The sequence below is a fragment of the Paenibacillus sp. FSL R7-0210 genome, from assembly GCF_038009085.1.
Lineage (GTDB): Bacteria > Bacillota > Bacilli > Paenibacillales > Paenibacillaceae > Paenibacillus_AQ > Paenibacillus_AQ silagei.
On record NZ_JBBPAR010000001.1, the window covers coordinates 2,998,060 to 3,055,730 of the forward strand.

At 53.2% G+C, this 57,671-nt stretch carries 56 protein-coding genes (2 of these 56 only partly in view); 16 read left to right on the plus strand and 40 right to left on the minus strand.

The features are described from left to right. The 4 genes from MKY64_RS13045 to MKY64_RS13060 form a co-directional block, all read right to left on the minus strand. Window positions 1-894, minus strand: the 5' portion of a protein-coding gene (locus tag MKY64_RS13045; RefSeq protein ID WP_036729213.1) for a cache domain-containing sensor histidine kinase. 834 nt of this gene lie to the left of the window's left edge; only the first 894 of its 1,728 coding nucleotides appear in the window; the start codon lies at window positions 892-894; its stop codon lies off the left edge, out of view. Window positions 895-1,080: 186 nt separating this feature from the next. After that, complete coding sequence (locus tag MKY64_RS13050; RefSeq protein WP_036729216.1) at window positions 1,081-1,944, minus strand: carbohydrate ABC transporter permease; 864 nt, start codon at window positions 1,942-1,944, stop codon at window positions 1,081-1,083. Next, a complete protein-coding gene (locus MKY64_RS13055; protein ID WP_036729218.1) occupies window positions 1,941-2,894 on the minus strand; it encodes a carbohydrate ABC transporter permease in 954 nt (317 codons plus the stop codon). Before MKY64_RS13055 ends, MKY64_RS13050 begins: the two co-directional genes overlap by 4 nt. Window positions 2,895-2,993: 99 nt before the next feature. Continuing rightward, window positions 2,994-4,355 carry an ABC transporter substrate-binding protein gene (locus MKY64_RS13060; protein ID WP_339256159.1) on the minus strand — a complete coding sequence of 454 codons (1,362 nt, stop codon included), beginning with the start codon at window positions 4,353-4,355 and terminating at the stop codon, window positions 2,994-2,996. 219 nt (window positions 4,356-4,574) lie between these two features. Between MKY64_RS13060 and MKY64_RS13065 the strand changes: the two genes are divergently transcribed. From MKY64_RS13065 to MKY64_RS13075, 3 genes are all read left to right on the plus strand, one after another. Beyond that, window positions 4,575-5,657, plus strand: coding sequence for a thermonuclease family protein (locus tag MKY64_RS13065; protein ID WP_340953399.1), 1,083 nt, complete (start codon window positions 4,575-4,577; stop codon window positions 5,655-5,657). Between the two features lie 183 nt (window positions 5,658-5,840). Further along, window positions 5,841-6,053 (plus strand): hypothetical protein, encoded by a 213-nt coding sequence (locus MKY64_RS13070; RefSeq protein ID WP_209873220.1) that lies wholly within the window; start codon window positions 5,841-5,843, stop codon window positions 6,051-6,053. Window positions 6,054-6,056: 3 nt separating this feature from the next. Beyond that, on the plus strand, window positions 6,057-6,362 hold the full coding sequence (locus tag MKY64_RS13075) for an HNH endonuclease (RefSeq protein WP_340958076.1): 306 nt from the start codon (window positions 6,057-6,059) through the stop codon (window positions 6,360-6,362). Between the two features lie 527 nt (window positions 6,363-6,889). Here MKY64_RS13075 and MKY64_RS13080 read toward each other — a convergent pair. The 3 genes from MKY64_RS13080 to MKY64_RS13090 form a co-directional block, all read right to left on the minus strand. After that, window positions 6,890-7,048, minus strand: coding sequence for a hypothetical protein (locus MKY64_RS13080; RefSeq protein ID WP_209873214.1), 159 nt, complete (start codon window positions 7,046-7,048; stop codon window positions 6,890-6,892). Window positions 7,049-7,247: 199 nt separating this feature from the next. Continuing rightward, complete coding sequence (locus MKY64_RS13085; protein WP_340953401.1) at window positions 7,248-7,610, minus strand: hypothetical protein; 363 nt, start codon at window positions 7,608-7,610, stop codon at window positions 7,248-7,250. 49 nt (window positions 7,611-7,659) lie between these two features. Next, the gene (locus tag MKY64_RS13090; protein WP_036729236.1) at window positions 7,660-8,661 is read right to left on the minus strand and encodes an aldo/keto reductase; all 1,002 of its coding nucleotides are present in this window, start codon (window positions 8,659-8,661) and stop codon (window positions 7,660-7,662) included. A 293-nt stretch (window positions 8,662-8,954) separates the two neighbouring features. Here MKY64_RS13090 and MKY64_RS13095 point away from each other — a divergent pair, with 293 nt between their 5' ends. After that, a complete protein-coding gene (locus MKY64_RS13095; protein WP_209873199.1) occupies window positions 8,955-9,626 on the plus strand; it encodes a tetratricopeptide repeat protein in 672 nt (223 codons plus the stop codon). Window positions 9,627-10,032: 406 nt separating this feature from the next. On the opposite strand, the gene MKY64_RS13100 is transcribed toward MKY64_RS13095, so the two are convergent. Further along, window positions 10,033-11,343, minus strand: a complete 1,311-nt coding sequence (locus MKY64_RS13100) for an ABC transporter substrate-binding protein (protein WP_340958077.1) — start codon at window positions 11,341-11,343, stop codon at window positions 10,033-10,035. Here MKY64_RS13100 and MKY64_RS13105 point away from each other — a divergent pair. Then, window positions 11,327-11,524: a hypothetical protein gene (locus tag MKY64_RS13105; RefSeq protein ID WP_339256147.1), complete on the plus strand. Its 198-nt coding sequence runs from the start codon at window positions 11,327-11,329 to the stop codon at window positions 11,522-11,524. The genes MKY64_RS13100 and MKY64_RS13105 overlap by 17 nt on opposite strands. Here the strand turns inward: MKY64_RS13105 and MKY64_RS13110 are convergent. The 4 genes from MKY64_RS13110 to MKY64_RS13125 are packed head-to-tail and all read right to left on the minus strand — an operon-like array spanning window position 11,517 to window position 15,697. Continuing rightward, window positions 11,517-12,626: a glycoside hydrolase family 172 protein gene (locus MKY64_RS13110; protein ID WP_340953405.1), complete on the minus strand. Its 1,110-nt coding sequence runs from the start codon at window positions 12,624-12,626 to the stop codon at window positions 11,517-11,519. The genes MKY64_RS13105 and MKY64_RS13110 overlap by 8 nt on opposite strands. A gap of 43 nt (window positions 12,627-12,669) precedes the next feature. Beyond that, window positions 12,670-13,518, minus strand: coding sequence for a carbohydrate ABC transporter permease (locus MKY64_RS13115; protein ID WP_340953406.1), 849 nt, complete (start codon window positions 13,516-13,518; stop codon window positions 12,670-12,672). A 10-nt stretch (window positions 13,519-13,528) separates the two neighbouring features. Further along, window positions 13,529-14,404, minus strand: coding sequence for a carbohydrate ABC transporter permease (locus MKY64_RS13120; protein ID WP_036729248.1), 876 nt, complete (start codon window positions 14,402-14,404; stop codon window positions 13,529-13,531). 24 nt (window positions 14,405-14,428) lie between these two features. Further along, window positions 14,429-15,697: an ABC transporter substrate-binding protein gene (locus MKY64_RS13125; protein WP_339256141.1), complete on the minus strand. Its 1,269-nt coding sequence runs from the start codon at window positions 15,695-15,697 to the stop codon at window positions 14,429-14,431. Window positions 15,698-15,874: 177 nt separating this feature from the next. On the opposite strand from MKY64_RS13125, the gene MKY64_RS13130 reads away from it, so the two are divergent. After that, complete coding sequence (locus MKY64_RS13130; protein WP_340953409.1) at window positions 15,875-17,686, plus strand: cache domain-containing sensor histidine kinase; 1,812 nt, start codon at window positions 15,875-15,877, stop codon at window positions 17,684-17,686. Between the two features lie 4 nt (window positions 17,687-17,690). Then, the gene (locus tag MKY64_RS13135) at window positions 17,691-19,298 is read left to right on the plus strand and encodes a response regulator transcription factor (RefSeq protein WP_340953411.1); all 1,608 of its coding nucleotides are present in this window, start codon (window positions 17,691-17,693) and stop codon (window positions 19,296-19,298) included. Window positions 19,299-19,350: 52 nt separating this feature from the next. On the opposite strand, the gene MKY64_RS13140 is transcribed toward MKY64_RS13135, so the two are convergent. The 7 genes from MKY64_RS13140 to rpiA form a co-directional block, all read right to left on the minus strand. Continuing rightward, on the minus strand, window positions 19,351-20,496 hold the full coding sequence (locus tag MKY64_RS13140) for a DUF4179 domain-containing protein (RefSeq protein WP_340953413.1): 1,146 nt from the start codon (window positions 20,494-20,496) through the stop codon (window positions 19,351-19,353). After that, window positions 20,493-21,026 carry a sigma-70 family RNA polymerase sigma factor gene (locus MKY64_RS13145; protein WP_340953414.1) on the minus strand — a complete coding sequence of 178 codons (534 nt, stop codon included), beginning with the start codon at window positions 21,024-21,026 and terminating at the stop codon, window positions 20,493-20,495. The genes MKY64_RS13140 and MKY64_RS13145 overlap by 4 nt, the downstream gene beginning before the upstream one ends. A gap of 201 nt (window positions 21,027-21,227) precedes the next feature. Beyond that, window positions 21,228-24,386, minus strand: a complete 3,159-nt coding sequence (locus tag MKY64_RS13150) for an MMPL family transporter (RefSeq protein WP_340953416.1) — start codon at window positions 24,384-24,386, stop codon at window positions 21,228-21,230. Next, window positions 24,383-24,835 carry a MarR family winged helix-turn-helix transcriptional regulator gene (locus tag MKY64_RS13155; protein ID WP_036729268.1) on the minus strand — a complete coding sequence of 151 codons (453 nt, stop codon included), beginning with the start codon at window positions 24,833-24,835 and terminating at the stop codon, window positions 24,383-24,385. Before MKY64_RS13155 ends, MKY64_RS13150 begins: the two co-directional genes overlap by 4 nt. A gap of 227 nt (window positions 24,836-25,062) precedes the next feature. Then, on the minus strand, window positions 25,063-25,503 hold the full coding sequence (locus tag MKY64_RS13160; RefSeq protein WP_339313952.1) for a GNAT family N-acetyltransferase: 441 nt from the start codon (window positions 25,501-25,503) through the stop codon (window positions 25,063-25,065). A 60-nt stretch (window positions 25,504-25,563) separates the two neighbouring features. Next, window positions 25,564-26,070 (minus strand): VanZ family protein, encoded by a 507-nt coding sequence (locus tag MKY64_RS13165; RefSeq protein ID WP_340953418.1) that lies wholly within the window; start codon window positions 26,068-26,070, stop codon window positions 25,564-25,566. Next, window positions 26,039-26,719 (minus strand): ribose-5-phosphate isomerase RpiA, encoded by a 681-nt coding sequence (rpiA, locus tag MKY64_RS13170; protein ID WP_340958078.1) that lies wholly within the window; start codon window positions 26,717-26,719, stop codon window positions 26,039-26,041. Before rpiA ends, MKY64_RS13165 begins: the two co-directional genes overlap by 32 nt. A 125-nt stretch (window positions 26,720-26,844) precedes the next feature. Between rpiA and MKY64_RS13175 the strand changes: the two genes are divergently transcribed. Continuing rightward, window positions 26,845-27,042: a hypothetical protein gene (locus tag MKY64_RS13175; RefSeq protein WP_036729275.1), complete on the plus strand. Its 198-nt coding sequence runs from the start codon at window positions 26,845-26,847 to the stop codon at window positions 27,040-27,042. 58 nt (window positions 27,043-27,100) lie between these two features. Here MKY64_RS13175 and MKY64_RS13180 read toward each other — a convergent pair whose 3' ends face one another. Together MKY64_RS13180 and MKY64_RS13185 are read right to left on the minus strand one after the other, a co-directional pair. Then, window positions 27,101-27,655: a macro domain-containing protein gene (locus MKY64_RS13180; protein WP_340953419.1), complete on the minus strand. Its 555-nt coding sequence runs from the start codon at window positions 27,653-27,655 to the stop codon at window positions 27,101-27,103. Beyond that, window positions 27,639-28,106 (minus strand): hypothetical protein, encoded by a 468-nt coding sequence (locus tag MKY64_RS13185; protein ID WP_155991622.1) that lies wholly within the window; start codon window positions 28,104-28,106, stop codon window positions 27,639-27,641. Before MKY64_RS13185 ends, MKY64_RS13180 begins: the two co-directional genes overlap by 17 nt. A 230-nt stretch (window positions 28,107-28,336) precedes the next feature. On the opposite strand from MKY64_RS13185, the gene fsa reads away from it, so the two are divergent. From fsa to MKY64_RS13200, 3 genes are all read left to right on the plus strand, one after another. Beyond that, window positions 28,337-28,984, plus strand: coding sequence for a fructose-6-phosphate aldolase (fsa, locus tag MKY64_RS13190; protein WP_036694437.1), 648 nt, complete (start codon window positions 28,337-28,339; stop codon window positions 28,982-28,984). A gap of 152 nt (window positions 28,985-29,136) precedes the next feature. Beyond that, window positions 29,137-29,580, plus strand: coding sequence for a MarR family winged helix-turn-helix transcriptional regulator (locus tag MKY64_RS13195; protein WP_340953421.1), 444 nt, complete (start codon window positions 29,137-29,139; stop codon window positions 29,578-29,580). A gap of 12 nt (window positions 29,581-29,592) precedes the next feature. Next, window positions 29,593-30,789, plus strand: a complete 1,197-nt coding sequence (locus tag MKY64_RS13200; RefSeq protein WP_340953422.1) for an MFS transporter — start codon at window positions 29,593-29,595, stop codon at window positions 30,787-30,789. Between the two features lie 83 nt (window positions 30,790-30,872). Here the strand turns inward: MKY64_RS13200 and helD are convergent, their stop codons facing one another. After that, window positions 30,873-33,230: an RNA polymerase recycling motor HelD gene (gene helD / locus MKY64_RS13205; RefSeq protein WP_340953423.1), complete on the minus strand. Its 2,358-nt coding sequence runs from the start codon at window positions 33,228-33,230 to the stop codon at window positions 30,873-30,875. Window positions 33,231-33,323: 93 nt separating this feature from the next. Then, window positions 33,324-34,379 carry an FUSC family protein gene (locus tag MKY64_RS13210; RefSeq protein WP_340953424.1) on the minus strand — a complete coding sequence of 352 codons (1,056 nt, stop codon included), beginning with the start codon at window positions 34,377-34,379 and terminating at the stop codon, window positions 33,324-33,326. 193 nt (window positions 34,380-34,572) lie between these two features. On the opposite strand from MKY64_RS13210, the gene MKY64_RS13215 reads away from it, so the two are divergent. Then, complete coding sequence (locus tag MKY64_RS13215) at window positions 34,573-35,073, plus strand: hypothetical protein (RefSeq protein ID WP_340953426.1); 501 nt, start codon at window positions 34,573-34,575, stop codon at window positions 35,071-35,073. Window positions 35,074-35,168: 95 nt separating this feature from the next. On the opposite strand, the gene MKY64_RS13220 is transcribed toward MKY64_RS13215, so the two are convergent. Then, the gene (locus tag MKY64_RS13220; RefSeq protein WP_340953428.1) at window positions 35,169-35,837 is read right to left on the minus strand and encodes a phosphatase PAP2 family protein; all 669 of its coding nucleotides are present in this window, start codon (window positions 35,835-35,837) and stop codon (window positions 35,169-35,171) included. 112 nt (window positions 35,838-35,949) lie between these two features. Here MKY64_RS13220 and hfq point away from each other — a divergent pair, with 112 nt between their 5' ends. Continuing rightward, complete coding sequence (hfq, locus tag MKY64_RS13225) at window positions 35,950-36,171, plus strand: RNA chaperone Hfq (protein ID WP_173126423.1); 222 nt, start codon at window positions 35,950-35,952, stop codon at window positions 36,169-36,171. A gap of 128 nt (window positions 36,172-36,299) precedes the next feature. Here hfq and MKY64_RS13230 read toward each other — a convergent pair whose 3' ends face one another. Then, entirely contained in the window at window positions 36,300-37,406 is a 1,107-nt protein-coding gene (locus tag MKY64_RS13230) for a lactonase family protein (RefSeq protein ID WP_340953430.1), read from the minus strand. Between the two features lie 184 nt (window positions 37,407-37,590). On the opposite strand from MKY64_RS13230, the gene MKY64_RS13235 reads away from it, so the two are divergent. Together MKY64_RS13235 and MKY64_RS13240 are read left to right on the plus strand one after the other, a co-directional pair. Continuing rightward, window positions 37,591-37,926, plus strand: a complete 336-nt coding sequence (locus tag MKY64_RS13235) for a LytTR family transcriptional regulator DNA-binding domain-containing protein (RefSeq protein WP_173126417.1) — start codon at window positions 37,591-37,593, stop codon at window positions 37,924-37,926. A gap of 254 nt (window positions 37,927-38,180) precedes the next feature. Beyond that, window positions 38,181-39,359 (plus strand): peptidylprolyl isomerase, encoded by a 1,179-nt coding sequence (locus MKY64_RS13240; RefSeq protein ID WP_340953431.1) that lies wholly within the window; start codon window positions 38,181-38,183, stop codon window positions 39,357-39,359. A 114-nt stretch (window positions 39,360-39,473) separates the two neighbouring features. On the opposite strand, the gene MKY64_RS13245 is transcribed toward MKY64_RS13240, so the two are convergent. Further along, on the minus strand, window positions 39,474-39,668 hold the full coding sequence (locus tag MKY64_RS13245) for a hypothetical protein (RefSeq protein WP_036729313.1): 195 nt from the start codon (window positions 39,666-39,668) through the stop codon (window positions 39,474-39,476). Window positions 39,669-39,747: 79 nt separating this feature from the next. Further along, the gene (locus MKY64_RS13250; RefSeq protein WP_036729316.1) at window positions 39,748-40,347 is read right to left on the minus strand and encodes a nitroreductase family protein; all 600 of its coding nucleotides are present in this window, start codon (window positions 40,345-40,347) and stop codon (window positions 39,748-39,750) included. A gap of 279 nt (window positions 40,348-40,626) precedes the next feature. Here MKY64_RS13250 and MKY64_RS13255 point away from each other — a divergent pair, with 279 nt between their 5' ends. Continuing rightward, window positions 40,627-42,042: a metallophosphoesterase gene (locus MKY64_RS13255; protein WP_340953432.1), complete on the plus strand. Its 1,416-nt coding sequence runs from the start codon at window positions 40,627-40,629 to the stop codon at window positions 42,040-42,042. Window positions 42,043-42,301: 259 nt separating this feature from the next. On the opposite strand, the gene dnaN is transcribed toward MKY64_RS13255, so the two are convergent. From dnaN to MKY64_RS13320, 13 genes are all read right to left on the minus strand, one after another. Further along, window positions 42,302-43,429 (minus strand): DNA polymerase III subunit beta, encoded by a 1,128-nt coding sequence (dnaN, locus tag MKY64_RS13260; protein ID WP_340953433.1) that lies wholly within the window; start codon window positions 43,427-43,429, stop codon window positions 42,302-42,304. A 27-nt stretch (window positions 43,430-43,456) separates the two neighbouring features. After that, window positions 43,457-43,708 (minus strand): ribbon-helix-helix domain-containing protein, encoded by a 252-nt coding sequence (locus MKY64_RS13265; protein WP_327196484.1) that lies wholly within the window; start codon window positions 43,706-43,708, stop codon window positions 43,457-43,459. A 172-nt stretch (window positions 43,709-43,880) separates the two neighbouring features. Further along, entirely contained in the window at window positions 43,881-45,092 is a 1,212-nt protein-coding gene (locus MKY64_RS13270; RefSeq protein WP_340953436.1) for a chromate transporter, read from the minus strand. 114 nt (window positions 45,093-45,206) lie between these two features. Beyond that, window positions 45,207-46,634, minus strand: coding sequence for a M56 family metallopeptidase (locus tag MKY64_RS13275; protein ID WP_340953437.1), 1,428 nt, complete (start codon window positions 46,632-46,634; stop codon window positions 45,207-45,209). Beyond that, a complete protein-coding gene (locus MKY64_RS13280; RefSeq protein ID WP_036729328.1) occupies window positions 46,631-46,990 on the minus strand; it encodes a BlaI/MecI/CopY family transcriptional regulator in 360 nt (119 codons plus the stop codon). Before MKY64_RS13280 ends, MKY64_RS13275 begins: the two co-directional genes overlap by 4 nt. 159 nt (window positions 46,991-47,149) lie before the next feature. Next, on the minus strand, window positions 47,150-48,658 hold the full coding sequence (locus tag MKY64_RS13285; protein ID WP_340953439.1) for a copper amine oxidase N-terminal domain-containing protein: 1,509 nt from the start codon (window positions 48,656-48,658) through the stop codon (window positions 47,150-47,152). A gap of 92 nt (window positions 48,659-48,750) precedes the next feature. Continuing rightward, entirely contained in the window at window positions 48,751-49,419 is a 669-nt protein-coding gene (locus tag MKY64_RS13290) for a TraX family protein (protein ID WP_340953440.1), read from the minus strand. A 155-nt stretch (window positions 49,420-49,574) separates the two neighbouring features. Continuing rightward, window positions 49,575-50,738: a multiple monosaccharide ABC transporter permease gene (gene mmsB / locus MKY64_RS13295; protein WP_036729333.1), complete on the minus strand. Its 1,164-nt coding sequence runs from the start codon at window positions 50,736-50,738 to the stop codon at window positions 49,575-49,577. A gap of 6 nt (window positions 50,739-50,744) precedes the next feature. Beyond that, window positions 50,745-52,274: a multiple monosaccharide ABC transporter ATP-binding protein gene (mmsA, locus tag MKY64_RS13300; protein WP_339256086.1), complete on the minus strand. Its 1,530-nt coding sequence runs from the start codon at window positions 52,272-52,274 to the stop codon at window positions 50,745-50,747. A gap of 102 nt (window positions 52,275-52,376) precedes the next feature. After that, window positions 52,377-53,486: a multiple monosaccharide ABC transporter substrate-binding protein gene (gene chvE, locus MKY64_RS13305; RefSeq protein ID WP_339256084.1), complete on the minus strand. Its 1,110-nt coding sequence runs from the start codon at window positions 53,484-53,486 to the stop codon at window positions 52,377-52,379. Between the two features lie 205 nt (window positions 53,487-53,691). After that, window positions 53,692-54,906, minus strand: a complete 1,215-nt coding sequence (locus MKY64_RS13310) for a response regulator transcription factor (RefSeq protein WP_339256082.1) — start codon at window positions 54,904-54,906, stop codon at window positions 53,692-53,694. 22 nt (window positions 54,907-54,928) lie between these two features. Continuing rightward, window positions 54,929-56,794, minus strand: a complete 1,866-nt coding sequence (locus tag MKY64_RS13315) for a cache domain-containing sensor histidine kinase (protein ID WP_339256080.1) — start codon at window positions 56,792-56,794, stop codon at window positions 54,929-54,931. Between the two features lie 21 nt (window positions 56,795-56,815). Further along, window positions 56,816-57,671: the 3' portion of a substrate-binding domain-containing protein gene (locus tag MKY64_RS13320; RefSeq protein ID WP_339257446.1), read on the minus strand. The gene runs 158 nt beyond the window's last position; 856 of the gene's 1,014 nt are visible here — the last part of the coding sequence; the start codon falls outside the window, past its right edge; the stop codon is at window positions 56,816-56,818.

Sequence of the window (57,671 nt, forward strand, 5' to 3'; positions counted from 1 at the left end):
GTCGAACAGGAAGGCCGACAGCAGCGACACCATGCCGAGAATAATCGCAATATTGCGGATGGAGACCGATTCAGAGGAGATCAGGTTCATCGGCGTAATGGCCGCCAGATACCAGTCCGCGTTATGTGAAGGCAGGAAAGTGATCAGTGACCGCTCCCCTTGATAATTGTCAATGTAATAGTCCTGCTCCTGGTTATAATTCTCCTGCAAAAAAGGAAAATCCGTCCGTTCCCCGATATGCTCCCCGGACTTGTTAAAGACGATATTGCCCTGCTTGTTGACCAGCAGGATATCCCCTTTCTTCAGGGTCGCAGCCTCCCAGAAAATCTGATCAAGCAGATCCGGCTTCACATATACAACCAGATAGCCGATATCCTCCAGCGAATAATAGTCCTTAATCACTCTGGCATGGACCAGCACCGGCTTATCGCCGCTGGCCGAGCCGTTCTCTCCGGGACCGGACCAGACAGGACGCCCTTCGGCAGCCTCCATGGCTCCGAACCAGACCTGCTTGTGCATATCCGCAAAAGACATCGGCGCATTGTATTGGTACAGCAGCCGGTCTTTCCCGTACAGGCTGAACGAGGTGATCATCGGATGGTTAATCAGCAGGTTGTTGATTTCCTGCTTGCGGTCATAGGTGAGGACGAAATTCTGCTGCTTCAGCGACTGCTGGATCGCAGGCTGCGTAATAGCTGAATTGGTGATCGATGAAATCTCACTGAGGGCGAACTTCAGCTTGCGGTCCGTCTCCAGCAGGGAGATCCAGTAGAAATTACTTGATTTCTTCTCCATAGCATTCGAATAATTCACATACGTCACAATCCCCATGACAATCACGGGAATGAATACAAGAAGAATAATAGCGAACAAGATTTTGCGGCGGAGCTTCATGACGGGTCCCTTCCTCCTGCGGTCTCTGTCCAAATAGAAGAATTCATAGGTTTCACACGATAACTTATCCTTCTATTTCTCGCTGAAACGAATGCCGTCCTTAAAAGGACGGCAAAACCGTTTCCACTTGATTATTATTCTTCACAGCATTCTGTAAATCCTCTTACTTATTGAATACACAGACAGTTAACTCTTGATGGCACCTGAAGTCAGTCCGGCAATGACCCAGCGGCTGAACAGCAGGAAGACAACCAGCAGCGGCAGCGTGGCCGTGAAGGTAGCGGACATAATCATCCCGTAATCAAGACCGTCACGTGTAGTGAACAGCTGCTGCAATGCAATCTGAATCGTGAAATGCTCCTTGTTCTTCAAGACCACCAGCGGCCAGAAGAAGTCATTCCATACCGTCATGAAATTCAGAATACCCAGGGTAGCCATCGCGGGTGTAATGACCGGAACGGCAATCCTCCAGAAAATCCGGAAGTGGCCTCCTCCGTCAATACGTCCGGCTTCAATCAGCTCGGTAGGCACGGCCGAGGAGATGTACTGCCGCATCCAGAAGATGCCGAAGGCATTGACCATAGCCGGAACAATCAGCGCCTTGAAGCTGTCGATCCAGTGAAGCTTGGCCATAATGACATAGGTTGGCAGTACGCCGAGCTGCTGCGGAACGATCAGGGTGGCAATAACGAATACAAACAGCACGTTTTTACCGGGGAATTCATATTTGGCAAAAGCATACCCGGCCAGCGTACAGAAGAACACGACCGAGACCGTCACCATGGACGAGACGAACAGCGAGTTGCCAAGCGCCTGGAAGAAGTCCGATTTGTCCAGCACCCGCTTGAAGTTCTCGAAGAACTGGTCTCCGATGGTGAGCAGCGGCGGTACATGGAACACAGCTCCCTTGTCATTGGTCCCGACCACAAACATCCAATAGAACGGGAAGATGGAGACCAGTGCTCCGAGAATCAGCAGAAGATAGAAGCCCAGCTTGCCGAAGAAGCCGAGATCATCCGGTTTTTTTCTGAACATACGCAGTGTGCTCACGCTTTTTTCCCTCCAGTCTGTCTGCCGCCGCCTCTGGAGATCAGCATATTGAGGACAGAGAACAGAATCGTAACGAGGAACAGCAGAACCGCTGTAGCCGCCGCTGTACCGAAGAAGCCGTTGCGGAAGGCCTCACTGTACAAATAAGTAACCATCGTAATCCCTTCCTGCCGGGTAGATCCGGTGCCGGATTGGCCGAGGAAGACATAAGGCTCTGTGAAGAGCTGCAGCGCACCAATGGTGGATTGCAGGGATACGAAGATAATGAACGGCTTAAGCAGGGGCAGTGTAATGAAGAACAGCTGCTGTCTGCGGTTGGCCCCGTCGATTTTGGCCGATTCGTACAGATCCATCGGAATACTCTGCAGGCCCGAGAGGAACAGGATCGCATTGTAGCCCGTCCAGCGCCACATGACCATCGTGGAGATGGCAATTTTGACCCCCCACCAGCCGGAATTGAAGGCCATGCTCTCTAACCCGATTCCGTTAAGCAGCCAGTTGATCATCCCGTTATTACCGAACAGCGTACTGAATACCAGTGTAACCGCCACGATCGAAGTGATATTCGGCATGAAATAGAGGATGCGGAAGGTCTTCTTGAACCGGGTCATCCCCGAATGCAGCAGCACCGCCAGAAGCAGCGCCAGCATAACCTGCGGCACAGTACCCATCAGCCCCATAATCAGCGTGTTGCTGAAGGAGATCCAGAAGGTCGGGTCCGTGGTGATCAGCTCGAAGTTTTTGAAGCCGACGTATTTCATTGGACCTAAGGCATCCCACTTGAAGAACGATAAATAGAATGTGAAGAAAATTGGATATAGTCCGAATATCGAGAACAGAATAAAGAACGGTGAAATGAAAGTATACGCAGTGATGCGGCTCCGTCTTTGTTCAGTGAAGAAAGGTCGTTTGCTCTCGGCATGCGGACTCGTAATTACGGGCTCAGCCATGTCACACCTCCAGAGAATTCATATCTAAATCCGGATTCACAGAGAGATTACTCCGTGAATCCGGACATTTGGGGAAGTCTGTTCCCCGCATATTACAGGTTAGCCGCGTTCTGCAAGCGTTTTTGACTGCTTGACAGCATCGTCCCACTCTTTGGCCGGATCGGCTTTCTTCTCCAGCACGTTCTTCAGCGCATTCTTGAAGAAGGTATCGGTCTGGTCATGCAGCGGTCCGTAGTATACCGGCTTCACGCGGTTAGCCGCTTTGCCGAATTCCACCGCCGTCTGCTGTCCGCCGAAGAAGTCATCCTTGAAATCCACGAACGCAGGATCTTCGTACAGTGCAGGGATAGAAGGCATCAAGCCTTTGGTCTTGAAGGATTCCAGCTGGTTATCCTTGTTCACGAGCCACTGGATGAAATCATAGGCTTCCTTAGAGTGCTTGCCTTCCTTCGGCAGCGTGATGAACGAACCGCCCCAGTTACCGGCGCCCTCAGGAAGCTGGGCAATTCTCCATTTGCCGGAGGAGTCCGGCGCGTTGCTCTTGATATTGCCGGCCATCCAGGCTGGACCCATCACGACGGCGAACGATCCATCGTTCATGCCTTGGCCCCATTCAGGCGACCAGAGCATGACATTGCTGATCCAGCCCTCTTGAATGCCCTTAACGGTAAAGTCATACGCTTTCTTCACTTGCGGATTGGTATCGCCGATGAAGCTGCCGTCTGCTTTGCTGAAATAGATCTCGTCCGCCGACTGGTCACGAAGCGCATTGTACGTCAGGTCGGTCAAGTCGGAGAAATACTTGCCTGTCTTGTCTTTGAACGCTTTCGCTACCGTAGCGAATTTGTCCCATGTATCGATGGCTGCGCCGAAGCCCTCAGGATCGGCCGGCAAGCCGGCGGCTTCAGCCAAGTCCGTACGGTAGTAGACTACTGTCGGGCCGATATCCGTAGGAAGTCCAAGCTGGAAGCTGCCGTCGATGGAGGAAGCCTGCTTCCATTTCCAGTCAAGATAGTTGGCCTGGATGTCTTTGGCTCCGAGGTCATTCAGGTTGTAGAATTTGTCCTGGGCTCCCAGGAAGCGTTCCATGAAACCGATCTCAAGCTGGAAAATATCAGGTGCGCCTGAACCCGCCGAGAGTGCTGTGGTCAGATTGTTGTGGTGAGCCGTCTGGTCACCGGTATTCTGAATTTTAATGGTTACGTTAGGGTGTTCCTTAGTGTAGGCAGCCGCCAGCTCTTCATAGTTCACGTTGCCCAGCGTCCAGAACGACAGTTCGACCTTCTCTGCTGGCTCTGTCTTGTCTCCTTCAGCTGCGGGTGCTGCTGTACTTTCTCCCTTGTTACCTGAATTCCCTTCGGCAGCCTTGTTGCCGCCGTTGTTACTTCCTCCGCACGCCGCAAGTGAGCTCATGAGCATGATGGAGACCAGCGCCAGCGCCAGGTTCTTTGTTTTTTTCATTCCTCTGTACCCCTCTCAAAGGTTTCTTTTACAAGATTCAGTGTACCGTAGGCCACTGTTTTTTTTGAGGAGGCATATTGCCGATTTATGGTGGAAATACTTACGATTCTAAAATAGGTGGATTTTTTGTGATTTTAGGAGAGTTTTTATCCTTACAGTATTTACAAATCATTGTAAATTACCGATAGTTCTTAAGTAGGATTACAAAGGGGGATTTTAATGTTTAGATCAAAAAAGCTTCTGATTTCCATCGGAATCATCGCTTTATTAGAAATTGCTATTTTTACAGGCATGTCCTTGAGAGAAGCCTTAGGGATGAACTTTCTTCTTGCATCACTTGCTGTAATTATTTTTTGGTTCGTGGGCATGTTTAAGCCGGCCATTGTCCGCTGGGGAAATCGAAAAATCATTACCAAGTATTCTGCTGTTATGTTTATTATATTTTTTATTTTGTTCGTGATTGCAATTCCAAAAGCCTCTCCCTTGGAACAGGCTACTAATCAGACTGATGACCACACGGAAGTTCTTGACACTTATGTACTTAAATCTGAAACAACTCAGAAGAATGCTGAACTTGCCAGCTTGTCTATGAATGCAAATGCCATTGAAGCAAAGGTCACCGCTGTTACTGATGGTGATACCTTTACAGTCAAATTAGACGGAAAGTCTGAAAAGGTGCGGCTAATCCTAATCGACACTCCTGAAACAAAACCTGTACAGCCCTTCGGGCCAGAGGCGAGTGCGTTTACAACAAAGTTGCTTAGAGATAATACAGTCAGACTTGAATTCGATGTATCCGAACGCGACCAGTACGGCCGTCTCCTTGCTTACGCCTATATCGATGATAAAATGGTAAATGAATTGCTGCTGGAGAAAGGTCTTGCACGAGTCGCTGTCTTTCAGCCGAATGTGAAAAATGTTGATCAGTTCAGGTCTATCCAGAAAAAAGCTCAAGCAGCAAAATTAGGGATATGGAGCTTAAAAGATTACGCAACTGATAAAGGATATGATGATACCGTTGTGGCTAAAGCTACTATCCAGCCAACTGCCACAGTTAAACCGTCACCTAAGCCCACAGCCACACCGAAGCCTACCGCTACTAAAAAACCTGTTCCAGCTAAAACTCAAAAACCTGCAACTACTAAAAAACCGAAACCAAAAGCAACCCCGCAACCAGTTCAAGATGTTTACTACAAGAACTGTTCTGCCGTGAGAGCAGCCGGTGCTGCGCCGATCTATGCCGGAGAGCCTGGATACTCTAGAAAGCTTGATAAAGATGGTGACGGAGTAGCGTGTGAATAGATTTAACCCCGGAATAACTATCCGGGGTTTTGTTATGTACTTCTCGTATCACATCATCAATTTTAATCCAATCTATAATCGCAATATTATTAGCATTCAGTTCCTTCATAGGTCGAACTAAAATCTATCAAATGATATAATTGCTGAAGCAGCAGTTATCCCTATCTAAAGGAGATTTATTCCATGCCCATCAACCGACCACTACTCACTGACCAGGATCTGCAGGAAGCGATTGACCGCAAGCTGCCCGTCCGCGTCTTCCAGGATGACCATCTGGTGAATTCCGGCGCTACTATAGTGCGGTTCACGGATTCGGATGTTGTGATTCAGTCGCGGGTCAGTGATTTAACGTATTACTCGCGCAGCCGCTGTGAATTCTTTGAAGTCCGGCCTTAAGTGATGAATGCCCGGGCCTTGGACACGTGTGAGCTGTGCGGCCGTTCTCCTCTTGCAACTACCGTTCATCATTTGATCCCCCGCGAGAAAGGCGGCAGCCTGCTCCCGACTGCCCTTCTGTGCAAGGCTTGCCACCGGCAGATTCATGCTTTGTATACCAACAGTGATCTCGTTGTTCTTGGCCTTACGACACTGGACAGCCTGCGCAGCGACCCGCAGATTGCCGCTTATCTGAAATGGATCATGCGGCAGGCGCCGGGCTCTGAACCGAAGCTGCGCAAATCAAAGCGTGTTCGAAGCAAACGTTAATCTGCCGGATGGCAGGATGATGCTGGTGATCTGAGGTGCAAAGCGTAGCAACTGGAAAATGCTTTGCCGCCCTTATAAGGGCGGTATCGTTTTCGCGAGAAACACAAGGATAATGTACAGCGTGAAACATAGACATTCTGTTCTTAACAAGACATCCTAGCAGAGGCTTAGGATGACCTGCGTGCGAGCAGAATGTATACTGTTTTTCACATACATTTTGACCATATGCCTGCTTGAGAACACAATGTATACTGTTTTTCGCATACATTCGGATCATGCGTCTGCGTGCGAGCACAATGTATGCTGTTTTTCACATACATTCTGACCATATGCCTTATACCAGCCGATTGTATTTTGTTTTTAGCATACATTCTGCCTTAACCGGTGAAATCTGATATACTCCTGATAATAATTCTTAAGCAGCAAAAAGGTGCCTTCCGAGTTGCGGGAGGCACCTTTTTGCTGAAGGTTCTATGATTTGCTGCGATGTCTTCTGCATAAAATAGTTCTGCGGCTCTATTGCTTGCTTATTTCTTCATGTCGCCATAGCTGCTCAGCTTCTCGTTAAGGACCTCCTGAAAGCTCTGGACTTTGTCTTCCTGTCTCTGCGCTTTGGGATGGACAACGGGCTGAGGTCTAAAAAACTGATGATTAAAAGCCATAAGGTTATGTACGCTCATACTCATTGAAGTTCAACCTCCTTCCATAATCTTCACCTTATTTGCGTGAGTGCGAAGCATCTTATCCCTTATATAAACCGCTCTTTCCAGTCCTAAACAGTTTTATCTCAGAAAAATGGAAATAGCGGACCCGGACTTGAAAATCAAAGTCCGGGTCCGCTGCTGAGTATCATCCTATTCATTCATCAACCCGACTAAATAATGGCTATAACGAAAAATCAGTCACGCCTTTCTTAGAGGCATATTTCAGCGTATAGGTTCCTCCGCCCTCAAAGGGCATCGTGGCCAGTTTGATCCGGGTATAATCAAGCCTATGCTCTCTTAATACTTTTTTGATCAGAGCTATACCCCGTTGTTCATCCGTAATGACACAAAAGATATTAAGTACAAATTGCTGCCGGTCTGATACCGTTTTGCCCATCTCAGACCCGTCTACATAGCCAAGCTCCGCATCCGCTAAAAAGAGATTCAGGTATTCCGTGACTTTATCCCTCAACCATTGATCGCGCTGGCTCCCTTGCAGACTCTTCAAGGGATATTGGACAACCAGCCAGCATTTCTCATTCATTCCAGTTCACTCCCCGTTTGAGTTAATGAAGAGCTGCCCGAACTCCGGGTTACTTCTTCAAGGCAGCCCAGGAGGCCTCATTCAGCAGCTCCAGCTCCTCCGGCTCCAGCCGGAAGGTCATGGTGCCGACATTCTCCCGGGCATGACGGACCTTGGAAGCGCCGGGAATCGCAACTACGGTGTCGCCATGATAATGAATCAGCCAATTAAGTGCAATCTGTCCCGGTGTACACCCGTATTTGTCAGCCAGTGCGGTCAGGGAGGTGATCAGCGGCTTGCTGCGGGCCAGGCTCTTGTCGTCCAGGCCGGACATCATCCGCCGGGAACGCGAGACTGCCTTAATCTGCGACGGATCTGCGTGGAACCGTCCGGTCAGGATACCCTGCTGGAGCGGGGAATAGGCGATGATCGAGATACCTAGCTCCTTGGCCGCAGCCATGATGCCGTTCTGATCGATGCTGCGGTGCAGCAGATTGTATTTGACCTGATTGGAGACCAGGGTAAGTCCGTAGGTCTGCAAGATACGGTGCGCTTCCACCATCTGCTTAGCTGAATAATTGCTTACCCCTACATACCTGATTTTGCCGGCCTGTACCAGTCCCGCCATTGCTTTCATCTCACTGGCAATCGAGGATAAGGAGAACGGCTGGTGGATCTGGTACAGATCAATGCCTCTGCCGCCCAGGCAAGCAATCCGCTGATCAATCGTGGAGGTAATCGAGCCTGCTGTCCGCAGCATCGGCCACCATTTGGTCGCAATCAGCGGAGCCGCATGCGGGTTGCCTTCCTGCTGAAGCTGATCCAGCACATGAGCCAATGCTTCCTCCGATTTGCCTCCACCATAGATTTCTGCGGTATCCACCCAGTTCATGCCGCCTTCCAGGCTGACCCGTACGATATCCAGAATATCCGCGTCTGTGATATTGCTCCAGTAGCGGCCTACGATTCCGCTTCCCCGGCTGAACTGCCAGCAGCCCAGGCCAAGCGGAGATACCGATAGCTCAGAGCGTCCCAGAGGTCGCAGCTGTACCTTGCTTGCCAATGTCTCCACGGTTCATCCTTCTTTCCAAGTGTTAGTTGAATACACTGTTATATAAGAGCTAATCTAGCGATGAGACAATCTGACTGTACACAAAGCTTATGACTTCGGCAGCAGCCTGTCAATGACAGCAGTGCAGGCAGGAGCTGGGGGCTTATGGATCACCTGGAACTGGATAACCGACCCCCAGTCTCTTTTATCGTGGCCTCTAAAAAGGTTGATATGGTATAATTACCCTGCCTATTCGTATCCAATTTGCAGGAAGCACAAATGAACCACAAAAGTAATGGAGGGAATTCATATTCATGATTAAAATTCTAGGTTTCCTGCTGCTGTACCGTCTGCTCGGCAATCCCTTTCTGGCCCTAATCATTCTGCTCGTCGTTCTATATTTCGTAGACCGCCGTTATGTCGGCATTCTACCCAGCTTCTCCAAGCCTTTCCGCCGCAGCCGCCAGATGTCCAGGCTGCGGACGGCCATTGCCCAGAACCCGAACGATGTCACCGCCAAATTCGATCTGGCCCGGCTGCTGATTGAGCGCAAGCGCTACAGCGAGGCCAAGGAGCTGCTGACGGCCATCGCCGACCGTTATGAGACCTCGGCTGAATACTGGGTGGAGCTCGGATACGCCAACCTCAAGCTGGGCCAGCTTGCCGAAGGCGAAGCCCAGATGCTTCAAGGCCTTGAGATCAACCGCAGAGCCCAATATGGACAGCCTTACCTCCGTCTGGCCGAGACCTTCCGGCATATCGACCAGGACAAGGCGCTCCATTATGTGAGCCAATTCCAGGAGATCCAGACCTCCTCCAGCGAAGCCTATTATCTGGCCGGCTCCATGTACAAGACACTGGGCCGGACAGACGATGCCAAGCGCGCTTTTGAGGAATCGCTTGCCGTCTACCGTTCCTTGCCCAAATACAAGAAACGCCAGGAACGCGGCTGGGCGCTGCGCAGTTATTTTGCGAAGCCGCGTTAGGTATCTTAGCTATATTTCCAGCACAAATAGCCTCCGGTCCCACTGAATTGTGGAGACTGGAGGCTATTATGCTATTTTCCAGGTATTTGGTTTTCACATACGCTCTGAAGTTTATATTCTCTCACCGGCCGCTTGTAAGGAGCAGTATTGTTGCACATTTTGCAGGATTTCTCTATAAATGTTAGTGGCTGAGGAGCAATGTTGCATCATTTGCAGGATTTCCGGTGGTTAGAGCAAGTTAAAGCTGGATTTGTTACATTTTGTGCAGAATTTCAGCATAGACAGCTTCTATGGGGCAGCATTGTTGCACTTATTGCAGGATTTCTCTAAAACTGCTACTGACTATGGAGCGTGGGAGCCATCCCTCAGCGCAGCAGCCCCCATTGTATTACTGTCCCGCTTCAAATCACTCCGGGCTGTCATGTGTAACCCCCCGCGCCGAATCCCAGATCCGCTGGAATTCAGCCAGCAGCTTCTCGCGGCCGATCTGGCCGCCGATGTAAGCCTGCATCTGCACACTCATCTGCGAGGTGGTTGCCTCGTATCCCGGGTAGCGCTGCCATAGCCAGGGAAGTGTCTTGCCGGCCTTCATGTACGACATAATGTCGTCAGCGAGTGGTCCTAATCGGCCTTCCGGGACCGGTATGCTCTTAAGAGCGGGAATCAGCCGAGCATCGTCCACGACGAACTTCTTGCCAACTTCAGAGCTGGCCAGCCAGCGCAAGAACGCCTTGGCCTCCTCCTTCATCACCGAGTTCTTAAACACGACCCAGTAATTCGCCACCCCGATCTGAAGCTTATCCATCTTAGCGCTGTCATCGTTCACCGGCATGGGCAGGAAGCCGATGTCCAGACCCGGAGCCAGCTTGTCCAGCTGCAGCTGTGTCCAGCTCCCCTGCTGCATCATCGCTGCCTGACCCTTGGCAAAATGCATCACTTGGGTATAGTAATCCGTCTGTAGCGGCGCCGCCTGACCATATTCCAGGGTGAGGTCAATCAGATCCAGCCAGCTGTCAAATATGCTGTTACCGGTCAGCTTGGCACTGCCGCTGCTGACCTCATCAATAAATTCCGCCGGATCAGGCTGCAGGGCAAAGGCGGTATTCAGCAGGTGATTGCCGAGTACCCACCATTCCGCATAGCCGTTCTCGAACGGCCGGATGCCGGCCGCTTGAAGCTGCTCCGCCGCTGCTCTCAGCCCGCTGAGCGTCACCGGCGGGGTTTCAATACCCGCCTTGCGGAACAGGGTCTTGTTGTAAATAAACCCCCAGCCTTCCATAGCAAGCGGCATCCCGTAGATCCGCCCGTCCTTCATTGTGGCGGGTCTGGCCAGCTCCTGTATCTCCTCCGCCCACGGTTCACTGCTCAGATCCTCCAGGTACTCCTCCCACAGATCAAGATCCTTATACCCGGCCACGAAGAACAGATCGGGCTTGTCGCCGGAGTTAAACCTCGTCTTCAGCTCCGCGCTGTAATCGCAGCCCCCGCCGCAGGTATCCAGCTCAATGGGCACGCCGGTTTCTTCCTGATACTGCTGCGTCAGCGCATTCAATTGCTCCGCCATCTCCACCTTGAAGTTGAAGATTTTCAGCGGCCGCCCGGAGTTCCCGGCATCTTCCACCTGAGTTCTCCCGGCATCTGACTCATAGACGACGCCGTTTCTTCCCCCGCAGGCCGTCACTGCAACAGTGAGCAGGAGCATGACTGCGATTAACATCACCTGCCTGGAACTCATTATCTCTCGTCTGGATCTCATCATCGCCCGCCTGGATCTCATCGCATCGTCTCCCCCTTCGCCGCAAGCTGGCTGGCTTTACAACCAGTATAAACGCCATTCCCAGCGGGAAGATACGAAGAAATATTTACCTGCGCTTTATCTCGGCCTGCGCCTTATCTAGGCCAACGCTCTTCCTTGGACGCCAGCGGCCCGAACGGCTGGTGTGGCTCCGTCTGGTACCAGTAGGCCACCGAGGCCACATCGTCTTGACGCTCGAACAGGCCTTTTTTATAGACTCCAATCTGCTGTACCGTCACTTTAAAATCCTCATGGAACCGGATCGGGTCCAGAATATGCCAGCGGTAGAACCCGCGCATCGGCGGCGCGTCGTCGTTATGATAGAAATTATGAACCTCCTCATCGTGAGCGGAATAATACGGGTAGCCCATGTAAGGCGTACAGTACGTGTTCTCCACGGTCCTGCCGTTCTGCTGTGTTGCAAAGCTCCAAGCACCCCCGAAATAATCCTCCATCCCCGTGCCGCAGATCGTCGGATATTCATCGTCTCCGTCGATGTACATCTTCAGTTCGCCTTCCCCCCACCAATACCGCTCCAGCGTCGTCAGCGCGATATAGGTTCCCACGTACTGTCCGCGGCCCTTCACATGGTCCAGAATAACGTAATCCTCCGCTTTGCTCGTGATCCGCTGCCGTCTCCACTGGGCGTGAAAATAGGCGGTCTCTTCAGGCAGTTCATCATGCAGGCAGTAATCGACCTGATAAAAAAGAGCCGGAATCGGCGCTTCATGCTGGTTCTCAATTTCAATTCTCGCCTTACGCCGGAACGGCATCGGGAAGTAGCAGTTGAAGCCCCGTGTCGGATTGACGACCATCGCCTGGGAATTGACGGTGCAGCCCCTCCCGAAGCCGTTGCAGAAGAAATCCCCGAGTGGACTTTCCACGGAAGGCTCTGTCTCATCGTCCCAATACATGCGCAGCACCAGGTCCCTTAAGACAAAAGTGTCCGCATCAGTCCGGTCGGTAACAGTGATCCAGATATGTTCAATAATGCCGGGGCCATCAATGTCGGCCAGCAGGGCAGTGGCGCCGGGAGCAACGTCCCGGATGCAGGGCGAGCCTTTGCGGCAAGGGCCGAGATGGCTGGCCGCCATGCCTCCCTTGCCCTTCTCCCCTTTCGGATTCTCTGCGTTAACGGCCCGGCTGCGGCCGGCTTTGAGCAGGGGAAGCGCCGACAGCCCTCCCAGAAACGGATGTTCAACCATAGTAACAGACTCCTCTCATTTTCTTTTTCTAATCATCAGCTAATCAGCCCTTAACTCCGCCGGCCATAATTCCCTCCATAATCTGTCTCTGGAAGATCGCTACGAACACGATAATCGGCAAAATAATGATCCAGCCCATCGCGCTGACCAGATCCCACGGCACGGCGTACATATTGTCTCTTAGTGGCAATTGCGTAATGGCCGTGGACAGCACCGAGATTCCATTGGAGTAGAACAGCGGCGTGAAGAAGTTATTCAGGCAGGTAATAAAGTTGACGATGCAGACCGTCGCCAGCGCCGGACGGAGCAGCGGAACGGTAACGTAAATCAGTGACTGGACAAATCCGCAGCCGTCAATCGCCGCCGACTCCTCGATCGAAACCGGGATATCGTTCAGATAGTTTTGCAGAATCAGAATGGTGAACGGAAGAATGCCGCTGATATACAAAATAATCAGTCCGGTATGCGTATCGTACAGATGCACGCTGCGCAGGAAATCGTACAGCGGCCGGGCGGTGACGACGTCGGGAATCAGCATGGAGGCCAGCAGGAAGCCGGTGGCAATGGCAAGCCCCCTGGTGCGGAACCGGGCGAAGCTGAAGGCAGCCATCACGGACACGATCATCCCGATCAGAATCGACAGCCCGATGATAATGGCAGTATCCCAGATTTTCGGCAGCAGTCCCACGTTCTCAATCAGGTAGCGGTAGCTGGCAAGTGTCGGATGGTCCGGCCAGTATTTAATGGGTTTCGAGAACAGCTCCCCCGCCGGGGTAATAGACGAAATAAAAATCCACCAGAGCGGAAACAGAATCAGAAAGGCAACGATCAGCGCCAGTCCCCACATGAGCAGGGTGAGCGGCAGCGGTCTGTGGTTGTGAGTGGTCATCATACATCGCTCCTTAGTAATCTACGCGCTTGGCGGCCGACATGCTGAGCCCGCTGAGCAAGGCCATGACCAGAAACAGTACGACCGCAATGGCGGCAGCATAGCCCGTGTTGAGATTCGTAAATGCCTCGGTCGTTACCCGGTAGGCGATCAGTGCCGTGCTCTCTCCGGGTCCCCCGCTCGTCATCGCATACACGACATCAAAGGACGTAATCCGCCACATGGTGAAGAAAATGCTCAGCATCAGAATGTTGCGTGACAGCAGCGGCAGGGTGATGCTGAAGAAGGAACGGACCGGGCCTGCCCCGTCGATTTTAGCCGCTTCATACATTTCCGAAGATATAAACTGCAGTCCGGCCAACACCAGAATGGCGAAGAAGGGCAGATCCTTCCACAGATCAACGGCAATAACCGCAAAACGCGCCGTATTCGTATGGATCAGCCAGTCCAGCGTAAAGCCAGGGTTAAACCAGCGGACAAAATCGTTAATCAGCCCGTACTCGTTATTGAACGCCCACTTCGAGGCCATAGCGATGACCACCATAGGCATGGCCCAGGGCAGCAGCACAATTGTCCGCAGTACCTTTTGTCCGGCGAATTTCATGTTGAGAATTAGCGCCAGCGCAATGCCGAGCACGATGTGGCCGAGCATGGAGCCTGCAACGAATATAGCTGTAAATTCAATAGAAGTGATGACCTTGGAATCCTGAAACAACTGAATAAAATTATCGAAGCCAACGAACTCGTGAATCCCCCGCAGCAGCTTGACATCATACAGGCTGATGCGGAACGTTTCAATGATGGGATAGATCGTGGTGAACACCCGGATGATCAGCGCGGGGAGCACTAGCATCCACGCTATCACCCAGTATTTTCGGCTGGCATACATGGACAGCGCCCCTTTCCTGCGGCATTACTGGTAACGTTCAACCGCATCCTGCGCTTTTTGGCAGAATTCGTCCAGCGTGATTTTATCCTGAATATAGTTCTGGAACAGCGTGCCCATCTCGGCGATGAACTCCATTGTCTGCGGCAGCATAGGGCGTCCGTGAACCTCATTGGTGGACTGAATTTCTGTATAGATGTCCTTAATATCGCCGGTCACGGCTTCGTTTGCAGCAACATCTGCTCTGGCCGGGTAGCGGTCAAAATTCTTCCAGCTGTTCAACTCGCCGTCCTCGCTGGCTGCGTACTTCAGAAATTTGATCGCCGCCGCTTTGTTTTTGGAAGCCGAATTCAGCACATAGCTCCAGGAATCCGTGAAAATGCTGCGTTTCGCAAACTTAGGCATATTGACCATATGGATTTGGTCGGGACCATACCGGTTCGCCTGCTTATAATCCGTACCTGTCCCCCACATGAACACTGAGGCGTATTTGCCGTCGATAAACTTCTGGTTCATCTGCTCATATTTGTCCGCGATCTGATCGACCGGCGTTACCTTCCACGTGTTGGCCATGTCATACATGAACTTGACCGCCTCCCGGCTGTTCTCATTGGTCCAATCGTAGTAGTCGCCCCCGAACAAATTGACGAAGGTGGCAATTTCGTTGAAGACGTAAGTCTTTTCCCAGGAGCCACCGTACCCGTACTGCCCGTCCTTGGTCGAAGCCTTCAGGAACTTTTCAAAATCCTCCTTGGTTTCGATCGAGGTCATCCCGGCCGCATCCAGCTTCTTCTGGTCGATCCACAGTCCGAGATACCCTGTATAGCTTGGCACGCCGAGCACATCGCCTTTAGCGGAGGTCAGCATATCCTTCATGTAGCCCTGCGGAAGCTGCTTCATAATATCCTCTGTCAGCACCGTATCCTGCAGCGGGTCCAACCAACCGGCGTTTTTGAAAGACGTAGCCATTTCATCATTGACTTCCAGAATGTCCACCGTACTGTCCCCGGAAGAAAGAATCGTGGAAATCTTCTGCTGGCGGGTATCCGAATCGGTCGGCGCGGCGACCCAGTTGATTTTGACCCCGCTTTTCTCCTGCGCTTCCTCCAGCCAGGCCTGAAAATTCGGGTTGGTGGATTGAATGGTATAGAGCGTAATTTCATCCTTGCCGCCTGCTGCACCGGAATCCGCGCTGTTCGCGCCGCTTCCTGCATTAGAGCCTCCGTTCGAGCATCCGGCCGTTAATACTGCCAGTGACAGCGAGCCTGCCATCAGTAGAGAAGACCATTTTTTCATGCCTTAACCTCCCTGTGTTTATCCTGTAAGCGCTTTACACGATCAGTATACTAACTTTACCGGGAACGGGAATACAGCCGGTGTTGACCAAAAATGTGTAAGATTGTGACCCTATTGACCCTTCCTTGGAAGCGGTGCTAGACTGTAGACCAATCTGCGGAATAAGGAGGAACGCCATTGCGGTACCGTAGCTTCCGAGGCAGTATACGCTACAAGCTGAGTGTCTTTCTGATGGCCGCCATTCTCGTGCCGATCGCTGCCTCAATTCTAATCTCCTATTTCTACACCAAACACTCCTTGAAGAATGACGCGATCCGCGAAAATTCAAATACGGTCCGCCAAGGGACCACCAGCCTGATGGGGCAGCTGAACGCCATGAACAATATCTCGCTGAACGCCTACAATAACCTCAGGATGACGAATAGCCTGTACAACATTCTGGTGCAGGGCCGGAGCGACTTCATGGTGGAGAATAATATATATTCCGGTCTTCATGCCATCGAGCAATCCAGCAGGGACATTCAACAGGTCTATTTGTATTCGGATCTTGCCGACCAGTCCTGGCTGCTGATTGACGGCTACCTGAAGCGCGAGCCGGGCAGCGGCGGATTAGACGGCCATTTCGTGCAGCCGGTTGACAAAAACGATCCTTATCTGGAGCCGCCCCATCCTTCACATAATTACGGCATGGAGGAATTCCCGTACAGCCCGTCCAACACCGTATTTACGATTCACCGTCCGGTGTACCGGGCGCCGCTCAAGGAGCGGATCGGGGTGCTGTCAATCGACTTCAAGCTGGATGAATTCCGCAGCATTATGAACATGCTCTATGATAAAGGACAAGAGAATATCTATCTGCTGGACGACACCGGAACTGCCGTCTATACGTCCAGGGAAGATGAAATCGGCACCAAACCTGATTATGCCTGGCTGCAGCATGCCCGGTACAGCTTCGCGGGGGCCGGCCACTTCTACTGGAACAGGGACGGGGACTTCAATGGCATCGTCGTATTCGAGAAGTTCGAGCTGATCGGGCGTATCTGGACCGTCGCTAAGCAGATCCCGGACAGCTACCTGTACAGCAACGCGGCCAGCGTGCTGCGCATTAATATGCTTGTGCTGCTGACCTGTCTGTTCATTGCGATCGCCGCCGCGCTGTTCGTTTCGGTCATGGTCACCGCTCCGATCAAGCGGCTGACCGAATCGATCCGCAGGATCAAGCTCGGCAAGCTGCAGTTCGACGGCGATCCTGACCGCAGCGACGAGGTTGGCGTGCTCGGGAGCGCAATCAAGAACATGGTCGATACGATCGACAATCTGATTATGCGGGAGCTGAGGCTGGAGCTGGCCAACAAGGATAACCAGTTAAAAGCGCTTCAGGCTCAGATTAATCCGCATTTTATTTTTAATACGCTGCAGTCTATCGGCTCTGTGGCCCTGCACCATAAGGTGCCCAGGATTTACGAGCTCACCTCCTCCCTCGGTCTCATGATGCGCTACAACATGAACACAGAGGAGCCGGTCGTGCCGCTCTCCAAGGAGATTGCCCATGCCCAGGCTTACCTGGAGCTGCAGCAGCAGCGGTTCAAGGACAGGCTCCGCCACCGCATTGAGATCAGAGGGGAGGCTGACTTAAATACACCGGTTCCCAAAATGATTCTGCAGCCGCTTGTCGAGAACTGCTTCAAGCACGGCTTTGAAGGAGCGGAGCAGGCCGAGATTGGCATTGTAGTCGAAGTCAGCGGTGACACGCTAAGTATTACAGTCTCCGACAACGGTCCCGGCGTCACCCCGGAGCGCCTGCTGGAGCTAGAGCGGCAGATAGCCGGTGAACAGCCGGGCGGCATGGAAGGCGGCAGCATCGGGCTGATGAATGTCGTCTCCCGGCTGCGCTTGTTCTTTAACGATCAAGCAGATGTAATACTTGGGCATGCGGAGCCTCACGGTTTCAACGTTCAGATTAGAATCCCACTGACGGAAGGGGCGTAACACCATGAAAGTGCTGATCGTGGACGATGAAGCCGACGTAAGAGATTCTATCCGGCTGCTTGTGGACTGGGAGGAATACGGCATTACGGACATTCTGGAGGCCTGCGACGGGGAAACGGCGCTGACACTGATTATGCGCGAGCGGCCGGAGATTATCTTTACCGATATGAAAATGCCCAATATGGACGGCATGGCGCTGCTGCAATGGATTGAGGACAAGTCCCCGTTCTCCAAGCGGATCGTGATCAGCGGTTATGACGATTATGCTTACATCCGCAACACCATCAAGCATGGCGGAATGGACTATCTCCTGAAGCCGATCAACCGCAGCGAGCTGCTTGAGGCAGTCAACAGTGCCGCAAACGCATGGCGCAAGGACGAGGAAGCGCGCAGTCTCAACATCCAGCGGGAGGTAGAGATCAACAAAACGCTGCCTATGTATTGGGACAAAACACTCTCGGCCCTCGTCTCCCAGCCTGGCTCCCAGGCGGGAGCCGCTGACGAGCTAAGTGCTGCCTTCGGATGGCCGGCGGGGGCGGAATGCCGGGTTGTCCTGCTGCTGACCGATCCGCTTCCGCGCACCGTCCTGGGCAAATTCGGGCGCAATCCGGATCTGCTGCATTTTCTGATGGGCAATATCTGCAACGAAGTAATCGGCCCGGTCCGTAACGGTTATGCCTTTAAACATACAGACCCGAATTACGGGCTTGTCCTCCTGCTGACCGGGGAGCTGGGGCAGACCGATGCGAAGCTGAAAGCGATGAATGACGCGCTCTATAAGGTGCTTGGGGCACGTTTCCGCTTTGCCTGCGGAGGCATTGTCTCCTTCCCGCACGGCGTTCACACCGGCTTCCAGCAGACGCTGCAAACGGCGCGCGGAATCTCCTTCCTGGACGATACTCCGCTGATCTATCATTATGGCGGGAACCCGTCTACGCCGCACGCTGCAAGGACTGTGCTGGCTGACTATGCCAGCCGGATCACGACAGCGGTCCACCGGGGGGACACTGCCCAGATTGGACAAGTAATCTCCGCCTGGATGGATGCGGTAGGCAAACGGCAGGCGGTCACATGGGAGGATCTGAAATACTGGCGTTACGAATACGGGCTGCTCAGAAACCGGCTGCTTCAGGACAAGACACCGATGGCCGGCGAGCCTGCCCCCTCTTCCTTCCCCGGGCTGTTCCCGCTGGATGAGAACGGTCGTCTGTCCCTGGGAGAATGGCAGCGGGAGTGGACGGAGGCGTTCACAGAAGTCGCTGACACCCTCAAGGAATCCCGGCTGCAGGAGAACAACGCGATTTATGAGATCAAGCGCTATATTGACCAGCATTACATGGATAATCTGACGCTCCAGCAAATCGCCGGCGAGTTTTTTCTTAGCCGCGAGTATGTGTCCCGGCGCTTCAAGCAGGTGTTCCATGAGAATATTTCGGAATATCTGGAGCGTGTCCGGATCGGTCATGCCAAGCTGCTGCTCGCCGGAGGGGAGCATAGAATAACCTCCGTCGCCGAGATGGTCGGCTACCAGGACGGCCGGTACTTCAGCAAAATCTTCAGTAAGCATACGGGGATGACGCCTAGGGAGTGGCGTAAGGAACCAGGTTATTAACCGCAACACCCTCCGGCTGCTGCATGTTGCAGTGGCCGGAGGGTGTTTCATTTTATGGTATAGGGACGGTCATCTCCAGTTCGGGAATGTACTTATTCTCCCCGTCCTTTAATGTAACGAAAGACTTAATAATCACACGCTCCGGCCTATTCTCAAAAGGTTCAAAGACCATACTATGTGAGAACGTATCCCCTTCACCGCTGCCGCTGATACTAACTGGAACAGCCTGTTGCCCTTGATCATCCCACAGCTCGAACCCGATCATTAAAATCCCCGCATTTTTATATTTTTCTGGAATGGCCTCCTCAATCGCCTTGAGATCCGCGCCTGGGTCTCCTTTAATTTCGGCTAGCAGACGGGTCGATGTCTGGCTCAGTTCCAGCCGTGTGTAACGGAGATGGATATGATCATGTACCTTGATCTCCCCCGGTCCAAGAACAAGGTCGCCCAGAGTATTCTTGCTAACGGGAAACTCAAAGCGAAATGGCTCATCCATTCCATCAATAAGGACTATCATAGTGAGGTTAAACTGGTCAGGGATTTGTAGATTCGGTCCATCCAGTGCTGAAACAATGATAGAGTCAGGTGCGCCGGCACCTCCCTGGGCAAACCCGAATCCGGTATTTACCATTTTCCCGTTCACCAAAAACTCGATATTATTTATTCCGCCTGCTGGCTGCCCCCTGCGGGTCAATAAATCCCACCAGCCCTCCTTTTTTTGATCCTCCTTTGCCTGAACACGGGTCAGCACCACCGAGAAACGGCTTCCGTCATACATTTGTTCAGACACCCTGAGAGTCATTCCATCCAGAGTGACGGTCTGCTCAACATTTGTGGTTAACCCTGCTTCATTTGCTTTTCGCAACCCGGCATCTCCTGCAAGCTGGAATACGCTTGACATGAAGGGCAACTGCTTCAAGGTCTCCGCCATGGCCGGAGAGATGAACCCCAGGCTAATCAGGAGCACCAGCCCTCCAGCCACAGATGCTGCACTGATTACCACCCGGGACAGCCATCGGGGCATTCTTTTACGTCTAACGGTCTCTTGATGTTCTGAAGCCGCCTCCAAGCGAGTCTCATCCTTCCCACTGATGATCTGGTAAGTCTCCTCCATACGCAGATGCACAAGCTCCGGCAGTTCAGGAAGAGTCTCTTCCTGAAGGTCTGCCAGCCTGCTCTCCAACCGCTGCTGGCTCATCCGTTCACCTTCCTTTCTACAGGTTGCTCCAGGGTTTGCTGTAACGTCTTACGGGCGCGGTGCAGCCTGGTCTTGACGGCACTCTCGGACAGCTCAAGCAGCCCGGCAATCTCTTGCACGGTTAACCCCTGATAATAATGCAGCTTAACAATAGTTCTTGATATCTCTTCGAGCCTGCCAATGGCCTGACGCAGATCCATCTCTTCTACGAACGAAGATATGACTTGTACGCTCTCCGGCGGATCGGGCATGACGACTACCCTTTCCCGTCTGCGCAGAATCAAGTTGCATTCGTTGATCAGAATACGAAATAGCCATGTGTTGAAATAAGCCGCTTCTTTCAGTCCTGAGATGGCTTTAAAAGCTTTCAGCACCGTCTCTTGCATCGCATCTGCACAATCCTCGTCACTCCTGACCATGGACTTAGCCATACTGTACATCCGCCGCTCCTGACTCTTCACCAGTTGGATGAAGACCTCGCTGTCACCCGCCTGGGCACGCCTGACCAGCTCCTCTTGTCCGTTATTCAAATATGATTGCCCCCCTTCTTCCGGGAAGCTGCCGCATCCCCATTCAGTGTTTATTTCCATATGCTCTTTAGATGAAGTACAAGTTGATAAGGTTACATCGGCACGGTGATTTTTTATTTTTTTCTGCGTAAACAGCCAAAGAGCAGGCCCCATATAACCGGGAAGCCTGCTCTTTATTTTCATCTCTTGTAATGCAAAACGTTACACATCCAGCGTTCTAGGGTGATCCTCCCCCGCCGCCGGACGGAATGGCCACCAGTTAGCCCGGCCGAACATCCGCACCATCACCGGCACGAAGAACGGCAGGAATACCAGTGCATACAGCGCCAGACCGGACAATACAACCGTCGCAATCTGCATCATCGACAGGACCCCGGAAGGATACATCGAGGCGAATGTACCGCCCAGAATCACTACGGCCGAGAGAATCACAGTTCCCATATTGCGCATAGCATGCAGAATGGCTTCACGCACATCCCAGGTTTTATTCTCGTTGAAGCGTGCCATCAGGAAGATACTGTAGTCCACCCCGAGAGCAATCAGCATGACGAAGCTGAAGAACGGAGTCGTCCAGGTGATCCCTGAATAGTTCAACAGATGAACGAAGATTGCTTCCGTTACCCCAAGTGCAGTGAAGTAAGTGATCAGGAGCGAGACAATCAAATACACTGGCATAACAATCGAACGGAACAGTACCACCAGGATGATGAAAATACCGCCCAGCATCAGAATCACCGTACGTGTGTAATCCTCATTGGAGATTGTCTGCAAATCGCTGTAGGTGCTGGTCACACCACTCATGGCTGTCTCCGCATTCTCCAGCTTGGTGCCGGCCACGGCACGGTCCAACGCTTCCTGAATCTGTCCGACGCTGTCAATAGCCTCCGCGCTGTATGGATTACCCGCGAATACAACATCAATCGTCATGACCTTGCGGTCCCCGGACAGATAGTTATCGAATACCTGCTGCATGCCCTTAGCCTTAAGCGCCTCTGCCGGAACCAGGAACCCGCTCAGCTCATCATCCTTGGCGTCCTGAATCTGCTTAAGGTAATCCTGCGCAGAGCTTAGGCCGCTGGTGATTTGTCCCAGACCATCCGCACTTTGCGTTAGTCCGTCCGTCAGCTGGCCAAGCTGGCCCGTAAGCTCGCCGAACCCGTCAGCAAGCTGTTTCTGCCCGCCTTGCAGCTGTGTAAGCCCGGTGGTGATCGCCGGAAGCTTGCCGACAATCTGCCCCTGGCCGTCTGCCGCCTGCTTCAGGCCGGTTTGCAGCTGGCCGATACCAGCTACCAGCTGATCCAGCCCTTTCGCCAGCGCCGCCTGGCCTGCTGCCGCTTTGGAGTAACCGGCATTGGCCTCGTTCAATCCGGCCGCTGCACCGCTTAGCTGGGCCGAAATCTCGCCCAGTCCTCCAGCCAGTCCCGCAGCTCCGGTACCGCTCTGCGTTACCGTGCCTTTAATCGTCTGGTAATTCACATCCTGGAGCAGCTCAGGGTAGGCGGCTTCCAGTCCAGTGAAGGAAGCTCCCAGACCGTTAAGCGCATCTGCCACGCCTTGAAGCTGTGTCTGCAGACCGGCGAGGCCCCCGTTCAGCGCGGTCAGGCCGCCGCCGATCTTCTTATAGCCTTCGAGCAGCGCAGCGTTTGCATCGGCCAGCTGCTTCGCGCTGGCCGCCGCCTGCGTGAGGCCCGCTTTGATCTCGCCGGCTCCGGCCGAGCCGCTGCGGATGCCGCTCTCGATCCTCGACAAGCCATCGCCCAGCGCATCAATCCCTTTTTTAAGCTCGGCTGTGCCCTCTGTCAGCTTGGCGCTGCCAGAAGCCGCTTCTGTAAGCTTAGGCTCATTCTCCTTCAGCTGCTTACTCGCTTCGCTCAGCCCGTTCTGGATTTTGGTTAAGCCTTCATTACTTTGATCAAGACCGTCTGACAGAGTTGCCACCTGAGTAGGAATTAGGAAGTCATTAATTTGCTCCCCGGTTGGCCGTGACATGCTGCGTACAGCTTTGACACCCTCTACCTTTTCCAGCTCACGGCTGATCTTCTCCGCAAGCCCCATATATTCAGCGGTATCCATCCGGTCATCGTTCTTGATCACTATCTTGCCAGGCATGGATTCGCCCGGACCGAAGCTCTCGGAAATAATATTGAAGCCTTTGACCGAAGCGAAATTCGGCCCGATCTCATCCATGTTGTTGAACGACAGCTTCCCGCTGTAGGTAAGCAGGAACGGCGCAACAATGGCAGCTACAATCAGCAGCGCAGCCCAGGGTCTCTTCAGGGAGAACGAACCGGCCGCTCCCCAGATCCGGCTCTCACTATGTTCCAGCTTGCCGCGTGACGGCCAGAACAGCTTTTGACCCAGTACCGCCATGAAGAACGGAACCACAGTCACGAGCGCCAGCAGCATAACAGCTATGCCGACAGCCACCGCCACCGCCGAACGGTAGAGCATGAACTGGGACAGGCCGATGGCCAGGAAGCCGACGAAGACCGCCAGTCCTGAATAGAAGACTGTTCCTCCGGCTTTCCGGTAAGTAGCGATAATGGCACTGGTAGTATCCTCAGACTGGACAAGCTCCTCCTTGAACCGGCTGATCAGCAGAATGCAGTAATCGGTCCCGATCCCGAACATAACGGCCACCATGAAGATCTGTGTGAAGGTCGACAGCGGGAAATCAAACCGGTCCACCAGAAAAGCCACAATCGACTGGGACACGATATAACTCAGCCCCACCGTTAACAGCGGTACAAACGGCGCCACGACCGAGCGGAACACCACGAACAGGATCAGCAGAATAAACACGACAGTGATATATTCCGACTTCTTCAGCCCGGCTTCCGAGCTGGCAATCGTATCCTCTGTAATCAGTCCTTCACTGGTCATGTAATGGTCCGCAGTGACGTTACCCAGCAGCTCAGCAGACTTTGCCGGGAGCTCCTTGACCGCATCCTCTCCGCCTTGCACCGACAAAGCGACCATAATCGTCTTGCCGTCCCCCGCAATTAGCGTATCCTTCAACTCAGGCTGTGAGAACGGATCTGTAATCGTGCTGAGCTTCAGGGAATCCTTGTTCCCGGCCAGCTGCTCCACACCCTGCTTAATACTCTCGGTGTCTGCGGCCGTCAGCCCCTCAGGCTTATGGAACACCAGGGCCACCTGATGTACCGTCTCCCCGTCCTTGGCCGCAGCGACCTCCTTCATAATCTCCGCAGCCCGCGATGAAGTGTAGCCAGCCGGTACTGAGATTTGCCCCTTCTCCCGGACCAGATCCGACATCCCGGGTGCTGTCAAGAATAACACTAATGCCACAGCCAGCCATACCGCGATAATGGCCCATCTTGCCTTCAAAATCGTTCTCAATTGCTTCTCCCCCCTGCATCCTGCATCAGAAATGCCAGCTTCTCAAACATCGTAATAAACTGCTCAATATTGTTATCCTCGAAATGGAACAAATAAGGGGAGATAACCTCCTGCATTTGCTTATCAGAGGTATGGTAGACGCTCTTCCCATGCTCCGTCATGGTCAGATACACCTGCCTGCGGTCATTCTCGTCCCGGGTCCGCTGGATCATCCCCGCTTCATCCAGCCGGTTGATAATGGCAGTAATCGAGCTTTTGCCTACAGCTACAGCTTCAGACAGATAAGTCGAGGTGCACTTCTCCTGCCCGCTGATCAGCCTAAGAATAAGGAATTGATCCGTCGTCAGACCTTCTCCAAAAATCTCCCGGAGCCTCGCGTTGATCTGCCTGGTGACAACCATATAGGCGTCTACATAGCGGTTGATCCATTCCTCTGCATCTTTCTTCAAAGCTGCTTCCACCTTTCCGGATAATAGTTCACCTATAGAATAGTTTTATAGTAAAACTATATTGTCCTTTGCGTTAAAAGTCAACTGGTTTCATGAATTTTACATTGATATTCATCAGGGGGATTAAATAAGCCTCATGGACGCAAAAAACCACCCTGCACGCAAAGTGCAGAGTGGCTAATATTATAATTTTCACCTATTGCCTCTCCCGATACCGCTCGGCCCGCTTACTCCTCGTCCTCCGTCTCTTCCACCTCATAGACACAGCGGAACATTTCGATGCCGGCAGCGTTCTCGCCCAGGCTGTAGACCATGAAGCCCAGACTGCGGTAAAAGTCAGCGGCAATCTCGTCCTCGGTCTCCGCTATCAGGTAACGTGGCTGACGGGAGGTGACCAGCTCAAGAATCATGCCGCGCGCATATCCTTTACCCCGGTTCTCCGGGAGCACTGCGATATGGCGGATGTCGAGCGAGCCGTCTTCCGTCTCTTCAAATCCGGTGAGTCCGAGCAGCAGCCCGTCCTCTTCCCAGCCGCATAGCTGCATCGCCGCCTGCTCCCTGTATTCTGCCGAAGTGCGCTCCAGCGCATCCGGGTCATCTATAACCGCATAAGCCAGCAGCTCATTCACCTGCGGTGTGCCGACAAGCGGCTTCAAATCAATCAACATATGTCTCATCCTCCTAAAAGTATACCTGACCCGAAATTATACCTGTCCCGGGTGCCTCCGCTATCCCCGCACCAGCCGCAGCAGCGCATACCCTGTCAACACACCCAGCAGGTTAAGCAGCAGATCATCGATATCCAGGCTCCCGACATGCAGCAGCATCTGCAGCAGCTCCAGTATAATGATGCCAAGCGCAGACAGAAGCGTCAGGCGGATAAAAGAACGGTAACCGGTCACCACCAGCGGAAGCAGAATGCCAAAAGGCGCGAATACCGCCACATTCCCCAGAAGATTCACCAGCCTGTTAGCATACGATAATCCGTTAGTCATGTCAAAGTATAAACGCACTGTCCGCAGCGGTTCAAGATTGTAACGGAGCGGCCCGTCCAGCTGAACCGTCCGTCCGAACCCGATGAACATCCAGTATAGCAGCAGTCCGCTATATCCAATCAGCAGCAGCCAGGCCAGGAACCGCCGTCCGGGCGGCAGCGCCTGCTTGGCTGTGGAGGCCTTCCCCTTCCGGCGGCTGGCCTGCGGCTTAGCGATCCTGGCCACCTTCAATAATCTCAATCGTGCCGTCTTTCTTGCCGAGAATCGCCAGATCTGCAATTCCGATGAAGAGGCCGTGCTCGACAACTCCCGGAATACGCTGGAGGGCAAGCGCCAGCTCTGCCGCCGATTCAATCGCTTCAAAACGGCAGTCCGCAATATAATTGCCGTTATCCGTCTTGTACAGGTCTTCTCCGCTGCGCCGCAGCTCCGTCTTACAGCCCAGCTTAGCGAGAGCGGCAACCGTCCACTCCCAGGCGAACGGCACAATCTCCACCGGTAACGGGAACTTCCCGAGCGTGGTCACCGCCTTGCTCTCATCGGCCACAACGATCATGCGGGCGCTGCCCATAGCGACAATCTTTTCCCGCAAAAGCGCACCGCCCCCGCCCTTAATCAGCTGCAGCACCCCGTCCAGCTCATCCGCCCCGTCAATCGTCAGGTCGAGGCTGTCCACATCACTGAACGCTACCAGCGGGATGCCCAGCTCACGGGCCTGATCCTCAGACGCCTGTGAAGTAGCAACGGCTGTAATCTGCAAGCCCTCGCTTACCCGTTCCCCCAGCTTGCGGATGGCCCAGTAAGCAGTGGAGCCTGTTCCCAGGCCCACCCTCATACCGTCCTTCACATATTCGACTGCCTTCTCCGCTGCCAGCTGTTTCACATTGATACTCATTTTATTCCCTCCATGTTATCCGTTATAATGAACGAAGTGGAATGGGCTGTGCCCGTCCACAAGGAATTCTTAGCCTTACTAATCAGCCTGACACTAATAATCCATCAGGAGGCATCCGCATGAGAACCGAGAACCAAATCCAATCCAAAATCAACGAAATGACGCTCCAGCGCAGATCCCTGGAGTCCCGGCTGGCTCCCCTGCCCCCCGGTGACCCGCAGAGGGCCGCGCTAGACGCCCAGCTGACCAGGCTAGAAGATCTGATTCTAATGCTGGAATGGGTATTGAACGCACCCGTAGGCAAGTATCACGCCTGACTTCCGGGCTTCTGCCAGACAGGCTTTTGCCGTAACACATACTATCCGGATCACCTGTTCAGCTATAATTCCCAAGCAGGGCCCCATATAGCCCGGCATTCTCATGCTCGAAGCAGACGAAATCGATCTGCCGCAGCGGGAGCTCTGCCGGGTTCTTCGCGCGGACATATAGAGCTACGGCCTCCAGCGCCGTCTTGCAGGCCAGCTCCTTCGGGAAGTTGTAAATGCCCGTGCTGATATTCGGAAAAGCGAGGCTCTTCACCCCATGGGCGCAAGCCAGATCAAGGCTGCTCTTATAGCATCTCGCCAACACAGCCGCTTCACCAGCCGTACCGCCCTTCCAGATCGGCCCCACCGTATGTATCACCCCACGAAAAGCAAGCCGTCCCGCACTGGTGAGCGCTGCTTCGCCGGGAAGAATACCGCCCTGCTTCTGGCGGATTACCGCACATTCCTCCGCAATTTCCGGGCCCCCGGCCCGGTGTATAGCCCCGTCCACTCCCCCGCCTCCATACAGACCGGAGTTCGAGGCATTGACGATCATCTCGCCCTGCCATGAGGTAATGTCGCCTTCATGCACCGACAGGACTACATCATTAATGTTGATCTGCATAGCTGGTCTCCTCCTTCGCCGCAGTCTCCAGCGCCTGAATCAGTTCCTTCTCGCCCCTGCGGGCAGCCTTCCCCGAAAAAGAATCATACGTAAGCCGGCCCCCCTGCACTGCGGCCTGGCGGAGAATGCCCAGCATATAATTCTGCGCATCAGATAACACCAGCTCACCCGTACCAGCGGCAACCCTGCACAGGGCACGGGTTGTCCCCGCCTCTGCCTCCGGCAGGTCCTCTTCCCCGGGCTCAACCACCGTGAATTGGAACAACGGCACCGCCTCCGGCAGCTCCTCTCCCGCAGAGAACCTCTGATTATATACCGAATACATCAGATTGCCGGTATGTGCTCTGGAAGCATCCGTCTCTTGCTCCGCAAGAATTCTGCTGTTCTGATATGCAATAATTCCGGCTGTGACCAGCAGAAACAGCACTACCCCCGCAATTAAAGTATACATCCCTGTCACCAGCCCATCGCCTGTAATGAACAATACCGCTTCTATAGTATCATGGACAGAAGTAGCCGTGAATGGTCCTACCCGTGTAAAAACAATTTTTTGCGCAGATTCCATAAAGTTATTTTGAGATATTCAAATTAACAGTTGAAACTTCACGCAGCATGTCTCATAATGAAGTGGAGCCTGCTGTTTTGTCAAATCCATACGAAATCAAGGGAGGATACCTGGAAATGAAATTTTTCTTGGATACCGGAAATATTGAGGAAATCAAACGTATTACCCGCCTCGGATTAGTGGATGGCGTAACGACGAACCCGTCGCTGATCGCCAAGGAAGGCAGATTGTTTAAGGATGTAATCAAAGAGATCGTAGCTATTGTCCCTGGTCCTGTAAGCGCTGAGGTTATCGGTCTTACGGCTGAAGAGATGCTTAAGGAAGCTTACGAGATCGCAGAATGGGCTCCGAACGTGGTCATCAAGCTGCCTATGACCGAAGATGGTCTGGAAGCTTGTTATGAACTGACCAAAAAAGGCATCAAAACCAACGTAACCCTCGTATTCTCCGCTGCTCAAGGCCTCATGGCCGCCAAGGCAGGAGCTACTTATATCAGTCCGTTCGTCGGACGTCTGGATGATATCGGTGTAGACGGTATGAAGCTGATCAAGGATCTGAAGACGATTCTGACCAACTACGACCTGAAATCCGAGATCATCGCCGCCAGTATCCGCAACATCGCCCATGTGGAGCAAGCTGCCATTGCCGGCGCTCACATCGCTACCATCCCGGGCTCACTCCTGCCATCACTCTGGAAGCACCCGCTGACCGACAATGGTATCGAACGCTTCCTGAAGGACTGGGAGAAGGTTCCACAGGTTTAAAACAAAGCAAATCATTCAAGCCCCCTTCCGCATCATGCGGAAGGGGGCTTTTTTGGCGTTGTCAGATTGGAAGGAACCCATTCATCCTTGACTATTTTACTTGTTATACTTATTATTGTTGTAACAAGTAAATACAAAGGAGCAGTTCATTTATGACTCTTTCCTCTCCACAGCAATTCCTCGGCTTCCTGCTGGGCTCGACCCACCGGAGAATCTCAGTGAGCTTCGCCCGGGCGCTGAAGCCGTATGACATCACACCCGAGCAATGGTCCACCCTGCTGATGATCTGTGACCGCAGCGGAGTCAACCAGAAGGAGGTTGCCGTTGCCTCTGCCAAAGACCAGCCGACCACCGCCCGGATCGTGGAGCTCCTGCTCAAGAAAGGCTTCATTACCAAAACGGCCAACCCCGAGGACCGCAGGGCGTTCCAGCTCTCTGCCACCGGAGAGGGACGGGCGTTAATTGAGAAAACTATAGTTTTGGAACAGCAGACTATAGATATGGCTGTAGCCGGGTTGCAGCCGCAGCAGCTTGAAGATCTCCGCAGTATGCTGGAGCAAATCTATCACAACACCGGAAATATACATCAGGAATAGGAGTCTACCCAATTGAATCAATCCTCTGAACGTCTATGGACCACATCCTTCATCACACTGACCCTTTGCAACCTTCTGCTGTTCATAGGACTGCAGATGACCTTATCTACCCTTCCCGCTTATGCGGAAAGTGCCTTACATGCTTCACCCGTGCAGGTTAGCCTTGTCACCAGCCTGTTCGCCTTCAGCGCCATTGCCTCCCGCCTCTTCTCGGCCAAGGCCATGGAGAAGGGCGGGCGCAACCTGCTGATCTTCCTCGGCCTTGCCATTGCCCTCTCTGCGGTGGCGGGCTATTATTTCGCAGGCAGCATCTTCACCCTGCTGGCGTTCCGCATCCTGTTCGGCATAGGCTTCGGCATGGCCAGCACGGCGTTCCCGACCATGGCCTCCGATGTCATCCCCATCCGCCGGATGGGCGAGGGCATGGGTTATTTCGGATTATCCACCAGCCTCGCCATGTCAGCTGGCCCGCTAATCGGACTCAGCCTCCTGCAAGGACCTGGCTTCGGGTCCCTGCTGCTGGTGGCGGCTGTCGTGCTTGCTCTGATCCTGCCGATGGGCTTCCGCCTGGCCAAAACACTGCCTGGCGGACATCTGGAGCCGGCCGCAGTTCCGGCTGCAGCTGCGGGAAGCAATCCATACCGCAGGCTGCTGCTTCCCTGCCTGCTTAACTTCCTCTTATCCATCTCTTACGGCGGGCTGCTGGGCTTCCTGGCGCTCTACGGGCAAGAGAAGCACCTCCAGCATATCGCTTACTTCTTCCTGTTCAATGCCGTAGCCATTGTCGTGATCCGGCCGCTCTCCGGCAGAATCTACGACCGCTATGGCGCGGCTGCCTTGCTCATCCCAGGAAGCCTGTTCATTGTCGCCGGTCTGCTGCTGCTCTCCTTCGCCTCCACAACGGCGGGCTTGTTCCCGGCCGCTCTATGCTACGGATTCGGCTTCGGCTCCATGCAGCCTGCGCTCCAGACCTGGATGATCCAGTCTGTCGAGCCGCGCCAGCGCGGGTTAGCCAACGGAATGTTCCTGAACTCCCTGGATCTCGGTGTAGCCATCGGCTCCATGCTGCTTGGCGCTGTCGCCATGTTCACCAGCTACGCCGTAATGTACCGGTATTCGATATTGGCGCCTCTCCTGCTGCTCGCTGTCTATCTTCTGGTACTCGTGACCCGGCAGAACAGTAAGCGCAAAGCTGCCCTACAGGGATAGCTGGAAGCTACACTTCCGTGGAATAGACAAAACCGCCTCGCGTCACACGCGCAGGCGGTTTATTTTGTCTGTACAACTGTTACTCACTTCTCCTGCATACCAGCCGTAACCGTTTCACGCACAGCAGCAGGCAGGAACGGGCTTGGCTGTCCCAGACTGTAGATATGAAGCAGATGCATCGCCCGGGTACAGGCGGTATAGAACAGCTTACGTTCATGTTCACGCCCGTATTTTTCAGCGGAACCGTCATAGATAATTACGGCATCGAACTCGACGCCCTTGGCAAGGTAGGCCGGAAGCACCAGCGTCCCTTTTTGAAAATTAGGCGTTTCCTTCGTGACCAGCCGCACCTGCAGCCGCTTCTCCAGTTCACGGTATACCTGTGCGCTCTCTTCTGCTGTCTTGCAGATTACGGCCACATAATGATAACCCTCCGCATGAAGCTTAAGCACATCCTGCTCCACTGAGGAGAGCAGATCGTCTTCACTGTCCACCAGCGTCAGGAGCGGCTCCTCCCCCCGGCGGTTAAAGGGTACGATCTTCTCGCCGCCGGGAATCATCGCCCGCGTGAATTCAACAATCTCATACGTAGACCGGTAGCTGCGGGTCAACGAGATCACCTCGGTGTTCTCTTCGCCGTAGATGCTCACCAGTCCGGCCAGATCTCCCAGCACCTCGCCTTGGGCATAGATAGCCTGATTCAGGTCGCCCAGCACGGTCATTTTGGCCCGGGGAAACAGGCGGCGCATGAATTCGAGCTGGAACGGCGAGTAATCCTGCACCTCATCCACAATAACATGACGGATCAGTGTGTTCGTCCGGAAGCCCTGGCTAAGCTCCTTCAAATACAGGAACGGTGTGGCATCTTCGTAGGCCAGCTCATTCCCCCTGATCGCAGCCCGCGTCTGCGCACAGATCTCATCCCATGCTTCAGGCAGCGGCTGGCGGGTATCCAGGCTCTCTATCAGCTCACGACCCTCGAATAAGCGGCTGTACAGCGCCTTCACATCCACGAAGCGTCCGCGTTTGGTCCAGCCGCGCAGCGGCTTGAGGCGCTGGCTGACCACGTAGCGGGCAAGCAGGATTCGCTCCGCATCATAATCATCGAAGCTGTCGTTATGCCCTCCGCCCTTACGGCGCATCTGGTTATAGGCCCGCTGATAATCGCTGTTGTCCATCAGCTCAATCTGCTCATCTACCCATGCCGCACTCCGCTCTTCTGCGCCGAAGGCCGCAATTTTTTTGAGCAGCCAGCCCGTCATCAGCTCAATCCGGTTCGCCAGCTTGATGCCCGGGTCATAGCTGTAGAATTGGCGCTCCATCTCTTCCTTAGTGGCAACAGCCTTCCCCTGGAACATCAGCGGCTTGAACAGCATGCCTTCATGCTCCAGTAGATTCACGTATTGCCGGATGGCGCTAAGGAAGGCTACCGACGATTTATATGCAATACCTTCCCGGCGGATGTAGGCTTCCTCCCCGTCCGGGGCATTCAGCAGACTCTCCGTCTGGCTGAACACATCCTCCAGCTGAAATTCCTGGCCCAGCCGGTGCTCCAGGTACATCTGGAAGGTGGTCTGCTGCATGTTCTCCTCCCCCAGCTCAGGCAGCACAGTAGATACATAGCTATTGAACAAGGGATTCGGCGAGAAGAGCAGCATCTGATCCGCCTGAAGCACCTCACGGTACTTGTAGAGCAGATAGGCTACCCGCTGGAGCGCCGCTGACGTCTTGCCGCTCCCGGCGGCTCCCTGCACAACCAGCATCCGGCTCCGGTCATTGCGGATGACTGCATTCTGCTCCTTTTGGATGGTGGCTACGATCGATTTCATCCGGTCATCGGCGCTGTGGCTCAGTACCTGCTGAAGCAATTCATCGCCGATAGTGACGCCCGTATCGAACATGACTTCAATCTCACCGTTATCAATCACGAATTGCCGCTTAAGCTCCATGGTGCCTGTAATCTGTCCGCCCGGCGTCTCATAGGATGCAGGTCCCGGCGCCCCGTCATAATACAGGCTGGAGATAGGCGCACGCCAATCGTAGATCAGGAAGGTTCCGTTATCCTCCATCAGCGAACCGATGCCCAGATAGATGGTGTCAGCCGCAGCATCCCCCGCCTCCGAGAAATCAATCCGGCCAAAATAGGGCGATACCACAAGCTTTTTATATTTTTTGAGCGCCTTGCTGGATTGCAGATGATGGCGTTCGCGTTCGTTCAGAATCTGTGCCTGCTGCCGCAGACTGGTTGAAGTCTCCCCCAGGTCGTCGGGGCTGCTGAAGTTTACTGTAACCTCTTCCCAGAAGTCTTTGCGCATATCCACGACATCCGTGCGGTGGAGCCCCAGCTCCTCTGACAGCAGCCGGATATGGGTAGACAGCAGCCTCGTGATGCCGTTTACCCGCTCCTGCTCCTTTTGCCACTCGTGATCATGTTTATCCAATTCATTTCATCCCCTTCGGAAGGTTGACTAACAATGTTACCAACTCTGTAGTCGTTTTACAAGTTTTTGCTATTGCTATATTCAGTTTGTGCTCTATATTTTCTCGTTCAGCACTGCACTTTCCTTGTCGTCTGCATTCATCCGGTGGATCTGGTCAGCCACCTTATCCAGACGCTCCAGCTGATAGCCGTAATCATAGATGGCCGCAGCCACCACCGACAGCCGAAGCTGCCCGGATTTCTGCGGATCATACCCGTTAATGGCGGACTTCAGGAAGCGGTCATTGTCTTCCGCCAGCGGCTCGGAGTCATTGGCTCCCGGCTTCAGTTTATCCTCGAATTTCAGCAGAATGTACTCATGATACTTAATCAGCTGCTCCAGATGGCGGTCGAACAGCTCATCCGTTTGCTCCGTCCGGTCGGCCTGGAAATAATGTCGGTCAATCGCCTCAAGCACCTGATAGCCCTTTTGCAGGGAATTCAGCAGGTTTTTGTAGACTACCATCTGCCTCGTCTGACTGTATTTAGCCCTGCGGAGCTGCTTCTGCTCCTCCTCGAACAACGCGTATTTGTCAGCCAGAGCTTTAATCGCGCCCTCCAGGCCGTTCTTCTCATCCCGGAATACACTCTCCTTCATCTCATGCGACACCGCTGTCCGCAGCAGCAGCGACAGGCTGGTGAACACATTCTCGATCTGCTGGATGTACTGCTTGCGAGGCTGGGGCGGAAATACAGAAATATTGATAATAAAAGCCGACAGAATCCCGGTCAGTGTCAGCAGGAACCGGGTTAACGCGAACTGCCACTGGCCTGAAGCCTCCATGACGGAGATGACGGTGACCAGCGTCAGGCCGATGGTGTCGGCGCGGTTCATTTTCATGCTGATCATAATCACCAGGATGCATACCAGTCCAACCGCAATCGGTTCATTGGAGAGCAGCATTCCGCCAAGCAGCGCTATCACCGCCCCCATCGTGCTGGTCTGGATCTGATCGAGGAAATACCGCCATGATCTGTATATGGAGGGCTGCATAGCGAAGATCGCCGCAATAGCCGCACCGACAGGGGAGGCGAAGTTGAATAGAACGGACAGATAAAGGGCAAGCGTTACGGCCATTCCTGTTTTAAGTATGCGGGCACCGAAAGCCAAGTCCATCCCTCCCAAGAGCTTGAAGCTTATCATAATTACTGCGGATGTTCATCCTTTATGTATATCTTGTTATTACCCATGAACTACGCTGGCGAATTTTAGTATGTCTTAAGCCGGGCTTCAGGATTCTTTCAGCTTTCAGGGAATACTGTTATACCGGGTAGTAACTACAACCAACAGAAGAGGTGTATCCATGAAAAAAACGACCCGAACCCTAACCGCATGGGCAGCAGCCATGATGCTTGCCCTGTCTCCAGCCGCCGCCTTCGGTGAGCAGCTTCCCAAAGGCAGGGCCACCCCTCCCCCGGCCTCACCGCATACCGGCAGAGAGCATACCCCTCCCCGCAGCGGGGAACGGAATCTCAGGGCCGGAGGCCATTTCATTATCAGCGAAACGGCCGAGCTGCTCGGAATGGGCCGTGAGGAGCTGATTGCCAGCCTGAAATCGGGTAAGACCCTGGCGGGTCTGGCCCAGGAGAAGAAGGGCTGGAGCGAAGAGCAGTATGTCCAGAAGCTGAGCGATGCCGCCAGCCTGAAGCTGGATGGATTCGTCAAGGATGGGAAGCTGACGCAGGAAGACGCGGCGAAGCTGAAGCCGGGCCTGCCAACGCTGATCAAGCGCAGCCTCAGCCGCGTAGGCCAGCTTCACCAGGGCAAGCCGTCACCGCCGCCGGCTGCAACGAAGGCCCCCTGAACTATAAGGCATCGTCACCAAGGAAGACAAGCCAGACCGTCCTCCTAATGATAGAAGCAGTATGCAACAGAACAGGCACCGAATGCCCGGAGTAACTACTTCCGGGCATTCTTTGTGTTACGCGGATTCGCCTTGTAATTCCGGTAAGCCTCGAAGCAGGCTGCCGACAGCATCAGCCATGCTCCGCTCGCGGCATAGCCGCCAATTACATCACTCGGATAATGCACCCCCAGATAAATCCGGCTCCAGCCGATCCCCCCGGTCATCAGCACAGTGAACAGAATCAGCAGTAACCGCTCGCTCCGGTTATGTATGTGCCGCCACAGCAGGTAGGCAATGACCCCGTATAACGAGAAGGCCGCCATTGAATGTCCGCTGGGGAAGCTGTAGCCTGTCTGCTCAATCAGCCTGTGAATGGTGGGACGCTCCCGGTGGAACCACAGCTTCAAGAGCGTGTTCAGCAGCTGGGAGCCAAGGCCCACCCACAGGAACAAGGCAAGCTCCAGCCGGTGCTTCAGCGCGAAGAACAAGATGAGCATGGTCAGCACGGAGATCCCTATTGCCAGCTTCGAGGAGCCGACCAGGGATAAGCCTTTGGCCAGCGCAGTCAGCGGCGGAGATTCCATCGATTGCACGAACCGGATCACCGCATGGTCGAAGCCCTTGGCGAAATCCAGCTTAACCATTAATGCGATCAGGATAAAAGCCAGCAAAAACCATATAAAACGCCGGAATCCGCGGGACCAGTAATGATAATATAGCATAACTACCCCCTTGTCTATTTGTCAGGCCTTATGAACACATTTCCTGGGATGGTCTGTCCCGTGTTATAATGGCCTGGAGAAATTATTTTAATTAAAGATGGAGTGCTGCCAAGTGGAAAGTCTAAAATTGCAGGAACGTTTGTTGAACCAGTGCATCTCAACAAAGATGCCGGTGACGATCTTCACAACTAACGGAGTCAAAATGCAGGGACTGATAACCTCTTACGACGCTTATACGATCACCTTGCAGGGTCAGGGTGACGGAAGACAGAACGTACTCTTCAAATCGGCCGTCTCCACAGTGGTGCCGCTGAAGCCCGTCTCGCTCAAATAAGCTGTCTGCACGGCGCACATTCTAACCTAAGCTCTTACCCATGAACTGTCTACGAACTCAAAAGGAACACCGGAGCAGCATCCCGGTGTTCCTTTTGCCGTTGTCTCCTAAGGGCCAGAATGCCTGTCCTACGCAGGGAAGACCGCCGGCATCACGCACACCGGCTTCGACAGCTCAGCGGTATTGCCGGTGAAGCTCAGGCGGCCGCTGCCTTCGTCCAGGGAGAAGACAACCAGATTATTGCCGTCCCGGTTGGCAACAATCAGATAGGCACCATCCGGTGTAACCGTGAAGTGACGGGGATGTCCGCCTCTGGTGGATACATGCTCCACCAGGGTCAGCCCGGCCGTCTGCGGATTCACAGCGTACTGAACGATGCTGTCATGCCCGCGGTTCGAGCCGTACAGATATTTGCCATCCTTGGAGAAGGTGATCTCTGCACAGCTGTTCTGGCCGGCCCCATATCCATCTGGCAGTGTGGATACGGTAGCAGCCGTCTTCAGGGTTCCTGCGGCAGCATCATACAGGAAGGATGTCACCGTGCTGTCCAGCTCATTAATGACATAAGCGGACTTCCCGTCTGGATGGAACACGAAATGCCGAGGTCCTGCCCCTGCATGCAGCGGGGTGTCTCCAATCGCTTCCAGCGTTCCCGCCTCTGCATCTATCCGGTAGCTGCGGATCAGATCCAGTCCCAGATCCGAGACGAACAGGTAGCGTCCATCAGGGCTGAAGATGGCCGAATGCGGATGGGGACGGTCCTGGCCCGGAGTCCCGCCATGTCCCGTATGCTGAGCGATATCCGTCAATGCTACAGGCAGTCCGTTCTGGTCCAGCTTAAGCAGTCCGACCGATCCCCCGTGATAGCTGCACACGACCAGATGTTCATTCCCCGCGTCCCGGTTAATGTTACAGGTCGTGCTCTGGCCCTTGCCCTCGGAAGGCATAGTCTGAATCCGCTGCAATTCGGTCAGCTTGCCTGTCTCAGGATCGATAGCGAAGGTTATAACCTCCCCTTCTTTGCCCCCCGTACCGTTCGGCTTCTCCCCTATGGCATACAGCTTCCGGCCGGAAGGGTCCACATTGACGAACGTTGGATTCGTCAGGCCTTCTGCGGTATCCAGCCGCTCCAGCGTGCCTCCGGCTTCACCGTCAAAGGCAAACACCTGGATTCCGCTCTCATCTGCGGTGGCATAGGAACCGGTAAATAACAGCAGCTTCGTCTTCTCGTTCATCTAGAATTCCTCCTCAAGTTAAACAGCCATCTATATAATTTACAATTTTTCGTGAGGGTTGACAAATGCAACGGAAAAAATGACAAAAAACATTTCAAAAATAAGACTTCTCAAGCCGTTCAGAGTATGATATAATGAAAGCGCTAACATTAATGTTATTAATCAAGATAAAGGGGGAACACGAATGAGCAGCCTGCTGGAAGCCAGAAATGTATACGAGGACTTCGAGGTGGAGACAGACATTCTGTTCTTTAAGGTCGGGGACCATGACCTGGTCATTTTTCACGGCAGAAACTACAATATTAAAAAGAGAATGACTGCCGAGCAACTGAACCGCTTATTGTCGAGCAACAGCTATTATCATGTGTACGGTGGCTGCTACGTGAACCTGAACAAGATCAGTTCCATTGAGGACGACTGCATCTACTTCGGTGAAATGGGCCTCTATGCCAAGTCTGTACGGGTTCCAAGACGCAAGCAGGAGAACATCCGCCATTTGCTTAAGGGACTGAGCTCTTAAGCCGGAGCGTTATCCGCACACAGCTTGCACCTTGGTACTATTCTATGCGAATCATTACAGTCTCTCTCATCAGGCCGGAGCGCATATGGGGACACCCGTGCTGCTCCGGTTTTTCCTGTGTTTTACCTGTTTCTTAATGGAATCTTAAAAAGTAATTGTGCTTTTTTATACTTTCTTAAGGTTTGGAATTCTGTTTTCTGGTAAAGTTGTAGAAAGACAGGCACCACCTATATTGAAGGGAGTCATTAATTATAATGGACAAAAAAGATTTCAATGAAAATGACAAGCTAGAAAACGGCATTACGCCGGAAGAGAACGACGCTTCTGTGAGTACTCCGGAAGAAGTTATTGAACCTGCCGGAACAGCCCCTGTACCGCAGGAACCTGTACGAACAGCTCCAAGAGTTGAAGAAAGCGTTCCCGTGATGAACAAAGTCGGCGGCGGCGGTACTCCTCCTTCCTCACCTGCTCCATCCAGCGGCGGCAAAGGCTGGATGATTGCATCGCTCGTACTGGCAGCAGCGCTAATCGTAGTGCTGATTGTACAACCTTTCAAGAAAGATGACAGCAAAATTGCAGTTGCTTCTGTGAATGGAACAGACATCACCAAAGCGCAGCTGTATGATAAATTGGTTGAAGCCGGCGGGGAATCCACCCTGCAAAACCTGATCACCACTACACTGGTGGGCCAGGAAGCCAAGAAAGCCAACATTAAGGTTACCGATGCAGACATCAATGAAGAGATCGAGAACCTCAAAACCCAGTTCGGCGGCGAGGAAGCTCTGAATAACGCTCTGCAGCAGAGCTCGATGACCATTGAAGACCTGAAGAAGCAAATGCCGCTCCAGGTTGAAATCCGCAAGCTGGTAGAACCGAAGGTAACGGTTACCGATGATGAAATCTCCAAATACTTCGAAGAAAACAAAGCGAAATACAATCAGGAGGAAGAAGTTCGCGCTTCCCACATCCTGGTGAAGACCAAGGAAGAAGCTGATGCCATCGTTAAGCAGCTCAAAGAAGGCGGAGACTTCGCTGCACTGGCTAAGGAAAAATCCGCTGACACCGGCTCGAAGGACAAAGGCGGCGATCTTGACTTCTTCAAACGCGGAGACATGGTTGCTGAGTTCTCCGATGCTGCCTTCAAGCTGAAGGTTGGCGAAACCAGCGGTGCAGTGAAATCCGATTACGGCTACCACATTATTAAGGTTACCGACCGCAAGGAAGCCAAGGAATATACACTGGCCGAGAAGAAAGACGAGATCAAAAAGACGCTGATGTCCCAAAAGGTATCCGAGATGTCTGCTACCTGGCTCGCTGATCTGAACAAGAATGCCAAAATCACGAATACTTTGACCGATAAACCGGATGCATCTGCTACTCCGGCAGCCAGTGAAGCACCTGCTGCTGCAACAGAAGCTCCTGCAACGAAATAACGAATAGCGCAGTGGTGTACAAGCTATACTTACAAAGAGGACAGGCGGATAACCGCTTGTCCTCTTTGCTCATGTCCAGATGGACGCCTCACCAACGGAGTCCAGGCAGAGCGGTCAGTGATCCTTTTTGCGGATCTGCTTATCGTGATTCTCGCCCCACTCCTTGGCTTGTGCAGTGGCAATGGCGATGGCCCGCCCCTCCTCATATCCGTCCTCCAGCAGCGCATTGGCGATCTCTACCGCTTTATTGCGAACAGGCGCCGTGAAATTCTTCAATGAATCCGGATAGTTCTCCTTGTTCCATGGCATGACAAAAACCTCCTTGATCGGGCTATATTTATACTTAGCCGGATCAGGGAGGTTCTAAACTGCTTATCGCAGGATGTGCTTATTTAATTACCTTCACGCGCTCTTCAATCGGCTGGAATTCCTTCTCGCCTGGAGGGGTCAGGATGTTACCGAATGGCATCTGGGCAATCAGCTTCCAGTCCGCAGCAATACCAAAGGTCTCCTTCACTTCATCATCGATCAGCGGGTTATAGTGCTGAAGGGATGCTCCCAGACCTTCTTCGGCGAAGGCAGTCCATACTACGTATTGCAGAATCCCTGAGGATTGGTTGGACCAGATCGGGAAGTTCTCAGCATACAGTGCAAAGTTCTCCTGCAGGTGCTTCACCACTGCCTGATCTTCATAGAAGAGCACAGTACCGTAACCGGCCTTGAAAGAGGACAGCTTCTGAGCCGTGCCTTCGAATTGTTCAGTAGGAACGATCTTACGCAGGGTTTCTGCAGTAATATCCCACAGCTTATCATGTTGTTCGCCCAGCAATACTACAGCTCTGGAGCTTTGCGAGTTGAAGGAAGTTGGGCTATGTAGAACAGCCTCTTCTACAATCTTCTGAATTTGTTCATCAGAGATTGGGGATTCTTTACTGATGGCGTATATGGAACGTCTGCCTTTTACCGCTTCAAAAAAAGTCTTAGACATAAAATAACTACCTCCATTTAATTAAGTAACTTACTTTTTTTAATCATAACACTGTTCCGGTCTGAATACAACACATCATTCACAAGTTTTTCCTGTACCAGCGCTTTATTTTGTATATCCGCTCTTAGTGTCGCTGAATTGCCTTCAATTATGCACCTTCCACTATTTTCTATAAGCTATTATAGAGGTTTAGAAACAACGGCTAACATATCGTATATACAACCCCCTCATAAATAAGCTACAATGGTTCAGCCAAAAATACAGAAAGAAGGTTAAGCCATGCGCACCTCTCTTCATAACCGCACAACCCATGCGGTAAAGCTCACCTTAATGATGCTCCTCTCCTCCATCCTCATCCTCAGCGGGTGTGAAGACTCCGCTTCTTCTGCCTTGAACGCTGTTCCAGCAGTTGCTGAGGCCGTGACCCCTGCTATAGAACCCGGAGAACCTGTATCCTTCTGGGTCGCCACCGATACGCATTATCTGGACAAATCCCTGGAGGACGGCGGTCAGGCCTTTCAGACCTATGTCACGGGCGGCGACGGCAAAATGCTTCCTTACAGCGATGAGCTGACCGAAGCTCTGGTCCGGGATGTGGAACAGAACAAGCCGGCTTTTCTCATTCTGAGCGGAGATCTCACCAATAACGGGGAAGCGGACAGTCATCAGGAGCTGGCTGCGAAGCTGCACCGGATGGAGGCTGCCGGAACCCGCGTCTACGTCATTCCCGGCAACCATGATATCAACAACCCCTGGGCCAGATCGTTCGACGGTGACAAGCAGATCGTTGCCAAGCATATTAATGTAGAGGATTTCCTGCGCATCTATGACGATTTCGGATATAACGAGGCGGTCTCGCGGGATGCGGACAGCTTAAGCTATGTGGTGAAGGCCGCTCCGGGCCTGTGGCTGCTAATGCTTGATAGTGCCCAGTATGCACATAACGAAGAATATAATTTTCCACAGACCGACGGGCGCCTGCTGCCGTCCACCCTTGCCTGGATCGATGACAATGTGAAGCTGGCCGCTCAGGAGCATGCTTCGATTATTACAGTGATGCATCATAATCTGCTGAGCCATACCTCCATGGCCGTATCCGGGTTCAAGCTCAACAACAGCCAGGAGACGATGAAGGCTTTTCGCAAGAGTGGGCTAAACCTGGTATTATCCGGGCATATTCATATGCAGGATATCCGCCGCGATCCTCCGGAAGCCTCGATAGATCCGGCCTTGCCTGTCTATGATATTGCTACAAGCGCCATGGCGGTGAATCCGCACCAGTACGGCAGAATGACCTTCGATCCCGCTTCACGGGCCGTGACCTACCACACCGCTCAAGTAGATGTTGACGGCTGGGCCAAGGCCAACCACAAGACCGATCCGCACCTGCTGAACTTCAAAGCGTATGCGGAGCAGATTTTCGCAGAGAACTCCTATGACAAAGCGATGAACCGGTTGAAGGAGAGCAGCTTCACGGAGGCGCAGAAGCAGTCGATGGCTGAGGTGATGTCGAAGCTGAACGTGAAGTATTTTGCCGGGAACGCTGCTGATTCGCTGGAGGAGATCCGGGCGATGCCGGGATTCAAGCTGTGGGAGAGTATGGAGGGCGGCTTCATGTCGGGATATATCCGCAGTATGGCGGAGCATGCAGAAGTGAGCAATACCTCGCTGGAGATGGTTCTGACTACACAATAGCAGACAGCAAAGCCTCCCTTACGTTCGGCAATTCCTTGTGTGAATTGGTACATAGTTAAGATTTGAAATCCAAGCAGGGTCGGCGCTGCGGTGAACATTTGGACTTACGGCCGCTGTTATCCCCAGATTTCTTGATTTAAACCACTCTTCGTGGTAGAAATCCGGTGACAAAGGCGGTCGCTATCGCTCCTACAGTTCCAAATTTCCCCTCCGCTTCTCTTTGCTTTTAATTTACGGATAACAGGGCTATGCCTTACGCTTACTTTGCGGTTCGCACTGGAGTAATTAGAAAAAAAGTTGAAGAAAGATCATTCTTCGGGTGTATGACCATCGGGCTCATTTTGCCGGTGAATCGCAAGCGTATGAACTCACTACTCGTACCATGTAGGATGTCTGCCACATACTTTCCATTTAGCGAGATCGTGAAATCCTCCCCGTTCTTCTCGAGTATAGATACCTCGTCCTCAATATCTCCGATTTCTGCGGTTTGGGATAACAAACGTAGTCTGTCGGCAGCGGTCTCTAACCTTATAATACTTTCACTCGCCAATACCGTCGTCCGTTCGACGGCTTTTAACAGAGGTGCTGTTCCAATTGTAATCTCTGATATAAAAGTGTGCGGAATCACATGGTGCAGGGACGGGTACTCCCCCTCAATTAAAGCAGATTGAACCATAATATGGTTAGCAGTGAATCTAACATGACGGTTGGTTACTTCAACTTCTGTTGTTCTGTCCTCGCCGTCCATGATTTTAACCGCTTCAACTAAATTTCTGCCAGGTACAATAATATGCCTCTCTATCTCAGCATCATGTTCCACATCTATAGTCCGGGAAGCCAGACGAATACCGTTAGTAGCCGTTAACTGTAACCGATGATTTCTATACTGAAAAGATACCCCGGTCAACACAGGCCTATGTTCTGATGAAGAAGCCGCTCCTGCTACTTGTAGGATGGAAGCCTTCAATAGTTGATTATTAACTGCTAATTTAAGTACAGCATGATTCTCAGCAGGATGTATCACCGGATAATCTACAGCATCCATTCCGCATAACCGAATTTGTGTATGTTCTGAGGAGATAGTGAGCCGTAAGGATCTGTCGACTTCCAAAGTAATCATCCCAGCATCAGACTTACGTATGATTTCGCAGAAATACCTTGCCGGTACAACCACTTCTCCAATTCTCTGAACCGTCAAAGAGGTATCTTCCCCGGGAATCCGATACTGGATAGTCATACTGCTATTGCTTGTCGTAACTACTAGTTCATTGGTTAGAGCTTGTATATGAACCCCTGCCAGTATGGGAATCTGTTGGTTTGCAGGTACAGCCTTAAGCACTTGCTGAAGAGCTTTGAGAAGAATATCCTTGCTTACGTTGATCCGCACTGGCTTCACCCGCTTCCATAAGCTACATTACAAATCGGTAGACTCAATCAGAGATCGGATAAGCTCCGATCGGGACAATTTATGCTCTGCGCAATGTTGTTCAACCTTCTCCCAAAGCTCACTAGTTAAGGTTACCGAGACTTTTTTCGTTACACCTATGTTCTTGCGGCCTGCTCCCTCCCGGGGACCTCCTCTTGCAGACATAAACCCTAATTGACCTTCTTTATTAGAAAGACCTATTTTTAGATCATTTTGAGTCAATTTAATTAGTCCTCTCATTTTTTTGATTTAGGTTACCTATTTCAATATTTCTATTATTATTTTACCACATGACTTATGGGCTTACAATGTTACGAATGAATGATGAACCTGGCTGTATACCAAAAAACTGACCTCGCAATTAAGCAAAGGCCAGTTCAACATGGAGCGTTCCATGAGTTATACGGTTAAGTCACCACCCGATCACCATTCCTCCCGCCGCACCGGCCACCACAACCAACCAAGGCGGCAGCTTCCAGAAGACCAGCATTACGAACAGAATGACAACGAGGGCAAAGTCCAGTGGCGCGAGGATGGCTGTCGTCCACAGGGGGGCGTACCAGGCGGCAAGCAGGATTCCGACCACAGCAGCATTGATTCCGGTTAAGGCTCCTTGCATCCGGGGGCTCCTTCTTAAGCTGTTCCAAAAAGGCAATGCGCCCGCAACCAGCAGAAAGGCTGGCAGGAAAATCGCGAGCGTGGCCAAGATGGCCCCGGGAACACCGGCGGTCATTGCCCCAAGATAGGCGGCAAAAGTGAACAACGGACCCGGTACAGCCTGCGTGGCCCCGTATCCCGCCAAGAAATCAGCTTGGCTCACCCAGCCGGTAGGAACAACTTCTTGTTCCAGCAGCGGAAGCACGACATGTCCACCGCCGAACACCAAAGCACCGGAACGATAAAAGCTGTCAAATATCGCTAACGGTCCCGCCTCAGCCGTCCCTCTAAGGAACGGGAGCACTATCAGGAGTACGCCGAACAATGCTAAACAAACGATGCCAGACGACCGGCGGATGGGGATCGGAAGATTTGTCACGTTCTCCGTAGAACTGTGGCGGTACAGCCATACCCCGGCTATGCCCGCTACAGCAATCGTGAGAATCTGGCTGTAACCCGTCTGCCATGATAATGTAACACCTGCCGCTATAACAGCGATGCCTACTCTTTCCCGGTCCGGGGTCAGCTTCTGCCCCATGCCAAGGATGGCCTGGGCAACAATTGCTACAGCTACGATCTTCAGACCGTGAATCCAGCCTGCATCGGCAATATCATAGCCCTGCAGCAGGAAGGCAAACGCGACCAGCGCAAGGACGGAAGGCAAAGTGAAGCCCAGCCAAGCCACTATACCACCCAGCCAGCCTGCCCGCACCATTCCAATGCCAATCCCCACCTGACTGCTCGCGGGACCCGGTAGGAACTGGCAGAGCGCTACCAGATCCGCATAGCTCCGTTCATCCATCCATCTCCGGCGGCGGATATATTCATTGTGGAAATAACCCAGATGGGCGACCGGTCCGCCGAAGGAGGTAAGACCCAATTGGGCCGATACAAACAGGATCTCAAGTAACGCCCCAGCCTTCCCCTTCCGATGTTCTCCCGGTACCGTCTGTTTCTCTGCTTGCATGCCTGTTGCTCCCTTGCCTCCAGAATGTATACCTCATTCCAGATTATCATCCGCGTTCAAGCATTGGATAAAAGGTGCAGCAGTGTTTCGTAAATATGCTGTGAAAATCGGCATTTAAGGAGTCAGCTTGACACTCTCCAGCCGGTCAATCAGCTTACGAAGGCCCGCTTCATCCGCTCCATAAGGGCGGACATCCTCTCCAAGCAGCTTATCCATCTCTTCTCTGGCGAACGTGAAGCTGTACGTTATACCTTCATCCGCAAGTGAGTAATTAATAATATCCGCGTTATCAATCAGGCTGAACAGCAGGATCGAATTATGCAGGAGAGGCTCCCGGCTTAACGCCTGAAGCTCATCGTTCCACATTCCCTTAATATCGTTCACTGTATAATTGATGGTTAACTCATACGGGCGGGAGCCGGTTGTCAGCTCAATGCCTGCCCTCTCCAGTCCCTGGGGCAGCGGCATTGCACCAAGCAGCGCTGTGACCTTGCTGGCGTCGCCAATATACTTTGTCTTATTCTCCAGCAGCTGATCCACCGTATAACCGGAATATAGCTGCTGCGACGGACGCTGCACAGGCTTGGGATTAGCGGTACATCCAATCAGCAGGATCACAAGGACGAGGGTAAAAGCGGCCACACTCCCCGAGGTCGGCTGGCGGTAAGCAAGAATATGCTTAATCCGTGCCTTTACACTGCTCTCTCCAAAAGCCAGCGGACTGCCGGTCATAAGACCGCTCCGGCGGGTTGAAAATCCAAGCAGGGAGCCTGAGTAACTGCTTTTAACCTGCGGACCCAGCTTCCGGATCACCGCTTCATCGCAGGACATCTCCATATCCTTGCTCATAAGCACAAAAGACAGCCACATCAGCGGATTGAACCAATGGAGAATGACCAGCAGGAACATCAGCGGCTTGATCAGGTAATCCCGCCGGTTAATATGAGTCTGCTCGTGCAGCAGGATATGGGACAGCTCCTGTTCACTCATCCCGGCCGGGATGTAGATCCTTGGCTTCAAGAAGCCGAATACGAACGGAGTCATGATCTGGTCCGTCTCAAAGACATGCCCCTTCACAATTGTTGCTGTACGGACACTGCGCATGACTCTCACATAAGAGAACACGCTGTACAGGAGCAGTACTATAACACCTGTCAGCCAGATCATACTGCCGGCCCACAGGATGACTTGCACCGGATTCACGCTTGCTGACGGTGCTACCGGCGGAAGCAGACTGTTCCACAGGCTTCCTGCTGAACCTGTTCCGGTGTCCAATGCAGGTTGCGCTTGCCTCCCTATATTCTTCGGAACGAATTGCAGCTGCCCTGTGCCGGACGAGCCTGCAGGCCCTGCCAGCCTCAGGATACTGAAGCTTGAAGTGAAGCTGACAGGCAGGATCAGCCTGATCATTACTGCGGACCACAGCATATAGGAGAAGAGCTTGGGGGCGCGCCGCAGCAGAACTCTCGCCAGCATTACGGCGACGGCTACATAGCTGGCAGTAATGCTCATGTTCAGAATGCTGATCCACAGGTCCGTCATTGGGAGGCCTCCTCGATAATCCTCTTCAGCTCTGCCGCTTCCTTCGCGGACAATTTCTTATCCCCGAGAAAAGCAGTCAAAAACTGCGGCAACGACCCGCCAAAGGCTTTGTCCACTACCGTCTGGCTCTCATGCCGCTGCGCCTCCGACTTCGGGATGACAGCTGTGACCATGGCCCCCTCGTTTCTGAGAATTCCCCGCTCACATAGCTTTCTTAACACGGTATAGGTCGTGGATTTCTTCCAGCCCAGCGCCGAGAGGCTCAGCTTCACCAACTCTGTAGAATTAATCGGCTCATGATCCCAGATCAGGCAAGCGAATTTATATTCAGCATCATATAATTTGTAGGGTTCCATCCTGTTCACTCCTTATAAGTTTATTGCAGTAGACCTAATGACGTTAAGTCTATTGCAATAAACCTATATTGTCAAGGAGGCGCCAGGTAATCCCGCAAAAAAAAACCGGAACCGCCTGATTACTCAGGGGTCCCGGTTTTTTGACTAGAACGTTACTTCTTACGGACGTTCAATCCAGATATAGCCGTCATCATCTACTTCAACCGTAGCATGCAGGCCTTCAGCCAATACACGCAGCGGCACATTAGCATCTCCGTACTCATCTACGAATACTGCTAACGGAAGCTTCACGGTCTTGCCGGCAATTTGTGCCTGCGCGGAACCGATTTTGAATACGAGCTGATCGCCGTATACATCGTCAGTTACCTTGATCGATTTGTTAGGTCCATCCCACTCTACCTTAGCATCCAGATCCTCTGCCACATAGCGCAGCGGTACATAGGTAGTACCATTCTTCACGACCGGATAATAGTAATCGTCATCCGGTGCGATCATTAGGCTCTTAGAGGTAATTGCCATCTCCTCTTTGAGCAGCTTATAGACGGATGAATTGGCATCGAAGTTTCTCAGCGTTTCCCCTGGAGTAAGGTCACCCTTGGAATAATCAATTGCACCCACGGTACTGATTGGATCAGCCGTTACCGGACCGTTCACATTCCAGGTCTCGGACACCAGCTTCATGTTGATGCTCTGCAGCGGCAGATATTCATCGGCCGGAAGAGCAACATTGAAGTCGATGTTCTGTTTGCGGACATGGAAGCCGTTATCTACGAAGATATCCGCAGTCAGCTTGGTATCCTTGCCTAGAACAGTCTTCAGTTCAGGAGTGGTCTCATAGAGGTTCTCCAGTTGCTTGTCATAGACGAGCAGGAGAGCATCCACAGCCAGCTTAGCTGCATCATGCACTACGGTGACTACCCCTTCTTTGTCTTCCAGCGGAATATCGCCCAGACCGATGCTGTTCAGATCTTCAGCTCTGTCTTTGATGAGCGGATACATGTAATCATATAGACCGCTAATCAGAGCGGTGAAGCCTTCGGTATCCTTCGACACAGATCTCAGGAAGCTCTTAAGCAATACCGGAAGCTCTTCCCCTGTAATTTCCGTATGTAGCTTCGTCAAGCTGGTTGGCTGGCCGTATACGGATTCATTAACGGATGTCACTGTGATCGCACCCGGATTCGGAAGATTCTTGATCACAAACTGGGAGGCCAGCTTAGTGAATTCCAAGGTCTTGGCCGGATCGGTTGCCTCCAGACCGAGCAACATTTCATTGCTCTGAAGCGGCATGTAGAACGGCTGTTTCGCGCCTTCAGCGGTGAAGACCAGGTTCTTCTGGTCGGTGAAGAGGGAGAAAGGAATCTTGAACTCCTTGTAACCCACAACTCCCGTGGCCGAGACGTTGCCGTTATCCTGAACCTTCACATGGCCGAGCGTAAGCGATAAGGAATTAATAAGATCAATAACTTCCTTGTCCTCTGCGGTGATACCTGCTGCAGGAACAGCGTTCAGGGTCATCGTAGTGCTGGATTCAGAGGATTTGACATCCAGATCCCCCAGCAGTGCCTTATTGACATCGAAGCCGCCAACCGCTTGGCAGCCTGACAGAATCAGCAGCAGGGCGAGAATCGGCACCAGCCATTTGGTTCTTGCTTTCATTTTCTTCATAGCATGTCTCCTCTAGCTCATAATTTGGCAACGTACCCATCATCTCAGAGGAGCATGGATTTGTAAATACAGCACCTGGAAATGATGAACCCTCATACGCTAAATAAACTCCGCCATTCTATAAATACCCATTCTTTGAAAAAGAGAAACTTTACCAACGCAAGTATTGCTAAATGGGCCGGATAAAAGCACCACCAGACCCAGCGCGGCAGACGCTTCTTCTCCAGCAGCACCCAAAAACCCGGAGTCAGCGCAATCAGAAGGGTCGGAATAATGCTGGCCATCTGCACCAGCCAATTATAATAGAACAGATAGAATACATTCAGCGCCAAATGCGCCAGCACCAGCACGTAAGAACGGGTATAACGGAAGATCAGCACCAGCAGCAGGCCGTAAGCGTTGTAGTCCAGCGGCAGCGCATCCATCAGCAGCACAGCCACGGCTACTACCGGAATACCCGCCCACAGATTCGGGAGCTTATCAAGCAGGGCAAGGACCAGCGCTGAGATCAGCAGGGTGAATACGACGTTCCAGCCTCCCGGATGAATCGCCAGATTGTACGGAATCTGTGCCAACACCGCAATGATAAGCAGCCGCCGCAGATAACGGGGTCTGGAGGAGGTATGGATATAGCCTTGCGCCAGCGCGTAGCAGTAGATCGGGAAGGCAATTCTCCCCACATATCTCCAGGCAAGCTCACCCGGGAAAAAGATCAGCCCAACATGGTCAATCAGCATGGTCAGCATGGCAATAATCTGCATCTGTAGCCTCCTGTTACTATCATGAAATATAAAGCACCTTAGGTGCTATTATCCATGCCAGAGCCGTATGCTGCAAGCTGTGCGGGAGAACTTGTACGACAGGCAAGCCGGAGCCGCTCCCTCTGGAGCAGTTCCGGCCGGGTTCTATCTTACTATCAGGCTGTCTTCGACTTGTTATAGATATCAAAGCCTACCGCCAGCAGCAGCACCAGTCCCTTGATCCCCTGCTGCCAGTCTACGCCGAGGCCGACGAGCGACATACCGTTGTTCATGACGCCCATGACCAGACCTCCGATAATAGCACCGACTACGGTTCCGATTCCCCCGGACGCGGAGGCTCCGCCGATGAAGCAGGCAGCGATAGCATCCAGCTCGAAGTTCGTACCGGCCTTAGGGGTAGCCGAGTTCAGCCGGGCCGCGAAGACCAGACCGGAAAGGGCAGCGAGTACACCCATGTTGACGAATACCCAGAAGGTCACCCGTTTGGTTTTGACGCCGGAGAGGCTTGCTGCCTTCTCATTGCCGCCCAGGGCATAGATATGCCGCCCCATGGTCATGTGGTTCATGACGAAGGAGTACAATACGATCAGCACCATCAGAATCACAAGGATATTAGGAATCCCGTTATATTGTGCCAGAACATAGGTGAACAGGTTGATGACGATCACCAGCGCAGCAGCCTTGGCAACGGACATCCAGACCGCAGACCGCTCAAAACCGTACTTCACTGTGATCCTGCGGCTGCGGATTTCCTGATAGATCACCAGCAGCGACAACAGAACACCGATGATCAGGGTCAGCACATTCAGCGAGCCCACGCTTGCGACATCAGGAATGAACCCGGAGCTGATCTTCTGAAAAGTCTTCGGGAAAGGTGCAATCGACTGCCCGTTCAGCACGATCATCGTCAGGCCCCGGAACAGCAGCATGCCCGCCAGGGTAACAATGAACGCCGGGATTTTGACATAAGCGACCCAGAAGCCTTGCCAGGCCCCGACCAGCGCGCCCATCAGCAGCGAGATGACTACGGCCAGCACCGGATTCAGCTCCATATCCACCATCATAATGGCCGACAGGGCACCGATGAAGGCAGCTACCGAGCCGACCGAGAGGTCGATATGCCCAGTGATGATTACCAGCACCATCCCGATAGCCAGCACCAGTATGTAGCTGTTCTGCAGAATGAGATTGGTCACGTTCAGCGGCTTCAGCAGAATGCCGTCGGTCAGAATTTGAAAGAACACCGAAATAAAAATCAAGGCAATGATCATGCCGTATTGGCGGATATTTTTTTTGAACAGTTCACTAATGGCTCCCATGCGGTGTTACCCCCTGCTTCGTGTCATAAATTTCATCAAAAGCTCCTGCGACGCATCCTTCCGCTCGACTTCCCCGCTGATCCGCCCTTCACACATGGTGTAGATCCGGTCGCACATCCCGATGATTTCCGGCAGCTCGGAAGAAATGACCAGCACGCCCTTCCCCTCTGCGGCAAGGCTGTTGATGATGGAATAGATTTCGTATTTGGCCCCGACATCGATACCCCGCGTAGGCTCATCCAGGATCAAAACATCCGGCTGGGCGTAGATCCATTTGCTGAGTACCACCTTCTGCTGGTTGCCGCCGCTGAGATTCACGGTTTTTTGCAGGATGCTGGGGGTCTTGATATTCAGCTTCTTGCGGTATTCCTCTGCGACCAGCACTTCCTCGTTCTCATTAATGACGCCATGGCGGGAGAGCTTCTTCAGGCTGCTGAGCGAGATGTTCCGCTTGATATCGTCGATCAGGATCAGGCCGTAATGCTTGCGGTCCTCGGTCACGTAGGCTAACCCATGCTCTATCGCCTGGCTGATGTTATTCAGGTGTACTTCCTTGCCGTGCATAAAAGTCTGGCCGCTGATCCGCTTGCCATATGACTTGCCGAACACACTCATCGCCAGCTCCGTGCGCCCTGCGCCCATCAGCCCGGCAATGCCGACCACCTCACCCCGCCGGATGTGGAGATTAATTTGATCCAGCATTTTGCGGCCCGCCTGTGTCTCATGATAGACATTCCAGTCACGGATCTCGAAGATCGTCTCTCCCAGATCCGGTGTGCGCTCAGGGTAACGGTTCGTCAGATCGCGCCCGACCATGCCTTTGATAATGACATCCTCTGTAACGGCATCCTGCTTCATATCCAGGGTCTTGATGGTCTGTCCATCCCGCAGAATCGTGACGGAATCCGCTATTTTCTCGATTTCGTTCAATTTGTGGGAAATGATAATCGAGGATATCCCCTGCTTCTTCAGCTCCAGAATGAGCAGCAGCAGGTTCTCGCTATCATCCTCATTCAGCGCCGCTGTCGGTTCGTCGAGAATGAGCAGCTTCACTTCCTTGGAGAGCGCCTTCGCGATCTCTACAAGCTGCTGCTTGCCGACACCTATCGTAGAAACTCCTGTAAACGGCGATTCCTTGAGGCCGACGGTGGTTAGCAGCGCCTTGGTCTTGACCGTCGTTTCGTTCCAGTTGATCACCCCGCGTCTGGCCTGTTCATTGCCGAGGAAGATGTTCTCCGAAATCGACAAATACGGAATCAGCGCCAGCTCCTGATGGATAATGACGATCCCCAGGCCCTCGCTGTCCTTGATATCCTTGAACTGGCATACCTGCCCCTGGTAATAGATATCCCCTTCATACGTCCCGTGCGGATACACTCCGCTAAGCACCTTCATCAGCGTGGACTTGCCTGCCCCATTCTCTCCGCAGAGGGCGTGGATCTCGCCTGCCTTCACCTGCAGATTGACTGACGAGAGCGCTTTGACGCCGGGGAATGTCTTGGTAATACCTTTCATCTCCAAAATAATTTCGCTCATGTGCCTCTCACCCAGCTTTCCTTGTGACTGTGCAGCGGTTCTCCGGCGGCGCTCCTTGCTCCGAAGCTGCCGCCGGTACCCGCCAGACCTGCGCTATGACGGCTATTGTCCCAGCTGATCCTTGGTGTAGTACCCGCCGTCCACCAGCACTTTATCCACATTGCCCGCATCCACAGAGACCGGCTCCAGCAGGTAGGACGGGACGATTTTGACCCCGTTGTCGTAGGTGGTGGTATCGTTGACTTCAGCTTCGGTCCCCTTCAGCACACTCTCCGTCATCTCCACTGCCTTCTTGGCCAGCTCGCGGGTATCCTTGAATACTGTCTGGGTCTGCTCTCCGGCCAGAATGGACTTCACGGAAGCCAGCTCGGCGTCCTGTCCGGTAACCACCGGAAGCTTCTTGTCACCGGAGCCGTAGCCTACCCCCTTGAGCGAAGACAGGATACCGATGCTGATGCCATCGTATGGAGACAAGACTGCGTCCAGATTATCGCTCGCATAGTTCGCACTCAGCAGGTTATCCATCCGTGACTGGGCGGCAGCGCCGTCCCAGCGCAACGTAGCTACCTTATCCATCGTAAGCTGCTTGCTGCGGACCACCAGTTTACCGGAATCGATATATGGCTTCAGAATCGACATGGCGCCGTCGAAGAAGAAGTAGGCATTGTTGTCATCCGGCGATCCGCCGAACAGCTCGATGTTGAACGGGCCCTTGCCGTCCTTCAGGCCAAGCTTCTCTTCAATGTAAGAGCCTTGCAGCACACCCACCTTGAAATTATCGAAGGTTGCATAATAGTCTACGAATTCACTTTTTTTGATCAGACGGTCATAAGCGATCACCTTAACGTTGGCGTCATGCGCCTTCTGCAGCACGTCCGTCAGCGCCTCACCGTCAATTGAAGCGATTACAATTGCGTTCACACCTTTGGTGATCATGTTCTCAATCTGCGAGACCTGATTCTCCACCACATCCTCCGCATATTGCAGATCTGTGCCGTAGCCCAGCTTCTCGAACTCCTTGACCATGTTGTTGCCGTCATTCACCCAGCGCTCCGAAGATTTGGTCGGCATCGCGATGCCCACCTTGCCCTTCGATGTATCCCCGCCGCCGGAAGAGCTGCCAGCGCTGCTGGATGAATTACCACTGTTGCCGCATGCAGATAAGATGAGTACCAGTGTTAGCAGAAGCGTGATCATTGAATATTTTTTCATTCCTGCACTACCCCCTGAACTATTCTGATGTCTTCCACAGGTGTTCCCGTGTGACAAATCGAGTATAGCAACCGGGGGCAGGTGCCGTATTTACACTGAGGCTACTGTTTTTGTGAAAATATAACTTTTTATATGCAAAAAGGAATGCCCTCTCGCCTATAGATGGCTACTGAAGCATTCCCCACTATTCATTCTGTATCTTCAGTTACTTGCGTACCTCAGCCTGCACCCCTTTACGGAACTGCAGCGGCGCCACACCGGTCTGCTTCTTGAAGGCCGTGCTGAAATAATGCTGGGTCTCATAGCCCGACTGCTCCGCCACCTCGTTAATACTGAGGTCGGTTGAATGCAGAAGCTGGGCGGCCCGGCGGATACGGGTCTGGGTCAGATACGTGCCGAAGGATTGGCCCAGCTCCTGCTTGAACAGGCGGCTCAGATAGACCGGGGAGGCTTGAAGCAGGCCTGCTGTGGCCTCCAGGGTAAGCTCGCATTCGCTGTAATGCTCCTGGATATGCTGCTTCGCCCGGCGGACGAGCGGGGACAGCGGCTGCTCCTTGACCAGCGCCACCCGGCAGCTCCGGTAAGCGGCAGCAAGCTCTGTAATCTCTCCCTGGATCAGCCGCGTGCCGACTTCAACAGCGATTTTGAGATGGCTGCGCACTGCGGCCTCCACTCCGGCCAGGATGCGCTCACAGGCGGCATCCCACAGCAGGATAACGATCAATCCGGCGGCGTCCCGGAACATCACCTTGGGATACGGGTCCAACAGCTCGGCGGCGATATTCTCTATGGCGAACAAGAAGAGCTGCCGCTCTTTCTCCTTCATCGCCGGATGCTGGCCCTCCCACCTCCAGCGGATGATGCCGATCAGCTCCGGCCGCTGCGGCGGAAGCTTGAGGAATTGCAGCTGCTCCCGGATCTCCGCCTGGCTCAGATTACCATCCAGCCATTCCTGGCAGAAGCGCTCGCGCAGCAACGGGAAGTTCTTCATCAGCTGCCGGGAAGCCTGCTCCAGATGCTGGCTCTGCTGCCGCTCGGACTCCAGCTCATCGCGGACGCCCCGCAGCACCTGCATCAATTGCTTCGGCTCCGCAGGCTTGAGAATATAATCATTCACCTGCAGCCGGATCGACTCCTGGGCATAGGCGAATTCATCGTGGCCGGTGATCACAATAATCTTGCAGCCGGGCAGTGCCTCCCGCAGCCGCTTCATCAGCTCCATGCCATGCATAATCGGCATGTTCAGATCCACCAGGGCGATATGAATGGCATTCTCCACGGCCAGCTCCAGCGCCTCTTCCCCGTCTTCTGCCTCTGCCGTCACCTCCATGCCCAGGCTATCCCAGTCCACGCATTGCCGGATGCCCTCCCGGATAATGCGCTCATCATCGGCAATGATTACTTTCCATTTCTCTATCATCTGCGGATCATCCTCCTCTGTCCTAATCCTTCTCAGGGTAATGCTCACGAACAACCGGATGACATACGGTTACAAGAGTTCCCTGCCCCGGTCCGCTCTCAATCTGGATACCGTACGGCGCTCCATAGGTCAGCCTGATCCGCGCCTGCACATTCAATATGCCGTAGCCGCTTCCTGCGGTGCCTGTTACAGCCATGTCCGTCTCCGTACGCTCCAATTCTTCTGCGCCAACCGCTTCGAGCCGCTGTCTGAGCTCCTTCAGCTTATCCGCAGACATCCCTGCACCATCATCGCGTACGGTAAGATACAGGTCGTTGTCCCGTTCTACAACTGCAATGGAGAGGTGGCCGGGGCCGCGTCGTTCCTTGATGCCGTGATAGATCGCGTTCTCCACCATCGGCTGCAGCAACAGCTTAAGCACGTACAGCTCCTGTAAGTGCGGCTCCACTTCAATGGAATAGGTCAGCTTGGTGCTATAACGAACATGCTGAATTTTCAGATAGCTGACGATATGCTCCAGCTCATCGGAGAGCGGTATGATATCACTCCCTTTGCTTAAGCCCAGCCGGAACAGCCTGGAGAGGGACTGGACGACCTCGGCGATATCCTCCGCTCCCTTGCTGCGGGCCATCCAGTGAATCGTATCCAGCGTATTGTACAGAAAATGCGGCTTGATATGCGCCTGGAGACTGCGCAGCTCCGCCTCACGCTTTTGCCGCGCCTGAAGCTCGGTCAGGGATAGCAGCCGGCTAATCTGGGCCAGCATCGTATTGAAGCTGCGGCCGAGCAGCCCGATCTCATCGGATCGGCTGCCCCAGTAGCGGATCGTCAGATCACCGGACTGTGCCTTGCTCATGAAGGAGGCCAGCTGGCCGATAGGACGGGAGATCGAATAGGCCAGATAGAATGAGGCGGTCATGCCCAGCATACAGACCACAAATACAAACGTGACAACATTGAACGTAATCTCGCGGATTCCATAAGCCGACTCATCCATCGGGAACACGCCCATCGTGGTCCAGCCGGTAAACGGCGAGGTCCGGTAGATCAGCTGAAGCTTGCGGCCGTCTACTGTCTCCGAGGTAATGCCCGAGGACTCGGTGAACAGACCTGCCGGGATGTTACGCATTAAAGGGTGCTGCGGCGCGTAAATCATCTCTCCGCGATTGTCCACCACCGTCAGATATCCGGTTTTGCCGAGCGTGACATCTCTAGCCGTCTCCGCGATCACCCGCAGCTTCAGATCCACCAGCACCACACCCTGGACCACCTGCGTCTCAGGATTCACAATGGCCCGTACAGCAGAGACCACCTCGCTCTCCTTATAGTCCACATGGGACCTGACCGCACGGCCATACGGATGCCCGACGATCAGGAAGATCCCCTTATTCTCTGCCGCCTGCTTGTACCAGCTCTCCTCCGTCAGCCGGGTACCGGAACGGGTATACATCTCGTTGCTGATGAAATCGCCTTCACGGTTGACCAGCATGATGCCTGCTATCTCGGAGCTGAGTGTGGTGAATCCCTGCAGAAATTTGCGGATATTGTATTCCGCCGATTCCCCATTGCCCGCTGCGGGGTCCGGCTGTGCCGGAGCCGGTGACGCCCCCTTCAGGAACTTCTGGACGCCCGGATCGAACGAGATCAGGTACGTAATTTTCTGCAGATTCTCCACATCACTCTCTATGGCGGTATTTACCTTGCGGATGAGCTGCATCGTGTTCTCGGTACTCTGCTCCTCCACGATCCTGTCCACCGTCCAGCCAATCAACAGCCCCAGTCCAATGGAAGGCAGAATGCTAATCAGCAAAAAGTGAATAATCAGCTTATAGCGGATCGGCATATTATTCAGCTTCAGCTTCTCCATGCTCACGCCGGTCTTGTGCATCCCAGGCTCCCCCTCTGCCGCCTATTTGGCATAATAATTGTCCACATTCTGCCGCGTGACCACATCAATTCCGGTATCTACAGAATCGGGGACAGGCAGGGGCTTGTTATTGGCATAGGCCTCAGGATCAGCCTCCAGATCACGGTGCAGATGAAACAGCTCGGTCAGCGACCAATAACCCATATTCCAGGTGCCCTGGGCCATGGTTGCGGCAATCTTGCCTTCCTTCACCAGATCGAGTGTGCCTTTATCCGTATCGAAGCTGATAATCTGCGGGACCGGTCCGCTCCCAGGGGCGGCATCCACAGCTTCCGCGACCCCGATGCCTCCATTACTTTCCGTGGCAAAAATTCCCGCCAGCTGCGGATAACGCACCAGCAGCTGCTCGGCAGCCTCCCTGGACGCCACCTGATCTCCCCGCCCATCCTTAACCGCCACCAGCTTCATCTGCGGGTATTTGCTGCGAATTGTGTCCGTGAAGCCGTCCGTCCGCTCCTGGTGATTATGCTGATCCGGTGTGGTGATAATAGCTACCTCGCCCTTGCCCCCGGTCAGCTCGGCCATCTTATGCGCCGCCTTCGTTCCGGCATTATAATTGTCCGTTCCCAGGAAGGAATACGCCTTGCTGCCCTCCGCTCCCGAATCAAACAGCACCACCGGAATACCACTCTCCACAGCCTTGTTAATCGTCGCTGTAAGCAGCTTGGAATTCACGGCCGAGATGGCAATTCCCGCCGGCTTCTTGGCGATGGTCTGCTCCAGCACCGTCATCTGTTCACTCGCATTATGCTGGGTGGAGCCGTGATACTCGACGGATACATTAAGCTCCTCTGCGGCGTCCTCGAAGCCCTTCAGCACGCTTTTCCAGTAATCTATG

Excerpts from the sequence above, each read along its gene's own strand:
- MKY64_RS13055 (WP_036729218.1), bottom strand. The coding sequence starts at position 2,894 with ATGGCTGAGCCCGTAATTACGAGTCCGCATGCCGAGAGCAAACGACCT.
- MKY64_RS13060 (WP_339256159.1), bottom strand. The coding sequence starts at position 4,355 with ATGAAAAAAACAAAGAACCTGGCGCTGGCGCTGGTCTCCATCATGCTC.
- MKY64_RS13065 (WP_340953399.1), top strand. The coding sequence starts at position 4,575 with ATGTTTAGATCAAAAAAGCTTCTGATTTCCATCGGAATCATCGCTTTA.
- MKY64_RS13070 (WP_209873220.1), top strand. The coding sequence starts at position 5,841 with ATGCCCATCAACCGACCACTACTCACTGACCAGGATCTGCAGGAAGCG.
- MKY64_RS13075 (WP_340958076.1), top strand. The coding sequence starts at position 6,057 with ATGAATGCCCGGGCCTTGGACACGTGTGAGCTGTGCGGCCGTTCTCCT.
- MKY64_RS13080 (WP_209873214.1), bottom strand. The coding sequence starts at position 7,048 with ATGAGTATGAGCGTACATAACCTTATGGCTTTTAATCATCAGTTTTTT.
- MKY64_RS13085 (WP_340953401.1), bottom strand. The coding sequence starts at position 7,610 with ATGAATGAGAAATGCTGGCTGGTTGTCCAATATCCCTTGAAGAGTCTG.
- MKY64_RS13095 (WP_209873199.1), top strand. The coding sequence starts at position 8,955 with ATGATTAAAATTCTAGGTTTCCTGCTGCTGTACCGTCTGCTCGGCAAT.
- MKY64_RS13105 (WP_339256147.1), top strand. The coding sequence starts at position 11,327 with ATGACTGCGATTAACATCACCTGCCTGGAACTCATTATCTCTCGTCTG.
- MKY64_RS13100 (WP_340958077.1), bottom strand. The coding sequence starts at position 11,343 with ATGTTAATCGCAGTCATGCTCCTGCTCACTGTTGCAGTGACGGCCTGC.
- MKY64_RS13110 (WP_340953405.1), bottom strand. The coding sequence starts at position 12,626 with ATGGTTGAACATCCGTTTCTGGGAGGGCTGTCGGCGCTTCCCCTGCTC.
- MKY64_RS13115 (WP_340953406.1), bottom strand. The coding sequence starts at position 13,518 with ATGATGACCACTCACAACCACAGACCGCTGCCGCTCACCCTGCTCATG.
- MKY64_RS13120 (WP_036729248.1), bottom strand. The coding sequence starts at position 14,404 with ATGTATGCCAGCCGAAAATACTGGGTGATAGCGTGGATGCTAGTGCTC.
- MKY64_RS13125 (WP_339256141.1), bottom strand. The coding sequence starts at position 15,697 with ATGAAAAAATGGTCTTCTCTACTGATGGCAGGCTCGCTGTCACTGGCA.
- MKY64_RS13135 (WP_340953411.1), top strand. The coding sequence starts at position 17,691 with ATGAAAGTGCTGATCGTGGACGATGAAGCCGACGTAAGAGATTCTATC.
- MKY64_RS13140 (WP_340953413.1), bottom strand. The coding sequence starts at position 20,496 with ATGAGCCAGCAGCGGTTGGAGAGCAGGCTGGCAGACCTTCAGGAAGAG.
- MKY64_RS13160 (WP_339313952.1), bottom strand. The coding sequence starts at position 25,503 with ATGTTGATTGATTTGAAGCCGCTTGTCGGCACACCGCAGGTGAATGAG.
- MKY64_RS13175 (WP_036729275.1), top strand. The coding sequence starts at position 26,845 with ATGAGAACCGAGAACCAAATCCAATCCAAAATCAACGAAATGACGCTC.
- MKY64_RS13180 (WP_340953419.1), bottom strand. The coding sequence starts at position 27,655 with ATGCAGATCAACATTAATGATGTAGTCCTGTCGGTGCATGAAGGCGAC.
- MKY64_RS13185 (WP_155991622.1), bottom strand. The coding sequence starts at position 28,106 with ATGTATACTTTAATTGCGGGGGTAGTGCTGTTTCTGCTGGTCACAGCC.
- fsa (WP_036694437.1), top strand. The coding sequence starts at position 28,337 with ATGAAATTTTTCTTGGATACCGGAAATATTGAGGAAATCAAACGTATT.
- MKY64_RS13195 (WP_340953421.1), top strand. The coding sequence starts at position 29,137 with ATGACTCTTTCCTCTCCACAGCAATTCCTCGGCTTCCTGCTGGGCTCG.
- MKY64_RS13215 (WP_340953426.1), top strand. The coding sequence starts at position 34,573 with ATGAAAAAAACGACCCGAACCCTAACCGCATGGGCAGCAGCCATGATG.
- MKY64_RS13220 (WP_340953428.1), bottom strand. The coding sequence starts at position 35,837 with ATGCTATATTATCATTACTGGTCCCGCGGATTCCGGCGTTTTATATGG.
- MKY64_RS13230 (WP_340953430.1), bottom strand. The coding sequence starts at position 37,406 with ATGAACGAGAAGACGAAGCTGCTGTTATTTACCGGTTCCTATGCCACC.
- MKY64_RS13235 (WP_173126417.1), top strand. The coding sequence starts at position 37,591 with ATGAGCAGCCTGCTGGAAGCCAGAAATGTATACGAGGACTTCGAGGTG.
- MKY64_RS13240 (WP_340953431.1), top strand. The coding sequence starts at position 38,181 with ATGGACAAAAAAGATTTCAATGAAAATGACAAGCTAGAAAACGGCATT.
- MKY64_RS13245 (WP_036729313.1), bottom strand. The coding sequence starts at position 39,668 with ATGCCATGGAACAAGGAGAACTATCCGGATTCATTGAAGAATTTCACG.
- MKY64_RS13250 (WP_036729316.1), bottom strand. The coding sequence starts at position 40,347 with ATGTCTAAGACTTTTTTTGAAGCGGTAAAAGGCAGACGTTCCATATAC.
- MKY64_RS13255 (WP_340953432.1), top strand. The coding sequence starts at position 40,627 with ATGCGCACCTCTCTTCATAACCGCACAACCCATGCGGTAAAGCTCACC.
- MKY64_RS13265 (WP_327196484.1), bottom strand. The coding sequence starts at position 43,708 with ATGAGAGGACTAATTAAATTGACTCAAAATGATCTAAAAATAGGTCTT.
- MKY64_RS13270 (WP_340953436.1), bottom strand. The coding sequence starts at position 45,092 with ATGCAAGCAGAGAAACAGACGGTACCGGGAGAACATCGGAAGGGGAAG.
- MKY64_RS13275 (WP_340953437.1), bottom strand. The coding sequence starts at position 46,634 with ATGACGGACCTGTGGATCAGCATTCTGAACATGAGCATTACTGCCAGC.
- MKY64_RS13280 (WP_036729328.1), bottom strand. The coding sequence starts at position 46,990 with ATGGAACCCTACAAATTATATGATGCTGAATATAAATTCGCTTGCCTG.
- MKY64_RS13285 (WP_340953439.1), bottom strand. The coding sequence starts at position 48,658 with ATGAAGAAAATGAAAGCAAGAACCAAATGGCTGGTGCCGATTCTCGCC.
- MKY64_RS13290 (WP_340953440.1), bottom strand. The coding sequence starts at position 49,419 with ATGCAGATTATTGCCATGCTGACCATGCTGATTGACCATGTTGGGCTG.
- mmsB (WP_036729333.1), bottom strand. The coding sequence starts at position 50,738 with ATGGGAGCCATTAGTGAACTGTTCAAAAAAAATATCCGCCAATACGGC.
- mmsA (WP_339256086.1), bottom strand. The coding sequence starts at position 52,274 with ATGAGCGAAATTATTTTGGAGATGAAAGGTATTACCAAGACATTCCCC.
- chvE (WP_339256084.1), bottom strand. The coding sequence starts at position 53,486 with ATGAAAAAATATTCAATGATCACGCTTCTGCTAACACTGGTACTCATC.
- MKY64_RS13310 (WP_339256082.1), bottom strand. The coding sequence starts at position 54,906 with ATGATAGAGAAATGGAAAGTAATCATTGCCGATGATGAGCGCATTATC.
- MKY64_RS13315 (WP_339256080.1), bottom strand. The coding sequence starts at position 56,794 with ATGCACAAGACCGGCGTGAGCATGGAGAAGCTGAAGCTGAATAATATG.